The 57,041-nt window shown below is 59.7% G+C and carries 50 protein-coding genes and 1 tRNA gene (1 of these 51 only partly in view); 26 read left to right on the top strand and 25 right to left on the bottom strand.

The genetic code is table 11. The features are described 5' to 3' along the window. The first annotated feature begins 331 nt into the window (after positions 1-331). Complete coding sequence (locus B9Z37_RS09505; RefSeq protein WP_108312785.1) at positions 332-3,367, top strand: Rne/Rng family ribonuclease; 3,036 nt, start codon at positions 332-334, stop codon at positions 3,365-3,367. A gap of 229 nt (positions 3,368-3,596) precedes the next feature. Here the strand turns inward: B9Z37_RS09505 and B9Z37_RS09500 are convergent, their stop codons facing one another. Genes B9Z37_RS09500 through hemC form a run of 4 tightly spaced genes read right to left on the bottom strand, consistent with a single transcriptional unit; the run spans position 3,597 to position 7,660 of the window. Further along, complete coding sequence (locus tag B9Z37_RS09500; protein WP_108312784.1) at positions 3,597-4,892, bottom strand: heme biosynthesis protein HemY; 1,296 nt, start codon at positions 4,890-4,892, stop codon at positions 3,597-3,599. Between the two features lie 6 nt (positions 4,893-4,898). Beyond that, a complete protein-coding gene (locus B9Z37_RS09495) occupies positions 4,899-5,936 on the bottom strand; it encodes a uroporphyrinogen-III C-methyltransferase (RefSeq protein WP_108312783.1) in 1,038 nt (345 codons plus the stop codon). After that, positions 5,933-6,727: a uroporphyrinogen-III synthase gene (locus B9Z37_RS09490; RefSeq protein WP_108312782.1), complete on the bottom strand. Its 795-nt coding sequence runs from the start codon at positions 6,725-6,727 to the stop codon at positions 5,933-5,935. The genes B9Z37_RS09495 and B9Z37_RS09490 overlap by 4 nt, the downstream gene beginning before the upstream one ends. Positions 6,728-6,742: 15 nt before the next feature. Then, positions 6,743-7,660, bottom strand: a complete 918-nt coding sequence (gene hemC / locus B9Z37_RS09485; protein WP_108312781.1) for a hydroxymethylbilane synthase — start codon at positions 7,658-7,660, stop codon at positions 6,743-6,745. A 141-nt stretch (positions 7,661-7,801) separates the two neighbouring features. Between hemC and ppc the strand changes: the two genes are divergently transcribed. Further along, complete coding sequence (gene ppc / locus B9Z37_RS09480) at positions 7,802-10,654, top strand: phosphoenolpyruvate carboxylase (protein ID WP_240606678.1); 2,853 nt, start codon at positions 7,802-7,804, stop codon at positions 10,652-10,654. A 48-nt stretch (positions 10,655-10,702) separates the two neighbouring features. Further along, complete coding sequence (gene argH, locus B9Z37_RS09475; RefSeq protein WP_108312780.1) at positions 10,703-12,151, top strand: argininosuccinate lyase; 1,449 nt, start codon at positions 10,703-10,705, stop codon at positions 12,149-12,151. A 30-nt stretch (positions 12,152-12,181) separates the two neighbouring features. On the opposite strand, the gene B9Z37_RS09470 is transcribed toward argH, so the two are convergent. Then, the gene (locus tag B9Z37_RS09470) at positions 12,182-12,835 is read right to left on the bottom strand and encodes a hypothetical protein (RefSeq protein ID WP_108312779.1); all 654 of its coding nucleotides are present in this window, start codon (positions 12,833-12,835) and stop codon (positions 12,182-12,184) included. A gap of 230 nt (positions 12,836-13,065) precedes the next feature. On the opposite strand from B9Z37_RS09470, the gene B9Z37_RS09465 reads away from it, so the two are divergent. From B9Z37_RS09465 to B9Z37_RS09435, 7 genes are all read left to right on the top strand, one after another. After that, positions 13,066-13,908, top strand: a complete 843-nt coding sequence (locus B9Z37_RS09465) for a class I SAM-dependent methyltransferase (RefSeq protein WP_108312778.1) — start codon at positions 13,066-13,068, stop codon at positions 13,906-13,908. 186 nt (positions 13,909-14,094) lie between these two features. Beyond that, positions 14,095-14,583: a bacteriohemerythrin gene (locus B9Z37_RS09460; RefSeq protein ID WP_108312777.1), complete on the top strand. Its 489-nt coding sequence runs from the start codon at positions 14,095-14,097 to the stop codon at positions 14,581-14,583. A 164-nt stretch (positions 14,584-14,747) separates the two neighbouring features. Further along, complete coding sequence (locus tag B9Z37_RS09455; protein ID WP_108312776.1) at positions 14,748-15,902, top strand: alpha-hydroxy acid oxidase; 1,155 nt, start codon at positions 14,748-14,750, stop codon at positions 15,900-15,902. Between the two features lie 303 nt (positions 15,903-16,205). Then, a complete protein-coding gene (gene dinB, locus B9Z37_RS09450; protein ID WP_108312775.1) occupies positions 16,206-17,489 on the top strand; it encodes a DNA polymerase IV in 1,284 nt (427 codons plus the stop codon). Next, positions 17,455-18,297 (top strand): enoyl-CoA hydratase-related protein, encoded by an 843-nt coding sequence (locus B9Z37_RS09445; protein WP_108312991.1) that lies wholly within the window; start codon positions 17,455-17,457, stop codon positions 18,295-18,297. Before dinB ends, B9Z37_RS09445 begins: the two co-directional genes overlap by 35 nt. A gap of 67 nt (positions 18,298-18,364) precedes the next feature. Next, positions 18,365-19,231, top strand: a complete 867-nt coding sequence (locus B9Z37_RS09440) for a BRO-N domain-containing protein (RefSeq protein WP_108312990.1) — start codon at positions 18,365-18,367, stop codon at positions 19,229-19,231. A gap of 6 nt (positions 19,232-19,237) precedes the next feature. Next, complete coding sequence (locus B9Z37_RS09435) at positions 19,238-20,290, top strand: histone deacetylase family protein (protein WP_108312774.1); 1,053 nt, start codon at positions 19,238-19,240, stop codon at positions 20,288-20,290. Here B9Z37_RS09435 and B9Z37_RS09430 read toward each other — a convergent pair whose 3' ends face one another. Next, entirely contained in the window at positions 20,291-21,697 is a 1,407-nt protein-coding gene (locus tag B9Z37_RS09430; RefSeq protein WP_108312989.1) for a Fic family protein, read from the bottom strand. Positions 21,698-21,865: 168 nt separating this feature from the next. Here B9Z37_RS09430 and B9Z37_RS09425 point away from each other — a divergent pair, with 168 nt between their 5' ends. From B9Z37_RS09425 to B9Z37_RS09410, 4 genes are all read left to right on the top strand, one after another. Beyond that, a complete protein-coding gene (locus tag B9Z37_RS09425; RefSeq protein WP_108312773.1) occupies positions 21,866-24,667 on the top strand; it encodes a DNA methyltransferase in 2,802 nt (933 codons plus the stop codon). A 171-nt stretch (positions 24,668-24,838) separates the two neighbouring features. Then, a complete protein-coding gene (gene kwaA, locus B9Z37_RS09420; RefSeq protein ID WP_108312772.1) occupies positions 24,839-25,441 on the top strand; it encodes an anti-phage protein KwaA in 603 nt (200 codons plus the stop codon). After that, positions 25,413-26,351: an anti-phage protein KwaB gene (gene kwaB, locus B9Z37_RS09415; protein WP_108312771.1), complete on the top strand. Its 939-nt coding sequence runs from the start codon at positions 25,413-25,415 to the stop codon at positions 26,349-26,351. The genes kwaA and kwaB overlap by 29 nt, the downstream gene beginning before the upstream one ends. Positions 26,352-26,450: 99 nt before the next feature. Beyond that, positions 26,451-28,415, top strand: coding sequence for an ATP-binding protein (locus B9Z37_RS09410; protein WP_108312770.1), 1,965 nt, complete (start codon positions 26,451-26,453; stop codon positions 28,413-28,415). Positions 28,416-28,507: 92 nt separating this feature from the next. On the opposite strand, the gene B9Z37_RS09405 is transcribed toward B9Z37_RS09410, so the two are convergent. Continuing rightward, a complete protein-coding gene (locus B9Z37_RS09405) occupies positions 28,508-30,547 on the bottom strand; it encodes an AAA domain-containing protein (protein ID WP_108312769.1) in 2,040 nt (679 codons plus the stop codon). Positions 30,548-30,653: 106 nt separating this feature from the next. On the opposite strand from B9Z37_RS09405, the gene B9Z37_RS09400 reads away from it, so the two are divergent. Together B9Z37_RS09400 and B9Z37_RS09395 are read left to right on the top strand one after the other, a co-directional pair. Further along, positions 30,654-30,908, top strand: coding sequence for an AbrB/MazE/SpoVT family DNA-binding domain-containing protein (locus B9Z37_RS09400; protein WP_108312768.1), 255 nt, complete (start codon positions 30,654-30,656; stop codon positions 30,906-30,908). Beyond that, entirely contained in the window at positions 30,902-31,222 is a 321-nt protein-coding gene (locus B9Z37_RS09395) for a type II toxin-antitoxin system PemK/MazF family toxin (protein WP_108312767.1), read from the top strand. The genes B9Z37_RS09400 and B9Z37_RS09395 overlap by 7 nt, the downstream gene beginning before the upstream one ends. A gap of 43 nt (positions 31,223-31,265) precedes the next feature. Here B9Z37_RS09395 and B9Z37_RS09390 read toward each other — a convergent pair whose 3' ends face one another. Continuing rightward, positions 31,266-31,706: a PACE efflux transporter gene (locus tag B9Z37_RS09390; RefSeq protein ID WP_108312766.1), complete on the bottom strand. Its 441-nt coding sequence runs from the start codon at positions 31,704-31,706 to the stop codon at positions 31,266-31,268. 275 nt (positions 31,707-31,981) lie between these two features. On the opposite strand from B9Z37_RS09390, the gene B9Z37_RS09385 reads away from it, so the two are divergent. Both B9Z37_RS09385 and B9Z37_RS09380 read left to right on the top strand, forming a co-directional pair. Then, entirely contained in the window at positions 31,982-32,311 is a 330-nt protein-coding gene (locus tag B9Z37_RS09385) for a type II toxin-antitoxin system RelE/ParE family toxin (RefSeq protein WP_108312765.1), read from the top strand. Continuing rightward, positions 32,308-32,619: an addiction module antidote protein gene (locus tag B9Z37_RS09380; protein ID WP_108312764.1), complete on the top strand. Its 312-nt coding sequence runs from the start codon at positions 32,308-32,310 to the stop codon at positions 32,617-32,619. Before B9Z37_RS09385 ends, B9Z37_RS09380 begins: the two co-directional genes overlap by 4 nt. Before the next feature lie 6 nt (positions 32,620-32,625). Here the strand turns inward: B9Z37_RS09380 and queF are convergent, their stop codons facing one another. Both queF and yaaA read right to left on the bottom strand, forming a co-directional pair. Next, complete coding sequence (queF, locus tag B9Z37_RS09375; RefSeq protein ID WP_108312763.1) at positions 32,626-33,471, bottom strand: NADPH-dependent 7-cyano-7-deazaguanine reductase QueF; 846 nt, start codon at positions 33,469-33,471, stop codon at positions 32,626-32,628. Positions 33,472-33,473: 2 nt separating this feature from the next. Next, positions 33,474-34,250 carry a peroxide stress protein YaaA gene (yaaA, locus tag B9Z37_RS09370; protein WP_108312762.1) on the bottom strand — a complete coding sequence of 259 codons (777 nt, stop codon included), beginning with the start codon at positions 34,248-34,250 and terminating at the stop codon, positions 33,474-33,476. On the opposite strand from yaaA, the gene B9Z37_RS09365 reads away from it, so the two are divergent. The 3 genes from B9Z37_RS09365 to B9Z37_RS09355 all read left to right on the top strand — a co-directional run bounded on the left by B9Z37_RS09365 (position 34,249) and on the right by B9Z37_RS09355 (position 37,442). After that, entirely contained in the window at positions 34,249-34,983 is a 735-nt protein-coding gene (locus tag B9Z37_RS09365) for a pseudouridine synthase (RefSeq protein WP_108312761.1), read from the top strand. The two genes, yaaA and B9Z37_RS09365, sit on opposite strands and share 2 nt — an antisense overlap. Before the next feature lie 336 nt (positions 34,984-35,319). After that, entirely contained in the window at positions 35,320-36,441 is a 1,122-nt protein-coding gene (locus B9Z37_RS09360) for an NADH:flavin oxidoreductase/NADH oxidase (RefSeq protein WP_108312760.1), read from the top strand. Positions 36,442-36,470: 29 nt separating this feature from the next. After that, entirely contained in the window at positions 36,471-37,442 is a 972-nt protein-coding gene (locus B9Z37_RS09355; RefSeq protein WP_108312759.1) for a Bug family tripartite tricarboxylate transporter substrate binding protein, read from the top strand. Between the two features lie 72 nt (positions 37,443-37,514). Here B9Z37_RS09355 and B9Z37_RS09350 read toward each other — a convergent pair whose 3' ends face one another. The 3 genes from B9Z37_RS09350 to B9Z37_RS09340 all read right to left on the bottom strand — a co-directional run bounded on the left by B9Z37_RS09350 (position 37,515) and on the right by B9Z37_RS09340 (position 40,001). Then, the gene (locus B9Z37_RS09350; protein WP_108312758.1) at positions 37,515-38,105 is read right to left on the bottom strand and encodes a DUF3501 family protein; all 591 of its coding nucleotides are present in this window, start codon (positions 38,103-38,105) and stop codon (positions 37,515-37,517) included. 11 nt (positions 38,106-38,116) lie between these two features. Beyond that, positions 38,117-39,466 carry a (Fe-S)-binding protein gene (locus tag B9Z37_RS09345; RefSeq protein ID WP_108312757.1) on the bottom strand — a complete coding sequence of 450 codons (1,350 nt, stop codon included), beginning with the start codon at positions 39,464-39,466 and terminating at the stop codon, positions 38,117-38,119. Positions 39,467-39,578: 112 nt separating this feature from the next. Further along, entirely contained in the window at positions 39,579-40,001 is a 423-nt protein-coding gene (locus B9Z37_RS09340) for a rubrerythrin family protein (protein ID WP_019431318.1), read from the bottom strand. A 243-nt stretch (positions 40,002-40,244) separates the two neighbouring features. On the opposite strand from B9Z37_RS09340, the gene B9Z37_RS09335 reads away from it, so the two are divergent. Beyond that, positions 40,245-43,244, top strand: a complete 3,000-nt coding sequence (locus B9Z37_RS09335) for a valine--tRNA ligase (RefSeq protein ID WP_108312756.1) — start codon at positions 40,245-40,247, stop codon at positions 43,242-43,244. Between the two features lie 25 nt (positions 43,245-43,269). Next, positions 43,270-44,148: a UTP--glucose-1-phosphate uridylyltransferase GalU gene (gene galU, locus B9Z37_RS09330; protein ID WP_108312755.1), complete on the top strand. Its 879-nt coding sequence runs from the start codon at positions 43,270-43,272 to the stop codon at positions 44,146-44,148. Here galU and B9Z37_RS09325 read toward each other — a convergent pair whose 3' ends face one another. The 3 genes from B9Z37_RS09325 to cysM are packed head-to-tail and all read right to left on the bottom strand — an operon-like array spanning position 44,149 to position 45,850. Further along, entirely contained in the window at positions 44,149-44,376 is a 228-nt protein-coding gene (locus tag B9Z37_RS09325; protein ID WP_205872583.1) for a sulfurtransferase TusA family protein, read from the bottom strand. Then, positions 44,376-44,933 (bottom strand): NUDIX hydrolase, encoded by a 558-nt coding sequence (locus B9Z37_RS09320; protein WP_108312753.1) that lies wholly within the window; start codon positions 44,931-44,933, stop codon positions 44,376-44,378. The genes B9Z37_RS09325 and B9Z37_RS09320 overlap by 1 nt, the downstream gene beginning before the upstream one ends. Positions 44,934-44,947: 14 nt before the next feature. Beyond that, the gene (cysM, locus tag B9Z37_RS09315; RefSeq protein ID WP_108312752.1) at positions 44,948-45,850 is read right to left on the bottom strand and encodes a cysteine synthase CysM; all 903 of its coding nucleotides are present in this window, start codon (positions 45,848-45,850) and stop codon (positions 44,948-44,950) included. Positions 45,851-45,889: 39 nt separating this feature from the next. Between cysM and B9Z37_RS09310 the strand changes: the two genes are divergently transcribed. Then, a tRNA-Leu gene (locus tag B9Z37_RS09310) sits at positions 45,890-45,974 on the top strand. 54 nt (positions 45,975-46,028) lie between these two features. Here B9Z37_RS09310 and B9Z37_RS09305 read toward each other — a convergent pair. Then, complete coding sequence (locus tag B9Z37_RS09305) at positions 46,029-46,430, bottom strand: RNA-binding S4 domain-containing protein (RefSeq protein ID WP_108312751.1); 402 nt, start codon at positions 46,428-46,430, stop codon at positions 46,029-46,031. Beyond that, on the bottom strand, positions 46,427-47,389 hold the full coding sequence (locus B9Z37_RS09300) for an SDR family oxidoreductase (RefSeq protein WP_108312750.1): 963 nt from the start codon (positions 47,387-47,389) through the stop codon (positions 46,427-46,429). Before B9Z37_RS09300 ends, B9Z37_RS09305 begins: the two co-directional genes overlap by 4 nt. A 47-nt stretch (positions 47,390-47,436) precedes the next feature. Here B9Z37_RS09300 and B9Z37_RS09295 point away from each other — a divergent pair, with 47 nt between their 5' ends. Beyond that, positions 47,437-48,477 carry a CDP-6-deoxy-delta-3,4-glucoseen reductase gene (locus B9Z37_RS09295; RefSeq protein ID WP_108312749.1) on the top strand — a complete coding sequence of 347 codons (1,041 nt, stop codon included), beginning with the start codon at positions 47,437-47,439 and terminating at the stop codon, positions 48,475-48,477. A 23-nt stretch (positions 48,478-48,500) separates the two neighbouring features. Then, the gene (locus B9Z37_RS09290) at positions 48,501-49,466 is read left to right on the top strand and encodes a Bug family tripartite tricarboxylate transporter substrate binding protein (protein WP_108312748.1); all 966 of its coding nucleotides are present in this window, start codon (positions 48,501-48,503) and stop codon (positions 49,464-49,466) included. A 128-nt stretch (positions 49,467-49,594) separates the two neighbouring features. Here the strand turns inward: B9Z37_RS09290 and B9Z37_RS09285 are convergent, their stop codons facing one another. From B9Z37_RS09285 to B9Z37_RS09255, 7 genes are all read right to left on the bottom strand, one after another. Next, positions 49,595-50,311 (bottom strand): ABC transporter ATP-binding protein, encoded by a 717-nt coding sequence (locus B9Z37_RS09285; protein ID WP_108312747.1) that lies wholly within the window; start codon positions 50,309-50,311, stop codon positions 49,595-49,597. A 1-nt stretch (position 50,312) separates the two neighbouring features. Then, positions 50,313-51,098, bottom strand: a complete 786-nt coding sequence (locus B9Z37_RS09280; protein WP_240606677.1) for an ABC transporter ATP-binding protein — start codon at positions 51,096-51,098, stop codon at positions 50,313-50,315. 11 nt (positions 51,099-51,109) lie between these two features. After that, entirely contained in the window at positions 51,110-52,186 is a 1,077-nt protein-coding gene (locus B9Z37_RS09275; RefSeq protein WP_108312745.1) for an ABC transporter permease subunit, read from the bottom strand. A gap of 11 nt (positions 52,187-52,197) precedes the next feature. Continuing rightward, positions 52,198-53,127 carry a branched-chain amino acid ABC transporter permease gene (locus tag B9Z37_RS09270; RefSeq protein WP_108312744.1) on the bottom strand — a complete coding sequence of 310 codons (930 nt, stop codon included), beginning with the start codon at positions 53,125-53,127 and terminating at the stop codon, positions 52,198-52,200. A gap of 188 nt (positions 53,128-53,315) precedes the next feature. Continuing rightward, a complete protein-coding gene (locus B9Z37_RS09265; RefSeq protein ID WP_108312743.1) occupies positions 53,316-54,611 on the bottom strand; it encodes a replication-associated recombination protein A in 1,296 nt (431 codons plus the stop codon). Beyond that, positions 54,608-55,279: an outer membrane lipoprotein chaperone LolA gene (lolA, locus tag B9Z37_RS09260; protein ID WP_108312988.1), complete on the bottom strand. Its 672-nt coding sequence runs from the start codon at positions 55,277-55,279 to the stop codon at positions 54,608-54,610. Before lolA ends, B9Z37_RS09265 begins: the two co-directional genes overlap by 4 nt. A gap of 5 nt (positions 55,280-55,284) precedes the next feature. Continuing rightward, positions 55,285-57,041, bottom strand: the 3' portion of a protein-coding gene (locus B9Z37_RS09255) for a DNA translocase FtsK (protein WP_108312742.1). 643 nt of this gene lie beyond the right edge of the window; 1,757 of the gene's 2,400 nt are visible here — the last part of the coding sequence; the start codon falls outside the window, past its right edge; its stop codon occupies positions 55,285-55,287.

Genomic DNA, 57,041 nt, shown 5'->3' with positions numbered 1-57,041 from the left:
GCTGATGTGGTTGGAGTGGCTCACGAAGCCTCGCTCCACAGTCACGCCTTGTGCCCGGCAGTTTGTCTTGGACACCGGGGGAAGCCCCCGGCAGTGGACGAATCTTTGCATGCCTTTTGCCTCGCCCCATCCACGCGCCACGATCCCCATTCCTGTGCTCACGCGCAGCTGAATGGTGATCACCCTCGGCAATTCCCTTCGTTTCAGGCGTCAGCTCCGGCAACGGAGGCTTTGAGATTCCCAGGAATCCAGAGCCAGTTGTGTAAACAGGTTCCAGACAGCAGGCATTTTTCTGCACTGGGGTCAACGCTGACAAGAGAAGGAACGCATCATGAAACGGATGCTGATCAATGCCACGCAAGCTGAAGAGCGCCGCCTGGCCATCGTCGATGGACAAAAACTCCTCGACTACGAAATCGAAATCGAAGGCCGCGAACAACGCAAGGGCAACATCTACCAAGCGGTGGTGACCCGTGTCGAGCCCTCGCTCGAAGCCTGCTTTGTGGACTACGGCGAAGACCGCCACGGCTTTTTGCCTTTCAAGGAAATCTCGCGCCAATACTTTGCTGAAGGCGTGTCCGTCAGCCAAGCGCGCATCCAGGATGTCATCAAAGAAGGCCAGTCCCTCTTGGTGCAAGTTGAGAAGGAAGAGCGCGGCAACAAAGGCGCCGCCCTGACCACCTTCGTCAGCTTGGCTGGCCGCTATGTGGTGCTCATGCCCAACAACCCCCGTGGTGGTGGCGTCAGCCGCCGCATCGAGGGCGATGACCGGGCCGAGCTCAAAGAAGCCATGGACCAGTTGGAATACCCCAAGGGCATGTCCATCATTGCGCGTACCGCGGGCATTGGCCGCTCCGCGCCCGAGTTGCAATGGGACCTGAACTACTTGCTCAAACTCTGGACCGCGATTGACGGCGCCGCCCAGGGCAAAGGCGCTTTCCTGATTTATCAGGAATCGAGCTTGGTGATTCGCGCTATCCGCGATTACTTCAACAACGACATCGGCGACATCCTGATCGACACCGACGACATCTACGAACAAGCTCAGCAATTCATGAGCCACGTGATGCCCGAGTTCGCGCCACGTGTGAAGCGTTACCGCGACGACGCACCGCTGTTCAGCCGCTTCCAGATCGAGCACCAGATCGAATCGGCCTACGCCCGTACCGTGCAACTGCCATCGGGCGGTGCCATCGTGATCGACCACACCGAAGCCTTGGTGTCGGTGGACGTCAACTCGGCCCGCGCCATCAAAGGCGGCGACATCGAAGAAACCGCCACCCGCACCAACCTCGAAGCCGCCGACGAAGTGGCCCGCCAGATGCGATTGCGCGATCTGGGCGGCCTGATCGTGATCGACTTCATCGACATGGAAGAGAGCAAGAACCGCCGCGAAGTGGAAAACCGCCTGCGCGACGCGCTGCGCCAAGACCGCGCCCGTGTGCAGTTCGGCTCGATCAGCAAGTTCGGCTTGCTGGAGATGAGTCGCCAGCGCCTCAAACCCGCCTTGTCGGAAGGCGCTTCGATTCCTTGCCCTCGCTGCGGCGGCGCAGGCCACATCCGCGACACCGAAAGCTCGGCGCTGCAGATCCTGCGGATCATTCAGGAAGAGTCCATGAAGGACAACAGCGCCGCTGTGCACGCCCAAGTGCCCGTCGAAGTCGCGTCTTTCCTGCTCAACGAAAAGCGTTCCGAGATCGCCAAGATCGAGCTGCAGCAACGCATCAACGTGCTGCTCGTGCCCAACAAGTCGCTGGAAACACCGCACTACAAGCTCGAGCGCTTGAAGCACGACGACCCGCGCCTGGACCGCATCGAAGCCAGCTACAAGATGGCCGAAGAGATCGAAGACGCCACCACCGTGACGCGCCGCTCGCAAGAGCCCACCAACAAGCAAACGCCGGTCATCAAGGGCGTGCTGCCTGACGCACCCGCGCCGATTGCACCGGTCAAGCCAGAAGCCCCGGTGGCAGCAGCCAAGCCTGCACGCAAGGCCGCAGCAGCGCCCGTGGCAACTCCGGCAGCTACGGGTGGTTTCTTCGGTTGGCTGAAGAACCTGTTCGGCGGCAGTGCCCCCGAAGCAGCGCCAGCGGCTGTTGGCAAGAAGGATGAAAAAGCACGCGAAGGCCGCAATGGCGAGCGCCGCACCGAGGGTCGCGAAGGCGGCCGCGATGGCGAACGCCGTGAAGGGGGCCGTGATGGCCGCCGTGGTGGTCGCGATGGCCGCCGTGGTGAACGCAGCGAAGGTGCTGCACAAGGCGAAATCCGCGCACCCCGCGAAGGTGGCCGCCGTGGTGAAGGTCGCAACGAATTGCGTGAAGGCGAAGCCCGCCCGGCACGCGGCGAACGCACTGAGCGTGGTGAGCGTGGTGAGCGAACAGAACGTCCTGCCGGCGACCGTCCTCCCCGTGAAGGCCGCCGCGATGGTCGTGGCGAGAACCGCAGCGAAGGCCGAAACGAAGGTCGCAGCGATGCAGCGCCCGAGTTGAACGCCGATGGCACCGAAGTGCGCAACGAACGCGCACAGCGCGGCGAAGGTCGTGGCGAGGGTCGCCGTGAACGTGGCGAACGCGGTGGTGAAGGCCGTCGTGAGCGTGGTGAACGCGGTGGCGAGCGCCGCCAGGGCGACAACGCCTTCAACGAAAACAGCGCCCCTGAAGCCGAGGTGATCGTCGCCGAAGGACAAGAAGCCCAAGCAGCCCAAGAAGGGGGGGCACCGTCCGAAAACAACGGCGAACGCCGTGAGCGCCGCTCGCGTGACCGCTATGGCCGCGACCGACGTGAACGCGCAGGCGAACCCCGCCAGGACAGCACAGGCGAGGACACCCAAGCCGATGTGAACACTGCACCCGCTTCTGCCGCTGCCGCCGAAGCCACAGGTGAAGACCGCCCTGCACCACGCTCTTATTTTGAGCGTGCGCAGCAAGCCTCAGCCGCCCCTGCTGCCGAGGCACCTGCCGCTGTGGCAACGGAAGCTGTGTCGACACTTGCACCTGCCGCTGCGACAGAAGCCCCTGTGGTCGCAAGCCCTGTGGCACCAGTGGCTAAACCTGCGGCTCCAGCACCTGTGGCGCCAGCCCCCGTGGCAGCGCCAACAGCAGCACCTGCGGCTGCACGCGCAGGCTTGCCTTCCGTGACCCACTACACCTTGCAGATCGACAGCTTGCACCAAGTGGCGCAAGGCTCTGGCCTGGTCTGGGTGAATTCGGATGCCGACAAGGTTGCTGCTGTCCAGGCCGCCATCGCTGCCGAACCCAAGCCGGTCCGCGTGCCGCGCGAGCGTCCGCCAGCTGTGGTGCTGGATGAAGGCCCATTGGTTCTGGTGGAAACACGCAAAGACTTGAAGCAACTCAACGTGCCGTTCTGACCCTCAAGGTCAAGCGCCCTTGGTGCTTCGAAAAACCGGGCGATTCGCCCGCTTTTTTTTCGCCTCAAAACCATCAAACCCTGCAGCAAAAACTGACCCACGGCTTGTTGTTTCAGTCGACGAAACGTCAAGCTTTCGTCGGGTCGGAGGATGTTCACCCAGCGTGATTCCGTGCAACGGCACCGGGTGGTTCATGTCAGGCACACACCGAGCAACAAACGGGAATGGGTCAGCTCTGGGAAACCAGTGCGGCTTGCTTCCAGGCGGCCGCGGCGGCGGCAGGATCCTGGCGCTGCTCAGCCAACTCGGCCAAGGCGCACCAGGCCTTGCGCTTCAAAGCCGGGCTCTGCAAACCCTTGACCGCTTGAGCCAACAGGCTTTGCGCCTTGCCCCACAGCTGGTGACGCAAACACACCATGCCCGCCAAATACTGCCAACGCGCATCTTGCGGGTGGGCTTGTTGCGCCGCTTCGACCCGGGCCAGCCACTGCCGTGCATCGGCAGCCTGCGCGTCTGCCAGGCAGACTTCCATGGCTTGCACCATGCGCGCCAGCTGGTCAGGTGTCCACTTCGGTTGTGGCGATTGCAAAGGTGCCCACAAAGGCTGAAGCCAGGGTTTGGCCATGCCCCCCGAGCCGCCCAACGCCACAAAGCGCAAAGCGACCTCTGCGGCCAAGTCAGGCATGGCACGTTGCGCCAAAGTCAATTGGAGCCACAAACGCTGGACAGACTCTGGATCGTGCAAATGCGATAACCATTCCAAAATCAGGCCGCGCACCAGACTGTCAGCGGTTGCTGGCGTGAAGGCGCGGTGTTTGGCCAGCAACACGGCCGTGTCCAAAGCCTGGGCAGGTTGGCCAGCCAATCGGGCCGCCTTGAGCTGCATGCGCATGGCCACCATGCGACGCCCCAAGGCCGAAGGCAAACTCTTCAAGAGGCTCAGGCTGCCTGCGGCATCCCGGTCATCCAGCAACCAGCGGGCTGCGCGCAGTTGAGCGCCTTCGGTCAAAGCCTGGCGCTCGGAAGACTGCCCCGCCTTGGCCGCCTCCAAGGCTTCTTGCCAGTGCGTTTGCCGCACATGGCGGTCTTGCAAAGCGTGCGCCGATTCGGCCACCATGATGTGCGCGACCGTGCGCAAAGCCACCGCATGGTCAAGCTGCAGGCCGGCATCTTTCAGGCGCGCTTCTTTGTCAAGGGCCGATTGCGCTGCTTTGCGGGCGCGCAAGAAACGTCCGGCCATGAAGTTGCTGATCGATTCGAGCAAGGCCGCATGGGCGGCCCTTTCTTTTTGCTGCAAGCGCCAGCGCTGGGCTTGCTTGGGCAAAGACAGCAAGGCCGACAAAGCCTGCTGGGCCAACACCACCACCAGCACCACCAAACCCAGCATCAACAGCACCAGATTGAGTGAGAAGTCGACCCGGTATGGCATCAGGAAAAACGTCACCGTGCCGTTGTTGTGCCAAGCCAGCCAGGCCGTAGCCACGGCCAAAGAAAACAAACTGATGAGCCAAAGAGCTGCGCGCATGAGGTCTTACCTTCCTGCTGCCGCTGTGGCCAAAGCGGTCAATGAACCGTCCAGACGAGGGGTCTCGCTGGCTTTCAACTGCCCGCCTGATTGCTCCAGCAATTGAAGCAATTGAACAGTCTTGCGCGAAGACGCATCGGCATAACGGCGCACGATCACGGATGCCGAAGCCAGGTCTGCACGGGCCGCATCTTTTTGACGGGCCAGCAAGCCCAAACGGGCATTGAGCAATTTGAGTTTGAGATTTTCACGCAAGAAAAACCCCTGCTCCGGGGACAGCAAAGCAGCCTCTGGCGACTCGATGCGGCTCACGCGCACCAAGCCCTTGAGTTGCTCGGCAAACTGCATCAAGCCCGCCATCCACCAAGATGGCGGGGTGGGCGTGCTGCCTGCTTCGGCCAAAGACCGGGTCATGGCGGCAGTGGGCAACTCCTGGTTGGCCAGCACCAAGCCATCGACCAAAGCAACCCCTTCGTCCAGCTTGATCAGCAAGCCCGGCAAATCGAACGCTGGCGTCGTATTGAGTCGATCCAGGTCTTTTTCAACGGCCCGAAGCACCGGGGCCAGCCGGGGCTGCGCCGCCCGTTTCACTCGCACCTGGGCCGACTTGAGTGCCGCCAGCAAGGGCTCCATGCTGCCCGTCAATTGCGCCTGCTGCTGCGCCATGCGCAAAGCGGCTTCGATGTCGACCACCAAATTTTCATCACGCGAGCGCGACAAGCTTTGGATCAACTCTTCCAGCTGCCCACGCTGCAACGCCACCTCACCCAAGCGGGCTTCCATCAGCGTCAGGCGTGCGGCGCTGTCTTTCACGGTTTCTTGCGCTTGTCTGGCCCAGGCTTTGGCCTCCAGCGATTGCTGCCCTGCATCGGCACTTTGGCGTGCCAACTGCTCCTGAATGCGTGACAGCTTTTGCCACAGCAACACCGACACCAGCAAAGCAAGACTAGCCACACCCAAGGGCACCCAAAGGCTCCAGACGCGTCGGCGCACAGGTTGACGGGTCGCAACAGAGGACGGTGGTGTTTCGGGCGTGGAGGTCATGTCAGCGATTTTATAGACACCGCTTGCACCTCTAGGCCAGCGGGCACCGTCTCCACCCGGCCCCAACCGGTCTGGCGCAGGCGCTGGGCAATGCGCGGGTGTGTGGCCAGCGCTCTGGCTTGCCCCACAGCCAGACCGGGACAGGCCTGCAACAGGTGCTGGGCCGCCTCGGAGCTGCTGAACAACCACCAGCTGCCATCGGTCATGGCTTGCACCGCCCTTTGTTGCTGACTGACCGACAACACGGGGGTTTGCCGCACATAAGCCACGGCTTGCACCACCTGAACGTCCGCTTCGGCCAACTTTTGTGCCAACCAGTCCCGCCCAGCTATCTGCCCTTGGGCGTCTGCGCCGCGAACAATCAGCACCGAGGCGTGATCCATCTTCGCCACTTGCGCCGCCACTCGCGCCGCCACCAGGTCCCACAAAGCTTCCGAGTCAAACTGGCTTGAATCGGCATCCGGCGAATCGATCTGATCGGCTGGCCAGCCGCAATCCAGCAAGGCCGCCTGAGTGCCTGGCCCGGTAGACCAGGCACGGCAAGCTCGCAAATCCAGCCCATCGGGTCTCGCGGCCATGAAAAACCGCACCGCATTGGCGCTGACAAACATCACTGCCAAATGTTGGGGCACCTGCTGCCACACCGCCTGCAAGGCGTAGGCATCGGGCAAAGAAGCGATCTGGATCAGGGGAATCATTTCGGTGCGCACACCATGGGCTTGCAAACCCGCAGCCCAAGATGCGGCCTCACGCTCAGGCCGGGTGACGATCACCACAAGGGCTTCAGCCATGCCAAGCCTGAAAATTCAATGCGCGCCAGCCTGGCGCAAGGCTTGGGCCACGCTCAGGCCCAAAGCCTCTGCCGCCTGCAAGTCCGTGGCGGTGGCGTGGCCATGGGCCGTGACCAACTGGGTCGAGCCCTGTGGGTCGCCCCAGGCGGCGCGCAGTTGCAGCACGCCGTCCTCGATCGTGGCGTGCGCCGCCAAAGGCATGGAGCAACTGCCCCCCATGGCACGGCTCACCGCACGCTCGGCTGCCACCCGACGCCACGACGGCGCATCGGCCAGCGGCGCCAGCAAGGCACGCAAGTCGGCCCGGTCGCTGCGGATCTCGATGCCCAAAGCACCTTGGCCTGCGGCGGGCAACATCTGGTCGGTCTCAAAAATGTGGCGAATGCGCTCGGACAGGCCCAGACGCTTGAGGCCCGCCGCTGCCAGCACGATGCCCGCGTATTGGCCTTCATCGAGTTTGCGCAAACGGGTGTCCAGATTGCCGCGCAAAGGCTCGATTTTCAAATCAGGGCGCAAAGCGCGCAGCAACACCGTGCGACGCAAACTTGATGTGCCCACCACCGCGCCTTGCGGCAGGTCTTCCAGGCGGGCATAAGCTGCCGACACCCAAGCGTCACGCGGGTCTTCGCGCTCCATGACGCAAGCCAACTCGAAGCCTTCGGGCATGTCCATGGGCACATCCTTGAGCGAATGCACCGCAATGTCGGCACGGCCTTCGTGCAGCGCGACTTCGAGTTCCTTGACAAACAAACCTTTGCCGCCGACTTTGCTCAGACTGCGGTCCAGAATCTGGTCGCCCTGAGTGGTCATGCCCAACAGCGTGACTTGACAGCCGCGCGCTTGCAACAAGGCTTTGACGTGTTCGGCCTGCCACAGCGCCAAACGGCTTTCACGGGTGGCGATCACGATGGAGGGAGCAGAGGTCGAAGACACGTTGAATTTCTCGTCAAAAAGGCCTCACCACGATGAAACCAGTTGGTAATTAATAGGGTCTGGGCGATGCTAGCATGAGGCAACGAGGCCACAAGTCTCGACACGCCTCAGCCAAACCACCCCTTCACCGAACCCATCCCGATGAAACAGGCCTCCACAGACCACCACGTCGCAGCCAAACTGCCCCGCGCCACACCCCGCACAGAAAAGCGCGACAGCGAACGCCCATTGGTGGAGGACATTCGCCTCCTGGGTCGCATTCTGGGTGACGTGATCCGCGTGCAAGAAGGCCCAGAGGCTTACGAGTTGGTGGAGCAAATCCGCAAACTCTCTGTCGCTTTCCGCCGTGACGCCGACCATGAGGCCGACAAGGCACTGAAAAAGCTGCTGAAAAATCTGCCGGGCGACCGGGCCGTGAGCGTGATCCGCGCCTTCACCTACTTTTCGCACCTGGCCAACCTGGCCGAAGACCGCCACCACATCCGCCGCCGCGCCATCCACGAGCGCGCTGGCCACACACAAGAAGGCAGCATCGACGTGGCGCTGCAGCGCCTGCGCTGGGCGGGCATCACGCCCAAAAGCATCTCGGACATGCTGGCCACCAGCTATGTATCGCCCGTGCTCACCGCCCACCCGACCGAGGTGCAGCGCAAAAGCATCCTGGACGCCGAGCGCGACATCGCCCACCTGCTGACCGAGCGCGACGCCATCAAGGCCCGTGCCGCTGCGGTCAATGCCGCCAAAGACGCGCTGACGCCCAAAGAGCTGGCCGCCAACGAGCTGCAAATGCGTGCCCGCGTGATGCAGCTGTGGCAAACACGCCTGCTGCGCTTTACCAAACTCACCGTGGCCGACGAAATCGAAAACGCGCTGAGCTATTACGAGGCCACGTTCTTGCGCGAAATCCCCAAGCTCTATGCCGAGTTGGAAGAGGCGCTGCCCGGCCAGCCCATTGCCAGCTTCTTGCGCATGGGCCAGTGGATTGGCGGTGACCGCGACGGCAACCCCAACGTGACCGCACAAACGCTGGAACACGCACTGACCCGGCAAAGCGATGTGGCCCTGCGCCACTACCTGACCGAAGTCCATTACCTGGGCAGCGAGCTGTCGCTGTCGGCCATGCTGGTGCCCTTTGGCCCCGAAATGCAGGCACTTGCTGCGCGCTCGCCCGACACCAACGAACACCGCCAGGACGAGCCGTATCGGCGTGCCCTGACAGGCATGTACGCCCGCCTGGCCGCCACGCTGACCCACCTGACCGGAGGCGAAGCCGCCCGCCACGCCGTGGCACCGCAAAACCCTTATGCAAGAGCCGAAGAATTTCTGGCCGACCTGCGCGTCATCGAGACGTCGCTGTGCAGCCACCACGCCGAAGCCGTGGCCGCGCAGCGCTTGCACCCGCTGATCCGTGCAGTGGAGGTGTTTGGCTTTCACCTGGCCACGGTGGACCTGCGCCAAAGTTCGGACAAGCACGAAGAAGTGGTGGCTGAACTGCTGACCACGGCACGGGTCGAAAAGCACTACAGCCAGCTCGACGAACATGCCAAACAAGCCCTGCTGCTGGGCCTGCTGAACGATGCGCGCCCGCTGCGCGTGCCGGGTGCCGACTACAGCGCCCACGCCACATCCGAGTTGGCGATTTTTGAAATGGCCCGACGCATGCTGGCCAGCTTTGGCAAACAGGCCATTCGCCACTACATCATCAGCCACACCGAAACCGTGAGCGACTTGCTGGAAGTGCTGCTGCTGCAAAAAGAAGTGGGCCTGCTGCGCGGCACGCTGGACAGCGAAGCGCACAACGACCTGATCGTGGTGCCCCTGTTCGAGACGATTGAAGACCTGCGCAACGCCGCGCCCATCATGCGCGACTTTTATGCCCTGCCCGGCGTGGCCGCACTGCTGCAACGCTCCGGTGGCGAACAAGACATCATGCTGGGCTATTCCGACAGCAACAAGGACGGCGGCATCTTCACCAGCAACTGGGAGCTTTACCGCGCCGAAATCGCTTTGGTTGAACTGTTTGACAAACTCAAAGGCAGCCACGGCATCACCTTGCGCATGTTCCACGGCCGGGGCGGCACCGTGGGCCGAGGCGGTGGGCCTAGCTACCAAGCCATCCTGGCACAACCGCCGGGCACCGTGCGTGGCCAGATCCGCCTGACCGAGCAGGGTGAAGTCATTGGGTCCAAATACGCCAACCCCGAAATCGGCCGCCGCAACCTCGAAACGCTGGTGGCCGCCACGCTCGAAGCCACACTGCTGCAACCCACCAAGCCCGCCACGAGGGCCTTTCTGGACGTGGCAGCCGAACTGTCTGAAGCCAGCATGGACGCCTACCGCGCCCTCGTGTACGAGACCCCCGGCTTCACCGACTACTTCTTTGGCGCGACCCCGCTCAAGGAATTGACCCAGCTGAACATCGGCTCACGCCCCGCATCGCGCAAAGCGCTTGAAAAAATCGAAGACTTGCGGGCCATTCCCTGGGGTTTCAGCTGGGGCCAATGCCGCCTGACCCTGCCCGGTTGGTTGGGCTTTGGTTCGGCCGTGGCCGCCTATCTGGACAAGCCCGATGCGACCGAGCGCAAAGCGGCGCTGGCCTTGCTGCAAAAAATGTACCGCCAGTGGCCGTTTTTCCGCACCCTGCTGTCCAACATGGACATGGTGCTGGCCAAGAGCGACTTGGCCCTGGCCTCGCGCTATGCCGAACTGGTGAGTGACGCCCGCTTGCGCAAAAAGATCTTTGCCGCGATCGAGGCCGAATGGCACCGCACCGCCGACGCGCTCGCCCAGATCACCGGCGAAAAGAACCGCCTGGCCAGCAACCCGGCACTGGACCGCTCGATCCGCCACCGCTTCCCCTACATCGACCCACTGCACCACCTGCAGGTCGAACTGATCCGCCGTTACCGGGCCGGCTTGGCCGACGAGCGTGTGCAGCGCGGGATTCACATCTCGATCAACGGCATTGCGGCAGGGCTGCGGAATACGGGTTGATGACCGGTTTTCGGGTAGCCACTTGCCGCCCGATAAAATCCCCCACCTATGACAAACCAACTCGACAAAAAATCCCAAGCCTGGTCCGCGCTCTTTTCTGAACCCATGAGCGAGTTGGTCAAGCGCTACACCGCCAGCGTGTTCTTTGACAAGCGCCTGTGGCAAGCCGACATTCAAGGCTCGCTGGCCCACGCCGAGATGCTGGCCACGCAAAAAATCATTGGCGCCAGCGACCTGGCCGACATCCAGCGCGGCATGGCGCAAATCACGCAAGAGATCGAATCCGGCGCGTTTGAGTGGAAGCTTGACCTGGAAGACGTGCATCTGAACATCGAAGCGCGCCTGACCCAGCTGGTGGGCGACGCGGGCAAGCGCCTGCACACCGGCCGCAGCCGCAACGACCAAGTGGCCACCGACGTGCGCCTGTGGTTGCGCAGCGAGATGGACCTGATCATCGATTTGCTGGTCGACCTGCAAAAGTCGCTGGTCGATGTGGCCGAGCAAAACGTCGAAGTCATCCTGCCCGGATTTACCCACCTGCAAGTGGCCCAGCCCGTGAGCTTTGCGCACCACCTGCTGGCCTATGTGGAAATGTTCAGCCGCGACGCCGAGCGCATGGTCGACGTGCGCCGCCGCACCAACCGCCTGCCCCTGGGCAGCGCCGCCTTGGCCGGCACCACCTACCCGCTGGACCGCGAACGCGTGGCCCGTACCCTGGGCATGGTCGATGAAGCAGGCCACCCACAAGTCTGCCAAAACAGCCTGGACGGCGTGAGCGACCGCGACTTTGCCATCGAGTTCACTGCAGCCGCCAGCCTGTGCATGGTGCACATCAGCCGCTTCTCTGAAGAGTTGATCTTGTGGATGAGCCAGAACTTCGGCTTTGTGAAGATCGCTGACCGCTTCACCACCGGCTCGTCCATCATGCCGCAGAAGAAAAACCCCGACGTGCCCGAGCTGGCACGCGGCAAGACCGGCCGCGTGGTCGGCCACCTGATGGGCCTGATCACCCTGATGAAGGGCCAGCCCCTGGCCTACAACAAAGACAACCAGGAAGACAAAGAGCCGCTGTTCGACACGGTGGACACGCTCAAAGACACCCTGCGCATCTTCAGCGAAATGGTCGGCGGCCAAGTGAACCCCGCCACAGGCCAAAAGGAAGGCGGCATCACCGTCAACGCCGCCGCGATGGAAGCGGCTGTTAAGAAGGGCTATGCGACCGCGACGGACCTCGCCGACTATTTGGTTAAAAAAGGCTTGCCCTTCCGCGACGCCCACGAGGTGGTGGCCCACGCGGTCAAAACCGCGCAAGGCTTGGGCGTGGACTTGTCAGAGCTGCCGTTGGAAACTCTGCAAAAGTTCGACAGCCGCATCGAAGCCGATGTGTTCGGGCCGCTCAGCCTGCAAGGGTCTCTGAACGCCCGCAACACCTTGGGCGGCACAGCGCCTGCGCAAGTGCGGGTGCAGATCGCACGCCACCGCGCCCGCTTGGCCTGAAAACGATTCGGCGCAGTCTGCTGCGCTGAATCACCCCCACTCTCGCCCTAATCTGGGCGCTGACACGCCTTTGTGCAGGCGGATCACTGGCACCGCCATGGTGATGACACGGGGCTTTTCGTCTTTGAGCAGCACCACGCTCAAAAACAAGGTGCCCAAGCCTTTTTCGGTCTTGAAGATGCCCCAACGCCGCTTGGGCGCAATGGCGGCCAAAAGGGCTTGTTCATCCCACTCGTCGGTCAATGGCAGGTAGCTGTAAGCCTGCTCGCGGTGGCGCAGCATCACATGGGTGTAGCTGTAACCTTCAATCGGCTGGCCATCGGTGCCAATGGGGCGAAATTTGATTTCATAGTCCCCCGTGGCGGTATTGCCATGGGCATATCGCCCCGCCTTCACGCCGGGCGCGAACTTGAAATTGGGCCGCCCAATCACCAGTGGCGCGTCCATCAAGTTGCGCAGCTCGATGTTGAGCACATTGGGGTAGTTTTTGTGCCCCGTCCCCATCGAATACGTGAGGTGCACTGAAAACTCGGGGATCTTCTTTTTGTTTCCGCCCAATACAAAGGCTGAAATCAGCAAACCCGAGCCCGCGGTGATGAAGTCCCAAAGGCCTTGGTCTTTGGCCCATTTGATCCAGGTCAGCGGCATTTGGACCCAAATCCAGAAATCGTCAGTGAACATCATGGGCCATTTTAATCACCATTAAGTATTCAAAATTAGACGCGCATGGGTTGGCATTGATGCCCGTCAACCTGTCTTGATTTCGTCCACAACAACGTCCACGGCAGATCCCAGGGTGAGTGCGCGCACAGACGGCAGCAAACCAACGCGCAAGACTCGACACTTTGAGGCGCCAAGGCGCCAACCCGTTCTCTCGGTTTGAGAAGACAGATGAGACCCAAGGAGATCACGCCATGCAGTTCAGCGCCCACTCATCTCTGATCGAAAACCTGACGGGTGTGCCACGCACCTTGCTGATTCCTTTGGTAGCCCGCGCTCAAGCGAGCGCTTCGTTCCCCCTGCTGGACCCACACGATCGCTATGCCCAAGAACTGCTCACGGCCATGCGAGCAGAGGTGGAAACCTTTGGTCATGATGCCCCCACGTTTGTCAATGTACTTTGGCGTACAGGCCTGATCAAAACGCTGGGCAGAGATTTTTTCTCCCGCGCCCCTCAAAGTCCGGGTATCAATCTCGGCGCAGGTCTGGCGCATTATTTTCAATGGCTTGGTAACGGCAAAAATACATGGATGGATGTCGACCTGGAGCAGGTGATCGATTTGCGTCAGTCGTTCATTCCCAAGTCATCTTCGCTCTGCCACAACCAGGCCATGGACATCACGCTACCCGGTTGGTGGAACCGTTTAGCCTTGCGCGAGCGCGATCAAAAGCGTCCTGTGTTTGTGGTCTGTGAAGGGGTGTTGATGTATTTGCAGCCATGCAAAGTGCACAGCATCATCCGTGAAATAGGAGAAAACGCCCCCGAGGGCTCGGAGTTGGTCATGGACTTTGTGTCGCCTTTGACCGTAGGGCCGACTGCCATGCTGGCGCACAAAAGCGAAACAGGTGCCCCGTTCGTTTGGGGGGTGCACAACGGACTGGAAGTTGCCAAGCTACACCCCCGCCTGGAATTGTTGTCACAGCACAGCGTGTCCGAGGCCTACGGCTGGGGGGCACTCTGGGCCGAAATGCTCTGGGGAACTTTCATGGGCGGCCCCCTTTACGGGCTGGCGCACCTGCGGGTGACCGAGCCTTGACCGGCCATTTGCTGCTTTTGCGGGAGGCAGCCCCTGCGGTCGAATGTGCGTTTTGGTGCCAGAAGCCATTCGCGAGCAGGGGCACGCTCCCGTAAAAACACTGCGCATTGACAGGCGGCATCCAGCCCGGCACGGTGATCCGCCATAATTTGGGCCATCACTTTGCGCCCCACCTGCACCCCAACCATGACCACTGCCACCCCCACCCTGATGCCCTGGACCGATTCACTCAACACGGGTGACGAACGGATGGACGAAACCCATCAGGAATTTATGGACATGATCAACAAGATCCTGGCCACCCCTGAAGACGAGCAATTGCCGGTTTACAAAGCGTTTCTGGCCCACACGGTGGAGCACTTTGCGCAGGAAGAACGCTGGATGTTGGCCACCGGCTTTTCAGCCGACAACTGCCACGCCGAGCACCACGCCACCATTTTGGAGACCATGCGCGTGGTCGAAGCCCACTACCTGGACACCGACAAGCAAATCATCACCCGCCTGGCCGAAGCGCTGGCCGAGTGGTTCCCGGGCCATGCCGCCAGCATGGACGCCGGACTGGCCGCACACCTGAAATCGGTGGGTTTTGACAGCGTGACCGAAACCCTGGCCGATCCGTCGGCCATCAAAAACGTGACCATGTCAGGTTGCGGCAGCGTCAGCTGCAGCAGCTGAAGCCGTTTCTTCCCTGCTGGCGATGGGGTGGGTTCAGGCCAGCGCCTGCCAAACCACCTCAAGAAATTTCAAAACGACTGTCTCAAGTTTCACAAGCTGCGCGGCAGGGGTGGACTACGATCTGAAAGATTAAGACCCAAGTCCAAACCCCGGAGACCCTCAGCATGCCCGTGATCACCAACATCGAAGACCTGCGCGTTCTGGCCGAAAAGCGCGTGCCGCGCATGTTCTACGACTACGCCGACAGCGGCTCCTGGACCGAGGGCACTTACCGCGCCAACGAAAGCGACTTTCACAAGATCAAGCTGCGCCAGCGCGTGGCCGTGAACATGGAAAACCGCACCACCGCCACCCAAATGGTCGGCATCGACACCAAAATGCCCGTGTGCATCGCCCCCGTGGGCCTGACCGGCATGCAGCACGCCGACGGCGAAATGCACGCGGCCATGGCGGCCAAGAAGTTCGGCATCCCTTTCACACTGTCGACCATGAGCATTTGCTCCATCGAAGACATCGCAGCCCACACGCAAGCGCCGTTTTGGTTTCAGCTTTACATGATGCGCGACCGCGAGGCCATGGCCCGCATGATCGACCGCTGCAAGGCTTCCAACGTGAGCGCTTTGGTGCTCACGCTCGATTTGCAAGTGATTGGCCAGCGCCACAAAGACCTGAAAAACGGCCTGACCGCCCCACCCCGCCCCACCATTGCCAACATCATCAACCTGATGACCAAGCCGCGCTGGTGCTTGGGCATGGCGGCTACCCGCCGCCACACCTTTGGCAACCTGGTGGGCCACGTCAAAGCCGTGACCAATATGAAGTCGCTGGCCTCGTGGACCAATGAACAGTTTGACCCGACGCTCAACTGGGAAGACGTCGCCTGGGTCAAGAAGCAATGGGGCGGCAAGCTGATCTTGAAGGGCATCATGGACGTGGAAGACGCCCAACTGGCCGTGGCCAGCGGTGCCGATGCCATCGTGGTCAGCAACCACGGCGGACGTCAATTGGATGGCGCGCCCAGCAGCATCGAAGCCTTGCCAGCCATCGTGGCAGCCGTGGGCGACAAGATCGAAGTCTGGATGGACGGCGGCATACGCAGCGGCCAGGACGTGCTCAAGGCCTGGGCCTTGGGGGCCAAAGGCGTGATGATCGGCCGCGCCATGGTCTATGGCTTGGGTGCCATGGGAGAAGCGGGTGTGACCAAAGCCCTGCAAATCATCCACAAAGAACTGGACGTGACCATGGCCTTTTGCGGCCGCACCGACATCCAGACCGTGGACAAAAGCATTTTGCTGCCGGGCACTTTTCCGACGGCCTGACGCCTTCTCGGTCATTACCGACTCGATCGAAAAACCAAACGCCTCCCTCGTCATTCCCGACTTGATCGGGAATCCATGGTTTTAAAGGCATGGATACCCGCATTCGCGGGTATGACGGCAGCAGTGTCATGCCAGGACCTCAGCGTTGTCATTCCCGCACCACAGTGCTGTCATTCCCGGACCACAGTGCTGTCATTCCCGACTTGATCGGGAATCCATCTTTGGGAGGCTGAATCCTCGGATCAAGTCCGAGGTTGACGATACCCTTCGGCCTCATGTCATCATGGCTCTGAGCACCCTTCCATGACCCAGCCCATCCGCCGCATCGCCCACCTCGACATGGACGCGTTTTACGCATCCTGCGAGCTGCTGCGCTACCCGCAGCTCAAGGGCATGCCGGTCGTCATTGGCGGCGGCAGGCGCAAAGAAGACGACCTGCTGGGCAAGCTGCAAGCGGCCTACCCCGATGGCGAATGGACCGAAGAAACCTTTGCCGAGCGGCTGGACCGCATCCCGGTCGACTTCTTCCCGCGCTTGAATGGCTACACCGGGCGCGGCGTGATCACCACCGCCACCTACGCGGCGCGGCAATTTGGCATCGGCTCAGCCATGGGGCTGATGAAAGCCGCCAAGCTCTGCCCGCAAGCCATCCTGCTCCCCGTGGACTTTGACCGCTACCGCTACTTCTCGCGCACCTTCAAAAGCATCATCACCGACATCGCGCCCGTCATGCAGGACCGGGGCGTGGACGAGGTCTACATCGACTTCACCGAGGTGCCCGGCGGCCAGCGTGAAGGCGGGCGCGTGCTGGCGCGGCTGATCCAGAAAAGCATTTTTGACGCCACGGGCCTGACCTGCTCGGTGGGCGTGGCGCCCAACAAGCTGATCGCCAAGATGGCCAGCGAGTTCAATAAACCCAACGGCATCTCGATCGTGCACGAGGCCGACCTGCAAACCCACATCTGGCCGCTGGCTTGCCGCAAGATCAATGGCGTAGGCCCCAAGGCAGATGAAAAGCTCAAAGGCTTTGGCATCCACACCATCGGCGACCTGGCCGCACGCGAGCTGCCTTGGCTGATGGCGAACTTTGGCAAAAGCTACGGCGCTTGGCTGCACGAAGCCTCTTGGGGCCGCGACGACCGCCCGGTTGAAACCGAGAGCGAACCCGTCAGCATGAGCCGCGAAACCACCTTTGAGCGCGACCTGCACGCCGTGCGCGACCGCGCCGAGTTGGGGGCCGTCTTCACTCGGTTGTGCGAGCAAGTGGCGGCCGATTTACAGCGCAAAGGCTACGAAGGCAAAACCATCGGCATCAAGCTGCGCTATGACAACTTCCAGGCTGTTACCCGCGACCAAAGCATTGACGGCTACACGGCTGACGCCAAGCGCATCCGCCAATTGGCGGGCCAGTGCCTTAAACGCGTGGACTTGTCGCGTCGCATTCGGCTGCTGGGCGTGCGGGTGGGCTCGCTGGTCAAGGCGGGGACAGCGCCTGCCCCCGGGGCGTCTTACAGTGAAGCCATTGCCACCCCACCACCCCAAGCGAATGACCATGGACAAACTCAACTGCTTTTCTTTGACGACTGAAGGCCACGTTGCCCATTTGGTGATGAACCGCCCCGAGGCGATGAACACCATGCACCCCACCTTCTGGCGCGAGCTGCACGAGGTGCTGACCGACATCCACAAAGCGGGCACCGCCCGGGCGCTGGTGATCTCGAGCACGGGCAAACATTTCAGCGCGGGCATGGACCTGCAGACCTTTGGCAGCGCCATACAGATGGACGACACCAGCGCCGAAGGCCGCTCGGCCGTGTACGACCTGCTGACCGACATGCAGCACACCTTCACCCTGCTTGAAGAGCTGCGCATCCCGGTGATCGCGGCCATCCACGGCGGCTGCATTGGCGGCGCGGTAGACATGGTCACCGCCTGCTGCATGCGCTACGCCTCGGCCGATGCGTTCTTCTGCATCCAGGAAATCAACATCGGCATGGTGGCCGACGTGGGCACCTTGCAACGCCTGCCCAAACTGCTGCCCATGGCGCTGGTCAAAGAACTGGCTTACACAGGCCGTCGCCTGAGCGCAGACAAGGCGCTGGCCCACGGCCTGGTGAACGAGGTGCTGCCCACCCACGAAGCCACCGTGGCCGCCGCCTTGCAAGCGGCCAAAGAAATCGCCAGCAAACCACCCGTGGCCATTTGGGGTACCAAACAAGTGCTGCACTACGCCCGCGACCACAGCACCGAAGACAGCCTGCGCCACATGGGCTGGCTGCAAGGCGCGATCTGGAGCAACGCCAATGTGCGCGAAGCCATCAGCGCCATGCAACAAAAACGCGAAGCCAACTTCGCGCCGCTGCCTGCGCTCAAGGGGTTTAGGGAATTTGGGTGAAGCGTTGGTAAGCGCTTTGCCAACGCCTAATGCGAAAATATCCACTTAGATGTCGGTGGAGAAACCCATGCCCAATGATCGCCCCGTGAAAGTGCAATTTTTCGACTCCGTTCACATACGCACGGCATGGGATGAAGGCGAAGAAAAGTGGTGGTTTTCCATCGTGGATGTGGTGGCAACGCTGACAGAAAGTGTGGATGCCACAGCTTATTGGCGCAAGCTCAAACAGCGCCTGAAGGCTGAGGGCAACGAAACCGTGACAAATTGTCACGGTTTGAAAATGAAGGCAGCCGATGGCAAATTGCGTATTACCGATGTGGCCGATACCGAACAGCTTCTGCGTATTGTCCAATCCATCCCCTCAAAAAAGGCCGAACCTTTCAAGCTCTGGTTGGCCAAAGTGGGCAGCCGACGTCTAGACCAGCTGCAAGACCCCGAGCTCAGCATCGAGCAAGCCATGCTCGACTACAAGCGGCTGGGCTATTCGGACAACTGGATCAACCAGCGGCTCAAGAGCATTGAAATTCGCAAAGAGCTGACCGACGAGTGGAAAAAGCACGGCTTGCAAGAGGGGCCAGAGTTCGCTTTTTTGACCGATGTGATTTACAAAACCTGGGCCGACAAAACAGCCAAGGAATACAAGCAGCACAAGGGCCTGAAAAAAGAAAACCTGCGTGACAACATGACCAACAAAGAGCTGATCATGAGCATGCTGGCCGAGTTGTCCACCAAGGAAATTTCAGAAGCCGTGCAGCCCCAGACGCTCGATGATCACGAAGATGTGGCCAAACGCGGTGGCGGGGTTGCCAAGCAGGCGCGACTCAAGCTGGAGGCTGAGACGGGCAAAAAAGTGATTAGCTCACAAAACGCCAAACAGTTGCGGCTGTTGAGTCAAAGCCAGAGCAAAAAAACCACCGGCAGGACAGCAAAGTAACCCGCCATGAAAATCTTCCACAACACCCATCACGCTGAGCACGCTGGCCGCCAAGAAATGTTCCGAGGCCGCTTGGTCGATTGCCACGAAGTGCCGCAGCGCTTGCAGCATGTGCTCGATGAACTGAACAAGCGCCCTGTCGGCACCTTGGTGCAACCAGCAGCCGACCTGCCGCTGGACGCGGCTTTGCGGCGGGTACACAGCGCCGACTATCTGGACTTTTTGGCGCACGCCTGGAGCGACTGGGTGGCGCTGGACCCGGGCAATGCGTTGGTGGACGCCCTGCCCTCGGTCTGGCCGCTGGCCGCTCGGCACGGCTTTCGCACCGATATGCCGCCGCTCAACTTTGCGGCGCGGCTGGGGCAGTACGCGTTTGACTCGGGCACGCCCTTGATGGCGGGCAGCTGGGCCGCCGCACGCGAGGGCGCGGCCTGTGCGCTGGCCGCCGCGCAATCGGTGCTGGGTGGCGAACGCTTTGCCATGGCGCTGACCCGCCCACCAGGCCACCATGCAGGCCCCAACTACATGGGCGGGTATTGCTTCATCAACAACGCCGCCGTGGCCGCGCAGGCCTTGCGCGACGGCGGGCTGGCGCGTGTGGCTGTGCTGGATGTGGACTACCACCACGGCAACGGCACGCAGACCATCTTTTACGAGCGCAGCGATGTGCTGACGGTGTCCATTCACGGTGATCCACGCACCGAATACCCGTTCTTTTTAGGCCATGCGGATGAGCGCGGCGCGGGGGCTGGCGAGGGCTACAACCTGAACCTGCCGCTGCCGCGTGGCACCGGGTTTGAAGTCTGGTGGGCCGCGCTGCAAACCGCCATTCAGGCCGTGAGCGACTTTGCGCCGCAAGCGCTGGTGGTGCCGCTGGGGCTGGACACCTTTGAGGGCGACCCGATTTCGGGCTTCAAGTTGCGCAGTGCGGATTATTTGCAGGTCGGCCGAGCGATAGCGCAGCTGGGTTTGCCGACGGTGCTCACGCTCGAAGGTGGCTACGCTGCGGCAGATTTGGGCGTGAACACGGTGAACGTGCTCGAAGGGCTGCGCGGCTGATCACCCCTGAATGCTGCGCCAGCGCTCCAGCTCAGCCGGGCGCAGGCCATAGCGGGCCAACACGCCTTCGTGCAATCGCCGCAGCTCTTGCATGACCAAGGCCCGAACGTTTTCACGGTCCGGCCCAGGCACGGCCAGGGCCACTTGGGTGGCCACCAACGCCAGCGGGTCTTGCTCGGGGTTTTGCACCACGGCCTTGACGATGTGGCGAATGGCGTCGCGGTAAGTCAGGCGCAGCACATCTGGTTCGACCACGCTGGACTTGGCCGTCAGGTACTCCTTGGTCGAGCGCTCATAGGCCCACATGAACAAGTCGCGCAGCAGCTCCACGCGGTTCATCTCGTAAACGCCCAGCACCGATGCGGTGTACCAGTCCTGCGACACGCCCAAAAACGTCAGCGGGCACAGGTTGGCCCGCAGCAGCGGCCAGTTGGCCAGCAGGCGCGACGTGCGTTTGTTGCAGTCGGCAAAAGGCTGCAAATACGGCAAGTGCACCATCGCAAAAAACGACTGCTCAAACGGGTCTTCAATTGCGTTGAATTTGGCCAGCGCTTCATCCAGCAAGGTGCCAATCAGCGACTGGCCCGATGGCGGCTGGTAATTGCTTTGCCCAATTTGCACCGGGTGCAGACGCAAGCGGCCTTCGTCCTCGGGGCTTTCGAGCAGGTTTTCTGACAAAGCGCTGTGCAGGTTCATCAGCACATAGCGGCTCAGCTGCGGCGCGGCCACGTTGTCCATCAGCAACTCGATAGCGGCCTTGTGGTTCAGGATCATCTGCGTCTCGGTCACGCCGTGGCCTTGCGCCTGCTGGCCGTGGGCGATCAGGGCGCGGGTGTCCAGGCGCGAATAGGTGTTGCCCTCCAGGTGGCTGGACGCCCAAGACAAATCGATCAACAAACGGTCAAGCACGGCGCGGCCATAAGTGCCCGCCGGTTGCGGCCCCGGCCCGGTGCGGCCCATGCGGTGCAACTGCGCCCGCACAGGCTGGGGCAGATAAAACGTGACGTTGGGCTGATAGGCCTGCAAAAACTCAGACTGGTAACCCACCGGTTTGCGGGTGCTCCAGGGCTGGGCCAGATAGGCGCGGATGTCTTTGCTGTCGGGCGAGAGCAGCCACTGGCCCGTGGAGAGTTCTTCTTCGGCCAGCCAAGTGGCTGACTCTGACAACCCGTCTTGAGTGGGCAAAGCGTAAGCCACCACTTTTGGCGCGATTCCGGAATTAGCCACATAACGGGTAGCACGTGCCTTGCCAACTGGCGCGATTTTGCCTTCTGTCACCCACTTTGCCAAAGCTCTTTGCAAGCTGCGGCGCGGCACATCGGGCCATTCTGCAGAAACATCCCCAAGCGATAAGCCATCTGGCTGAGCCTGAATGGCAGTCAAGAGTTGGGCGTTGAAATCTGTCATGATTGGCGCGATTTTAAACAATCGCGCCAATTTGGCAAGTGCGTCCAGCAAGCCATCGTCAATTCCAGCCGCTCCCGCCACAGACCCTTTAGTTACTCCCCCAGCACTACCCAAGCCAAAAAACCGAGAACTTTCCATTAACATCCAAGCTCACTTTATGAGCACCAAATGGGTCTTAATTGGAACGAAATCAAATCTAGGGCATTGCTTTTTAGCAAAACCTGGGCCGACGCCTGCAACGAAGACAGCCAGGCCAAGCCCTTCTGGATCGACTTCTTTGAAATCTTTGGCATCACCAACAAACGCGTCGCCACCTTTGAGCTGAACGTCAAAAAGCTCGGCGGCGCCCAAGGCTTTGTGGACCTGTTTTGGCCCGGCGTGCTGTTGGTGGAGCACAAGTCGCGCGGCAAAAGCCTGGACGACGCGGTGGACCAAGCCATTGGCTACCTGCACAACCTGCCCGAGCGCGACCTGCCCCAGCTGGTGGTGGTGTGCGACTTTGCCCGCTTTCGGGTGCGGCGCCTGGCCACGGGCGAAACGGTGGAGTTTGAACTCAAGCACCTGCACAAACACGTCAAGCTCTTTGGCCTGCTGGCGGGCTACAAGGTGCAAGACATCCGTTCGGAAGACCCGGTCAACATCAAGGCCGCCGAACGCATGGGCCGCCTGCACGACGCCCTGAAAGCCAGTGGCTACAGCGGCCACGCGCTCGAGGTGCTGCTGGTGCGCCTGCTGTTTTGTTTGTTTGCCGACGACACGGGCATCTTTCAGCCCGCGCAATCGTTCAGAGACTTTGTCGAAGAACGCACCGCGCCCGACGGCTCGGACCTGGGGCCGCGCCTGGGGCAACTGTTTCAGGTGCTCAACACGCACGAAAGCCAACGCAGCAAAAACATCGACGAACAGCTGGGCCAGTTTGCGTACATCAACGGCCGTCTGTTTGAAGAAACCCTGCCCATGGCCGACTTCAGCACCGCCATGCGCGAAGCCCTGCTGGACGCCTGTGCGCTCGACTGGTCGGCCATCAGCCCGGCGATTTTTGGCAGCCTGTTCCAAGGCATCATGGACGAGAAGGCCCGCCGCAACCTGGGCGCGCACTACACGTCTGAGGCCAACATCCTCAAGCTGATCAAGCCCCTGTTTCTGGACGAACTGCACGCCGAGTTTGAGCGCGTCAAAGGCCACCGCAACAAGCTGTTTGAGTTTCACAAAAAGCTGCGCCAGCTGACGTTTTTTGACCCTGCCTGTGGGTGCGGCAATTTCTTGGTCATCAGCTACCGCGAACTGCGCGAGCTGGAGCTGAAGGTGCTGCGTGCCGACCACGAACTGAGCGCACACAAAGGCCAGCTGACGGTGGACGTGCATGGCCTGATCGGCGTGAACGTGGACCAATTCTTTGGCATCGAGATCGAAGAGTTTCCTGCGCAAATTGCCCAAGTGGCCCTGTGGCTGGTGGACCACCAAATGAACCTGCGCGTGAGCGTGGAGTTTGGCCTGTACTTTGCCCGCATCCCGCTCAAAAGCTCACCGCAGATTCGCCACGCCAACGCGCTGCGGCTGGACTGGCACGAGGTGCTGCCTGCGGAGCGGTGCAGTTATGTGCTGGGTAATCCGCCGTTCCTTGGAAAGCAATACCAAACGCCAGAACAGAAAGCCGATTTGGCGCGTGTGGTTCATGACATCAAAGGTGGAGGTGTATTGGACTTTGTGTCTGGCTGGTATATCTTGGCTGGGCAATACCTGCAGGGCTGCACCAGTACGCAAGTCTCGTTTGTATCCACCAACAGCATCACTCAAGGCGAACAAGTGGCCGTGCTATGGGGCGAAATGCAGCGCTTGGGAATGCACATCCACTTTGCCCATCGGACATTTCAATGGAGCAATGAAGCAAAAGGCAACGCTGCCGTGCATTGCGTCATCCTGGGCTTTGGCCCCGAAGATCAAGCCGTTAAAACCATTTACGAATACGAAGACATCAAAGGCCTACCGCATGCCGTGCCTGTTAAGCGAATCAATGCCCACTTGGTAGACGCGCCAGATGTGTTGCTGAACAAACGCCGCACACCGATTTGCGAAGTGCCTGAAATGACAAACGGCAACATGCCCAACGACGGCGGAAAACTGCTGTTTAGCCAAGCAGAAAAGGAAGAACTCCTACATCTTCAGCCAAACGCGAAAGAGTGGATCAAGCCGTTTTCGATGGGGGAAGAGTTCATCAATAACACCCCGCGCTGGTGCTTGTGGCTTGTTAATTGTTCACCCTCACAGCTTCGATCTATGCCACACGTGATGAAGCGCGTCGAAATGGTGCGCGAAACACGCCTAGCCAGTTCACGCGCAACTACCAAAGAGCTGGCAAGTACACCAACCCTGTTCGGTGAAATTCGCCATCCAAAGTCAAAACGCTATTTGGCGATCCCAAAGGTTTCTTCCGAACGCCGCCAATTCATCCCCATCGGCTATCTGGACATTGACGTCATCTGTGGCGACAAAATTTTCTTTGTCGACGATGCCTCACTGTTCACCTTTGGGGTGCTCACCAGCACGATGCACAACGCGTGGATGCGATACACCTGTGGACGCTTGAAAAGCGATTACAGCTACTCCAACACCATCGTCTACAACAACTACCCCTGGCCCGGCTTCGCTGGCGAGGCGCTCAGCGACAAACACCGCACCGCCATCGAACAAGCCGCCCAATGCGTGCTCGACGCCCGCGCCCAATTTGCAAGCTCCTCGTCACTGGCCGACCTCTACGACCCACTGACCATGCCCCCGGCCCTGCTCAAGGCCCACCAAAAACTAGACACCGCCGTAGACGCCGCCTACCAACCCAGCGGCGGCAAAAAGTCCTACGCCTCCGACGCCGAACGCGTGGCCTTCCTGTTCGAGCTGTACCAACGCATCACCAGCTTGCTACCCGCGCCAGCTGTCAAGAAAACGCGAACGCCCAAGGTCATAGAAAGTTGATTGCCATGACCAATCAGTTAATTCCATGTCCTAGTCAACCTAATCGAACTCCCAAAATTGGCTCTTCGCATGAAGGTATAGCGTCTGCCTTAGCGAAGTCTATGGAGCAAAAGCCGTCAGTCATCCATTGGCACCGGACACGGGGGAGTTATGAGGACTAGTAGTGCCCACATGCGCCAGCCCATCAAAGTCGGGATGTATTTGCTCTCGCTGTGGCTGCTGTTCGTGCTTATCTTCGTCAACAAGGTGTCTATTGAGATATGCCTCGACTGCAAGCTTGCAAACAGATTGGAGTTGATTGAAATCCTCAAGGCGAACGTTTTGCCTTTGATCTGCGCTGGGTTGCTTTTGATCTCGATAGCTTGCTACTTGCGCTTCAGGCACCTCATTGCAGGGGCGCAGGATGGTCCGATGGTCATTGAGTCTATTGAGGACAAAAACGCCGAGCACCTCGTTTTCCTGGCAACTTATGTCGTGCCCCTAGTAGGATTTGGCCTCGACAACGTCCGACAGATGATCAATCTCGGCATCACGCTAGGTCTTCTCGGCGCCTTATATGTCCGGACCAATCTCTTCTATGCGAACCCTACGCTGGCCCTGCTTGGTTTTCGCATCTTCAATGTCACGTTCAAGGACGGCCCTGCCGTACTCATTGCAAACACTGGTCTTGAAAAAGATGATGCGGTCAACGTGCTCAAGCTGGACAGGAATATCTACTTTGCAACGTTAGCGATAAAGGTTTCTCGTGAAGACAGTCAAAGAACTAGGAAATAGTCTCGAGGAAATTCTCGGTGAGGGCTTGAACATCAGGGTGTACTTGGGCGTCGGGAGACATCCCGAGCGCGTGTACCTGCGGGCCAATGTCTCGCCGGAGGATGCTGCCATCCTCTGCAAGCAGTTCGTGAGTGGCCTGCGTAACTACTTCAATACCAAGGATCTCGAGACCTTAGAGCTATCTCGACTTGATGAGCGCGCGAACGCCCTTTATGCCTACGATCTAGAAGAGCAACCCCAGGAGTTCGGAGCCATCCGGGATCTGCATGAGGGCAAAGAGCCAGCGCTTTTTACCTTTCAGAATCGTGCGATCTCCGACGTCAAGTCGCTGGTAGTGAAGGTCTCCTCTTCAACAGCTTCGGCTACCTTTTACAAGCAGGTCTTCCCATTCTCTGTGGTACGACGCGAGCAGATCCTCCTCAGCTGGCGCACGGATCGTTTCGAAGTCCTCAATGAAGATGTTCTGAAGATTTTGCCCGGCTTCGATGTGATGCTGATGGACGATGAGTTCTACATTTCCAGCCTCCCACACTTCGAGAAAGACTTTTCATTTGAGCGAATTGCCAAGAAGGCTATGGAAGGCGTGGTGCAGACAGTTGTCGAGATGGATTTGGTCAACGATGCCAAAGGCTATTTGAGCAATCTCGATTTGCCCAAAAAACATGTCCTGCGGGCTAAGCACAGCCCGGTATTCCAAATGCAGTCCCAAGCCATCATCGCCTTCGTCGAAAACCACCCAACTTACGGACTGCACGTCGTTGACGGAAAGATTCAACTGAGCTCGAGGAACAGTGTGCGGTACCTGTTCAAGCTCCTGAACGAGGACATCTTGAAATCTGAGTTGACAGAAACGGTTTACGACTCACGAGCGAAAGACCTCTTCGTGCCGACAGAGGAAGCAGCGGGATAGTTCAGTTCTGAGCACTCTTGGTAAGGCGGAAAAGGTTTTCGCAGCCTTCAACGCTTTTCTTTACTGATCAGGGAAGCAGAAACAACATAGGGGAATGGCATGGCAAAACCGAAACGAAAACAGGAAGGGTTCACAGGATCCCTTTTCGAAGAAAACTATCTGGTTCGCACGCTTGGACGTATCGCCCAAGATTCCGAGATCGCACTGACAGAGCTCGTTGCCAATGCGTGGGATGCAGGTGCGTCCCTTGTTGACTTGACGATCCCACCGGTCAACGCACTAGTCCTGACAATCGAAGACGATGGTCATGGCATGACTCCCGCGCAGTTCAAAGGCCGCTGGATGAAGCTCGGCTATGACCGCGTCAAGCATCAAAGCGCGATTGTTGAGTTTCCTCCCGCGCGCAAGGGCTGGCGTCGCAAAGCATATGGCCGCAATGGCGTGGGTCGGCATGGGCTGCTGTGCTTCGCCGATCAGTATTCGGTCGAGACTTGGCGCGATGACAAGGGCACGAGTTTCGACATCGGCACCAATAGCGAGGAGAACCCCTTCAAAATTGAGAGGGAGGGCTCGTTCATCCGGAATGGTCACGGGACTAGAGTCTCCGTCATAGTGGAGCGGCACTTGCCCGATCCAGATCGGATAAGGGAAATCCTCGCGGCGCGTTTCATCCACGACCCCCAATTTGTGGTTCGCGTCAATGGTATTTCTGTTGCCTTGGCGGATCAGTCCGGCCTCATTGAGCGGATGGACCTAGAAATCGAAGGGTGCCAGTCTGCTGAGGCCTATGTAGTCGATTCAACGCGGACCGCCAAATCCACTATCTATCAGGGCATCGCCTTCTGGGTGAATGGGCGTTTGGTCGGCTCTCCAAGTTGGGTAGTCGGCACTGAGGCCGTCATCGATGGCCGCGCGAGATTCGCCAAGCGCTACTCAATCGTGATAAAAGCTGACGACTGGCTTACTGAGATCGAACAGGACTGGGTCCGTTTCAAAAGCAGCCCCAAGGTTGATGCCTTATTCGAAGCATCTCGCGGATATGCCCGCAAAGTTTTCTCCCAGCTCTCGGTGACTTTGGTCGAGGAAAGCTCAGAAGAAGCCTTGATAAAGAATCGCGAGGATTTCAAGGGGCTATCTCCGTTGGGACGGGCTGAAGTGGCCAGTTTCGCCCGCGACCTCGTGAAAGCAACGCCAACCGTTTCGCAGGATTTCCTTACTGCAGCAGTCCAAGCCGTCATCAACTTGGAGAAGGCGCGCGGTGGCACGAGGCTGCTTGAGAAGCTCACCAAGCTCGGCGAGTCCGACATTGACGGGCTCGATAGGTTGCTGAGCCAATGGACCGTGCGCGATGCGCTAGCGGTGCTGGATGAGATCGACCAGCGGCTGGCAGTGATCGCGGCCATTGAGAAACTGTCCGGGGACGAAACTGCTGACGAGCTCCACACGCTTCATCCGCTTGTGACACAGGCGCGTTGGCTCTTCGGTCCTGAGTTCGACAGCAGCGAATACTCATCCAACGTGAGCTTGAAGACTGCGGCCGAGAAGATTTTCAACAAGCGTGTATCCAGCGAGTCGTTTATCAATGCCAAGCAGCGCCCAGACATCATGGTCCTCGGCGATGCAACATGCTCAATCGTAGGTACCGAAGGGTTCGATGCCGCAGATCCAACGTTGACGCGCATCCAAAGTGTTTTGATCATTGAACTAAAACGGGGCCGCTTCGCTATTGGCCGCGAGGAAATGAATCAAGCGGACGGTTACGTCCAAGACTTTCTAGGAAGTGGAGCGTTGGACGGCACGCCAATGTTTCGTGCTTTCGTCGTCGGCCACGAAATCGCGCCCAAGACCATACGCGAAAAGGAGCTGATGGAGGAGAAGGTGCTAAGGGGCCGCGTTCAAGCAGTCTCCTATGGGCAACTCACCCGCTCGGCGCACCAGCGGCTATTCAGATTGAAGGAACGCATTCCAGCCCGCTACGAGGATGTCTCCGGCGCAGACTTGTCCGCCAAGGTCATGCAGACAGCATCTCAGTCACTGCTCTCGCTCGCTTCTCCTTCAATTTAATTTTCTAATTCGCCGCCAGAGCTCAAGCTCTGCTTCCCGCAGGCCGTGGGGACCAAAAATCCGCGTGTCCTATTCGCCGCGATGGCCATGATTCAAATCTGTTTGCCCACCTCATGGGCTGTACGGTAGCCCCCCACCCCCTTCACATAAGCCAACAACTCCCCAAAAAACGGATGCCTGCAAAGCGTGGACGAATCGCCCACCAGCAGCAGCTTGCGCCGTGCGCGGGTCATGCCCACGTTCATGCGGCGGATGTCCGACAGGAAGCCGATCTCGCCTTGGGGGTTGCTGCGTGTCAAGGTGATGGCAATGATGTCGCGCTCTTGGCCCTGAAACGAATCGACGGTGCCCACGCTGAGCCTGCGTTGCAGCAGCAAATCGTTCAGCACGGCACTGTCTTCGATGGCGTCTTTCAAATAGTTGATTTGGGCGCGGTAAGGCGCGATCACGCCAATGGTCAGCGGGCGTTGGTCTGGGTCGGTGGGTTCGCCTGGTTCCGACAGTTTGGCCAGCAGCTGCGCCAGGCGCTCCAGCAGCAAGTGCGCTTCTTCGGGGTTGGCGGTTGACCGGCTTTCGGGGATGGCCAGTTCTTGATAGCCACAGCCCGCCGTGTCGATGAATTCCACAGGCAATTCGGGTGCAAAGCGCGGGTCATTAAAGCGTGGGTCATAGGCGGCCAAGTCGGCATGGCGCACGATGGGGTGCGGTACCAGTTGGCCGCCATAAAACTTCTGTGAGCTGAAGCCCATGATCTGCTCGTGCATGCGGTATTGCACCTTCAGCATGCGGGCCGTGCCCGGTTGGCGCTGGATGCACTTTTCAAACAAGGTTTCGCGCAGGCCTTCGCGGGCGGCTTTTTCGCTTTTCACAGTGGGTGGCAGCTGGTGGTGGTCGCCCGCCAACACCAGGCGCTGGCTCTTGGCAATCGGAATCCAACAACCCGGCTCCAAGGCCTGGGCGGCTTCGTCAATGAAGACGGTCTCAAAGCTCAGGTGGCGAATGTGGCGGTGGCTGGCGCCCACCAGCGTGCAGGTGATGACCTGCACCGATTCGAGCACGTCTTCGGTCATGAAGCGTTCCAAATCATCGGCGGCTTGGCGCAGCGTGCGTGCTTCATCCTTCAGCCATTGGCGGCGCTGTCGCTCTTCAAAACCAAAGTTACGCACACGTTCGCTGGCAGCTTCGCGGTGCTGTTCAGCGGTTTGGCGCATCGCGTGCATCTTGGCGTAGCTGGCGTGGGCCATCACCCCGGCATCCAGCGTGTGCTTGAGCAGCAAGTCCGACACGCGACTGGGGTTGCCCAAGCGGATCACATTCACACCGCGCTCGGCCAATTTTTCGGTCAGCAGGTCTACGGCGGTGTTCGAGGGGGCGCACACCAGCACGCGCCGCTCGCGCCGGATGGTTTCCAAAATGGCTTGCACCAGCGTGGTGGTTTTGCCCGTGCCGGGCGGGCCGTGGATGATGGCCACGTCTTGCGCCGTGACCACATGGCGCACAGCGGCCAGCTGCGAGTCGTTGAGCGCACTGGGGTAAAACAGGTCGTCGGCTTGGGGCTCGCGAAAAGTTGCCTGCCGGGCGCCCAGCAGCACGTCGCGCAGTTCGGCCAAGCGGTTGCCGTGTGCGGCAATGACCGCGCTCAGGGCCTGGTTCATCTCGCGGTAGCTGATCTCGTCAAAGGTCAGGTCAATGCCCAGCGTGCTGCCGTTGAGGGTGCTGCCGTCCCGCACCCAGTCGGGCAGCGCTTCTTTGGTGGTGGAGAGCACCAGCTTGTTACGCCGCACGCGGGTCACCACGCCACTCACCACAGGCCGGTCTGGCCCCGAGTAGCCGGGCGCACTGCTGAACAGCGCAGCAGCCGCCCCCACCTGAAACAAATGCAGGTCTTGCCGATGCGCCGGGCGCTCCAGCTCCAGCACCACCTTGCCGCCAAAGCCAATGTCTTCTTGGGTGATGGTGACGGGGTACCAAGTCAGGCCACGCCGACGGCGCTCTTTGATGCTGGCACTGGCGTTTTTGAGCTTGAACTGCGCCTGGTCTTCCTGTTGCTCAAGGTGCATGAGCGCACGCACATGGCGTAACTCGTGTTCAACAGACAGATGTGCAGTGGGGGTGGTGTCTTGGTCGGCCAAAGGTGCTGGGACTTTTTCGTCACAATGATGTGGTCACATTGTTACAACTTTGGGTCTTGCCCATCCACTCAGCATGGATTAACATTGTTGCAACTGGAGGATTATCATGGAAATTGCCATTCGAAACATCGGCAACAGCAAAGGCGTGGTGTTGCCTAAGCCGTTTCTGGCCCAGGTTGGGCTGGACGGACAGGCCACAGCCACCATCGAAGTGGAAAACGGTTCCATCGTCTTGCGAAAGCCTGCCAAGTCCGTGCGTGCTGGCTGGGCAGAGGCTGCTGCAGCCGTGTCCGCCAAAGGTGGTGATGCGCTTTTAATGGGTGAGTTCGGCAACTTGGACGACGAGGAGTTGGGCTGGTGAAGCGCGGCGACATTTGGCTGGTGAACCTGGACCCGACCGTGGGCAGCGAAATTAAGAAGTCGCGGCCCTGCGTTGTGATGTCACCGGCAGAGTTGAATGACAACCTGCGAACCGTGATGGTGGCGCCCATGACCTCAAAGGGTTTTGCCGCGCCGTTCCGGGTGCCTGTGACCCATGCTGGCACCAAGGGCTTGATCGTGCTGGATCAGCTTCGGACGGTTGACAAGGTGCGCTTGGTCAAGCGACTGGGCGCTGTGTCCGCCAAGACGTTGACGGCAGCGCTGATCACACTGCAGGAAGTGTTTGCGGAGTAAGAAGGCAAAAGCCCTTGGGCTTTTCTGGCCGCAGCGAACAGGATCAGCCCTGTTTGACATCGCCCGCCTGGGCAGAAGCGGGCAATCCGAAGACCCGGTCGAAGCACCAGGTGAAGGCGATGGCATAGAAGAAAAAGAACGCCAGCAAGCCCAAGTTGGCCAGCAAGGCAGTGGTGAGTGAAATGCCCAGCCACAGCGCCATGACGGGCAAAAGAATGATGACCAGCCCGCCCTCAAAACCCGCCCCGTGGGCCAGCCGCCTGACAAAGGAGCGGCCACGCACCGATTGGCGCGACTCCCAGCGCTCAAAGAGCCAGTTAAAGACGTAGTTCCACGTCAGCGCAATGCTCGACAACACAACCGCCAGGCCCAAGGTAGAGGTGGGCGACTTGTCAAAGGCCACGCTCAGCACGGGCCCGACCACGGCGATGGCAATGGCCTCGTACAAAAGGGCCTGGAGAACGCGGCGGCGGGTGGGGGTCATGTTGGGAATGGGGTGGGATGGCCAGCAAGTAAAGAGCACTAGCAGGCACGGTTGTCAGAAGTTAACACGTCATGCTCGTCAGGCCGAAAGAAGCCATATCGTCTATTGATTTTTTAATAAATACTTTATGACTCACAAATCACTCGCGCCGCTAAACTTGCAGAGATCAAAACGCTTATGGGGTTAATTGTGGAAGCACCTTCGTGCCATTTGATTTTTTGGGCTGCCGACCTGCCATGTGATGCGGTCGAATTGTCTTGTAACTTATAATTCACATGTTTGAAGTTCGAGATTACCTGACCGCACATGGCGAAGACCCTTATGCACTGTGGTTGATGTCACTGGCGGATCGACAAGCCAGGGCCCGAATTTTGATTCGGGTTGGCCGAATAGCCAGCGGCAATTTTGGCGATGTGAAACCGGTTGGTGAAGGCGTTTGGGAAGCCCGAATTGATTGGGGGCCGGGGTACAGGATTTACTACGCACAGGCCGGACAGCGCTTGATCTTGCTGTTGGTCGGTGGTGACAAGCGTAAACAGCAAGCGGACATTGAAAAAGCCCACCGTTACTGGCTGGACTGGCAACACAGGAGAAAGCTCAAATGACCATCATGACCAGCCGCCCGCATGACGAAGCCGTTGTGGAGATGCTCAAAGCCGATCCTGAGTTTGCCAACGAGTACCTCGCGGTTGCACTGGATCAAGCGGATCAACCCGGCGGGCAACAAGCACTGCTGGCAGCTTTGCGGCACATTGCTGAGGCGCAAGGCATGTCAGCGGTGGCCGAGAGAGCGGGCATGCCTCGCGAAAGCCTGTACCGAGCACTCAGTCCACGCGGCAATCCCACACTCAAAACCTGGTTGGCTGTGTTGAACGCCACCGGACTGCACTTGTCGGTGGTGCGGCCCCACTGACTTGATTCACTGCCGAGCCGTGCGCACATTGGGCGGCAACTTGCCCGGGGCGCTGGTGCGCCAGGGGTTGATGTCCAGTCCGCCGCGCCGGGTGTAGCGGGCGTAGACCGTCAGCTGGGTGGGTTTGCAGCGCGTCCAGATGTCCATGAAGATGCGCTCGACGCATTGCTCATGGAATTCATTGTGGTTGCGAAAACTCACGATGTATTGCAGCAGACCCGCTTGGTCGATTTGCGGGCCGCTGTAAGTAATTTGCACGCTGCCCCAGTCGGGCTGGCCTGTGACCAAGCAATTGCTTTTGAGCAGGTGGCTGACCAAAGTTTCGCTCACAGGCAGTTCTTCGGCATTGGCGCTGAGCAGCTCCGGTGCAGGCTGGTAGCGCGTGCACTCGATGTCCATGCGGTCCAGGTTCAAGCCGTCGAGCTCGTGCACGGGCTCGGCGTCAAAGTGTTCCTGCAGCAGCAGCTTCACGCCCACGCTGGCCTGCACCACGCCACCATGCCAGATGGCCGCGCTGATGTCGCGGCGGATCATGTCGCGCACCACTTCGGCACTCTCCAGCTGCGTGTTGTTGAAGCTGTTCAGATACAGCTTGAAGGACTTGCTCTCCACAATGTGCGTGCTTTCGGCAGGCACGGTGATGTGCGCCAGCGCCACCTGTGGCTTGCCTTTGGTATTGAGCCAGGACAGCTCAAACGCGGTCCACAAATCGGCCCCAAAAAACACGGGTTGCCCGGTGACACCGATCTCGGCGCGTTTGGTGGCGCGGGGAATCGGGAACAGCAAGCTGGCGTCGTACTGGTCGACATAGGCGCTGGATTTGCCCAGTTGGGATTGTTCTGGGGAGTTCATGCTCATGCTTGCACCTTTCTGCGGAACACCAAACGGTCAGGCTCGGACACTTGCGGGTCGTAGGCGTAGCCTTCCAGATCAAAACCCAGCAGCCCTTCTGGGTGGGTGATTTTGTTTTGGATGGCGAATCGCGCCATCAAGCCCCGCGCCCGCTTGGCGTTGAAGCTGATGATTTTGTATTTGCCGCCCTTGAAGTCTTCAAACACACACTCGATCACGCGGGCCTTGAGGGTTTTGCGGTCCACCGACTTGAAATACTCTTGCGAGGCCAGGTTCACGATGACCGGGGTTTTGTCTTTGGCCAGCTGGGCGTTCAGGTAGTCGGCAATTTGCGGCCCCCAAAACTTGTACAGGTTGCTGCCCTTGTCGGTTTGCAGTGTGGTGCCCATTTCCAGGCGGTAGGGCTGCATCCAGTCCAGCGGGCGCAACACGCCGTACAGGCCACTCAAAATGCCCACATGGGTTTGAGCCCAGTCCAGGTCTTTGGCGCTCAGGGTCTTGGCGTCCAGACCTTCGTACACGTCGCCATTGAAGGCCAGCACGGCCTGCTTGGCATTCTTGGCGGTGAACTTGGGCGTCCAGGCTTCGTAGCGGGCCACGTTCAGGGCCGACAGCGCGTCCGACAAGTCCATCAATTCGGCGATTTGCTGGGGCGACTTTTGGCGCAGCACCTCAATGAGGGCCTGCGATTGCGGCACGAACTGTGGCAGCGTGTGGGGCACGCCCGCTGCGGGGGTTTCGTAGTCCAAAGATTTGGCGGGTGACAATAAGAACAACATGCTCGACATCCTTTACCTGGACGATTATCTCGCCATCGTGCACAAGCCTGCGGGCTGGCTGGTGCATCGCACCCCGCTGGACAGGGGTGAAACCCGCTTTGTGCTGCAAACCCTGCGCGACCAGATCGGGCGGCACGTCTGGCCCGTGCACCGTCTGGACAAGGGCACAAGCGGCGTGCTGCTGTTTGCGCTGAGCGCCGAGGTGGCCCGCACGCTGGGGCAAGCCTTTGAAACGGGTGAGGGTCTGCACAAGACTTACCGCGCCATCGTGCGGGGATGGCCTTTGCCAGAAGGCCTGATCGACCACCCCTTGAAGCGCATGCCCGACGACATGCGCCTTGAACGTGAAGAAATCCAGTCCGCCCAGACGCGCTATGAAACGCTGCGGCGAGGCGAGCTGCCCATTGCGCAGGGGAACTTTGACAGCCTGCGCTGGGCCGAGGTGCAGCTGCAACCCCTAACGGGCCGCCGCCACCAACTGCGACGCCACATGAAGCACATCGCCCACCCGATCATCGGCGACGCCACCCACGGCAAAGGCCCGCTCAATCGGGCGGTGGCCGACTTGCTCGGGCTGCAGCGGCTGTGGTTGCATGCGGCAAGTTTAGAACTGCCCCACCCGGTCAGCGGTGAGTTGCTGCGACTGGAATCGCCTATGCCGAGCGAGTGGGGGCTTTGGGATGCTTTTGCGACTGACGGCATGTCATCCCGCGCTTGCCCACCTCAAACGTGATCCCGGGGGGACAGGTCATCCCGGGCTTGACCCGGGATCCATCCCCGCATGGCCATCCGTCCTGTGCAAAAGACCAATACATGGACCCCGGATCAAGTCCGGGGTGACAGAGGGTATGGATCAAGTCTGGGGTGACAGAGGGTATGGATCAAGTCTGGGGTGACAGAGGGTATGGATCAAATCCGAGGTGACAAGCGTGTGCATCAAATCCCGGATCGCACAGGCAAGTCATCACTGTCACACAACGGATAAGCATCCTCGCGATTTTCCATAAGATCCGGGGCTCAGCACGCCATCGCGTGCCAAGCCAAAAAACGACACCCACTACAAGCCCCCATGAGCCTGCTCTTCACACCCTTCACCTTCAACGCGCCCTCTGGCCCGCTCACCTTGCCAAACCGCATCGTGGTGGCACCCATGTGCCAGTACTCGGCCGACCACGGCAAGGCCACCGACTGGCACCTGACGCACTGGACCAACATGCTCAACAGCGGCGCGGGCTTGTTCACCATCGAGGCCACCGCCGTGTCGGCCGTGGGCCGCATCAGCCCCGGTTGTTTGGGCCTGTGGGACGACGCGACGCAGGCAGCGCTGGCCGACAAACTGCACCGCGCCCGACGCCAAGCCCCCGCCATGCCCGTGTGCATCCAGATCAGCCACGCAGGCCGCAAGGCTTCGAGCGCCGCCCCCTGGGACGGCGGCATGTTGATCGCACCCGAAAACGGCGGCTGGCAGACCGTGGCGCCCAGCGCCCTGCCGCACTTGCCCCAAGAAGCCGCGCCCACCGAACTGAGTCTGGCCGACATCGCGCAAATCAAGGCCGACTTTGTGAACACCGCCCGGCGTAGCCACGAGCTGGGCATCGAAGCGGTAGAGCTGCACGCCGCGCACGGCTATTTGCTGCACCAGTTTTTGTCGCCCATTTCCAACCAGCGCACCGACCAATACGGCGGTTCGTTTGAAAACCGCATTCGCTTTCCGATGGAAGTGTTTAAAGCCGTGCGCGAAGCCTTTGGCGGCACGCTGGGCATGCGCATCTCGGGCACCGACTGGGTGGATGGTGGCTGGAGGATCGAAGAAACTGCTCAGCTGTCCGTCCTGCTCAAACAAGCCGGGGCGCAGTTCGTGCACATCTCGTCGGGCGGCGTGTCGCCCTTGCAAAAAATCACCCTGGGCCCCGAGTACCAAGTGCACCTGGCCAAAGCAGTCAAGGAAGCATCGGCCCTGACCACCATCGCCGTGGGCCTGATCACCGAGCCCGCCCAAGCCGAAGCCGTGCTGCAGCGTGGCGACGCCGACTTGGTGGCGCTGGCCCGCAGCTTTTTGTACAAGCCGCGCTGGGGCTGGGAAGCGGCGGTGGCCTTGGGCGGCACCGTTGATGCGCAACACCAGTACTGGCGCAGCTTGCCCCGCGAAGCCAAAAACATTTTCAACGACGCCAAGATTGGCATGCGCTGATTTTCACCCCCCAAAAAAGAGAGAGACAAATGAACACCCGACGTCAATTTTCCAAACTGCTGGCTGTGGCCAGCCTGTGCGCTCCCTTGGCCCTGATGGCGCAAGCCTTCCCCAGCAAGCCCATCACCTTGGTCGTGCCCGTGCCACCCGGCGGCTTGGTCGACACCTCGGCCCGCCTGATCTCTGAGCCGCTGGGCCGCTTGATCGGCCAGTCCATCGTGGTGGAAAACAAGGGCGGCGCGAGTGGCAACCTGGCCTACCAGCAAGTGGCTCGCGCCCCCAAAGATGGCCACACGCTGCTGGTGTCGTACTCGGGTTACCACGTTGCCAACCCGATCCTGATGACCAAGCTGCCTTGGGAGCTGAAAGACCTGACGCCCGTGGGCCTGATCACCGTGGCCACCAACGTGGTGGCGGTGCACCCCTCGGTGCCCGCCAACAACATGAAGGAGTTTATTGCCTACGCCAAACAAAACCCCGGCAAGCTGAACTACGCCTCGCAAGGCAATGGCTCGGTCTCGCACATCGGCACCGAAATCTTCAAACAGCAAACCGGCGTGAACCTAGTGCATGTGCCCTACAAAGGCTCGGGCCAAGCCATTGCGGACGTGTTGGGCGGCCAGGTGCAGGTGTTCATGACCACACCGCCTTCGGTGATGCAACACATCCAGGGCGGCAAGCTCAAGGCCTTGGCTGTCACGGGCAAAAAACGCCACGCAGGCATGCCCCAAGTGCCCACCATGGCCGAAGCCGGTTACCCCAACTTTGACCTCGAGTCGTGGGTGGCTTTGTACGCCCCAGCGGGCACACCACCTGCCGTGGTGACCCAATTGGCCGATGCCGTGAAGCGCAGCCTGGACTTGCCCGAGAGCAAACAACGCGCCGATGCTGCTGGCATTGAAGTGCGCTTTGTCGCCCCCACCGAGATGACCAAAATTTTGGACCGCGACATCGCCGACTGGACGCAAGCCATCAAGGCCGCCAACATCAAGCTGGACTGAGCACCAAACGTTCAAAAGCCGGAGTGGGCCTTGCGGCCTGCTCCGGCTTTTTTGTGGGCTGAACGCAGTCGTTTACTTGAGATCGCCCGCCAAACTGGCCAGGGTGTCAGCAGCGATATCGAGGTGAGAGGGGTAGTGGGTATGGTCACAACCCATCTTGACGCCAGCGCCCGCCTTCACGGCCGCGCACATGACGGGGGTGAGTTCAAAGCGCAAAAAGTGCACAGCTGAGGTTTTTTCTTCGGTCTCGCGGTCCAGGTCTTCGTCGGCAATGGCGTACACGCGGGCATGGCCTTCGACCTCCACAAACATGCGGTCTTCCACGCCGATCAATTTGGCCAGCTCGCGCTTGCGCTCGTGGATGTCGGTGTACTCGATCATCATGGTGCCCTTCCAATTGCTGCCGTCCGGCACCAGCGGGGCATAGGCCTCGATCTCTTGCAGGATGCCCTCTTCTTCGAAGACTTTTTCGATGCGCAGCATCTCCTGAATTTGGTAGCGGATGGTGGTTTCGCTCTCAAACTGCACGTTGATGTGTTCACCCAACTGCACGCTGCGCAGCTTGCGGTGGGCGATCACCTCGGGCTTGCGGACCTTGCGCCACTTGGTGTACGCCTCCAAAGACATCAGGGTCTCGGGCGTGATTTTTCCGGTCAGTTGCATGGCGGTTTTCCTTATTTGAGACCGTAGGCTTTGCGCACCAGGGTCAAGGGGTGGTTCAGTTCGGGGGCACCCAAACCGTTGACCTCAAAGCCTTGGGCAATGTGGTGGCCGCCCAGCGGGCAGTCGGAGCTGATGAAGTCGGGCTTGGAGCCATCTTTCATGGTGGCCATGGCCTTGAACACGGGTTTTCCGATTTTCATGGCCATGTCGTGCGAGCCTTTTTTGACGCCGTAGGTGCCCGCGTGGCCCGAGCATCGCTCAATGGTATTGATCTCGGTGTCCGGGATCATCTTGAGCATTTCTTCGGTTTTTTTGCCGATGTTCTGCACCCGGCCGTGGCAAGGAATTTGGTAGCTCACATTGCCCAAGGCTTGAGGAAATTCGGTCTTGAGCAAGCCATCGCGCTTGCGGGCCATGAAGTACTCAAACGGGTCCCACATGGCTTCTTTGACCAACTGGGTGTCGGTGCAATCGGGGAACATCAACGGAATTTCTTGCTTGAACATCAAGGCGCAGCTGGGCACCGCCGCCATGATGGCAAAGCCGTCTTTGGCGTATTGGGCCAGCACCGGGATATTGGCTTCTTTGGATTGCTTGACCGAGTCCAGGTCGCCGAGCTCGAGCTTAGGCATACCGCAGCACTTTTCTTTCTCGACCAGCACATAAGGGATGTCGTTGTGGTCAAGGATCTTCAGCAGATCATGGCCGATGCCGGGCTCGTTGTAGTTGATGTAGCAAGTGGAAAAGATCGCCACTTTGCCGGGTGTTTTCTCGCCGTCCACCTCTTTGGACGCCTTTGCATCCGGGGCACTGGAGCGGAATTTTTGAGTCGCCAAAGCAGGCAACCAGGCGTTTTTGTCCACGCCCGCCACGCTTTCCAGGATGCTGCGCGCAGTTTCGGTTTTGTTGATGGCGTTGACCGCCTGCACCACGATCGGGATGCCGGCAAACGAACCATGAACGTCAGTGGAAGCCAAAAACTTTTCGGCCGTGCCGACTTCGCCTTTTTTGAATTTGATGGCTTTGGCCCGCAGCATGGTATGCGGAAAGTCGAGGTTCCACGCGTGGGGCGGGGTGTAGGGGCATTTGGTCATGTAGCACAGGTCGCACATGTAGCACTGGTCCACCACTTTCCAGTAGTCCTTTTTGTCGACGCCATCGACTTCCATGGTGCTGCTTTCATCGACCAGATCAAACAAGGTAGGAAAAGCACCGCACAAACTCACGCAGCGTCGGCAGCCATGGCAAATGTCAAAAATACGCTCTAACTCGTCCAGGCACTTGTCTTCGTTGTAGAAGTCAGGGTTTTGCCAGTCCAGGGCGTGCCGGGTGGGGGCTTCGAGGTTGCCTTCTTTGGCCATGGTGTGCTCCTGTTAACAGCCTGTTTTTTGGGGGGCTTATCTGAAAATTCAAGGCAACAAACTTTGAGATAAACCCGCTGCACAATGCAGCGGGTGCAGGACTGACCGAGGATCAATCCACCAATTCGTTCAAGGCTTTTTGATACCGATTGGCGTGTGAGCGCTCTGCCTTGGCCAGCGTCTCAAACCAATCAGCCACTTCATCGAAACCTTCTTCGCGGGCGGTTTTGGCCATGCCCGGGTACATGTCGGTGTACTCGTGGGTTTCGCCCGCCACGGCCGAAGCCAGGTTTTGACGGGTCGAGCCAATGGGCAGCCCCGTGGCCGGGTCGCCGGATTGCTCCAAAAACTCCAGGTGACCGTGGGCGTGACCTGTCTCGCCTTCTGCGGTAGAGCGGAACAGAGCTGCTACATCGTTCTGACCTTCAATGTCTGCCTTGTTCGCGAAGTACAAATAGCGCCGATTGGCCTGGGATTCGCCAGCGAAGGCGTCTTTCAGGCACTGCTCCGTCCGTGAGCCTTTGAGTGCAGCCATGGTGATCTCCTAAATGGATTTAGAAATTTGAATGCTCTGACAGGATCGCCAGAGGAACTCAGATTACTCTCAGACCCGAGCCAGTGCCCAATCAATTGAACCAATCACGAAAATTGAGCAAAGCAATCAGGCCGGACTTGACCCATCGCAAGCTGCCGCCTAGGTAAAATGCCTTTTTTGGACTGAGAACGTCCTGCGCGGCATCTGCTGAGGTGCCGTTTTTCTTTTTAAGAAGCCCCAGCCATGAGCAACGCGCCTGTCACTCCCGTGAACCAACCCGGCCTTGAGAGCCTGTCCAAATCGTTTGAGCCCGCAGCACTGGAAGCCCATTGGGGCCCCGAATGGGAAAAGCGCGGTTATGGCGTGGCCGGCTTCCGTGGCACCCAAGCGGCCAAAGACGGCGCACCAGCGTTCGCCATCCAGCTGCCCCCGCCCAACGTGACCGGCACCCTGCACATGGGCCACGCGTTCAACCAGACCATCATGGACTCGTTGACCCGCTACCACCGCATGTCGGGTTTCAACACCGCATGGATTCCCGGCACCGACCACGCGGGCATCGCCACCCAAATCGTGGTGGAGCGCCAGCTGCAAGCCAAAGGCATCAGCCGCCACGACATGGGCCCCACACCTGCCGAAGCCCGCAAGAACTTTGTAAGCAAGGTTTGGGAGTGGAAAGAAGAGTCCGGCAGCACCATCACCAGCCAGATGCGCCGCATGGGCGACAGCGTGGACTGGAGTCGCGAATACTTCACGATGGACCCCAAACTGTCCAAGACCGTGACCGAAACCTTTGTGCAGCTGTATGAGCAAGGCCTGATCTACCGTGGCAAACGCTTGGTGAACTGGGACCCGGTGCTGCAAAGCGCGGTGTCCGATCTGGAAGTGGAAAGCGCCGAAGAAGACGGCTCGATGTGGCACATCCGTTATGACTTGGCCGATGGCAGCGGTTCATTGACCGTCGCCACCACCCGCCCCGAAACCCTGCTGGGTGACGTGGCCGTGATGGTGCACCCCGAAGACGAGCGCTACAAACACCTGATTGGCCAACAGGTCAACCTTCCACTCTGCGGCCGCACCATCCCCGTGATTGCAGACGACTACGTGGACAAGGACTTTGGCACCGGCGTGGTGAAGGTCACGCCCGCGCACGACACCAACGACTACCAAGTCGGCCAGCGCCACAAGCTGGAGATGATCTGCGTGCTGAACTTGGACGCGACCATCAACAACAATGCACCCGAGAAATACCGCGGCCTCGACCGCTTTGTGGCCCGCAAGGCCGTGGTGGCCGACCTCGAAGCTGCAGGCGCTTTGGTGGAAGTGAAGAAACACAAACTCATGGTGCCGCGTTGCGCCCGCACTGGTCAGGTGATTGAGCCCATGCTGACCGACCAGTGGTTTGTGGCCATGAACCAAGTCGGCCAAGGCGACGCCACCGGCAAGAGCATTGCCCAAAAAGCCATTGACGCGGTGCAATCTGGCGAAGTGAGCTTTGTGCCCGAGAACTGGGTCAACACCTACAACCAGTGGATGAACAACATCACCGACTGGTGCATCTCGCGCCAGCTGTGGTGGGGTCATCAGATTCCGGCTTGGTACGACGAAGACGGCAAAGTGTACGTGGCCCGCAACGAAGCTGAGGCGCAAGCACAAGCTGACAAGTTATCCCCCGGCAAAACACTCAAGCGCGACGAAGACGTGCTGGACACTTGGTACTCCAGCGCCTTGGTCCCATTCTCAACAATGGGTTGGCCCAACACCGCAGCTGGCGAGCGTGCCGGGCTCGGACGCAGCGACATTGCGAGCGAAGCGAGTGGGAGCAAGGCCGAGACCGGTGCGATCGCCAGCGGAACCAACGATTACGACCTCTACCTCCCCAGCAGCGTCCTGGTGACCGGCTACGACATCATCTTCTTCTGGGTCGCCCGGATGATCATGATGACCACCCACTTCACCGGCAAAGTGCCTTTCAAACACGTCTACATCCACGGCCTGGTGCTCGATGCCCAAGGCAAGAAGATGAGCAAGTCTGAAGGCAACGTGCTTGACCCGGTGGATTTGATTGATGGCATCACGCTCGAGCCCCTGCTGGACAAACGCACCCAAGGCCTGCGCAAGCCCGAGACCGCACCCAAGGTGCGCAAGCAAACCGAAAAAGAATTCCCCGAAGGCATCCCGGCCTACGGCGCAGACGCCCTGCGTTTCACCTTTGCGGCACTCGCATCATTGGGCCGCAGCATCAACTTTGACTCCAAGCGCTGCGAAGGCTATCGCAACTTCTGCAACAAACTGTGGAATGCCACCCGCTTTGTGCTGATGAACTGCGAAGGCCAAGACTGCGGACTGAAAGAGCACACCAAGGCTGAATGCGAAGTGGGCGGACCTGCTCATGGCTACATGTCTTTCAGCCAGGCCGACCGCTGGATCAGCTCACACCTGCAACGCGTCGAGGCCGATGTGGCCAAAGGCTTTGCCGAGTACCGCTTGGACAACGTGGCCAACACGATCTATGACTTTGTCTGGAACGAGTTCTGCGACTGGTACCTCGAAATCGCCAAGGTGCAGATCAACATCGGCAACGATGCGCAAAAACGCGCCACCCGCCGCACCCTGATCCGTACGCTGGAAACCATCATGCGTTTGGCGCACCCCATCATCCCCTTCATCACCGAAGAGCTTTGGCAAAAAGTGTCGGTGGTGGCGGGCCGTCCGGGCGAGTCGGTCAGCATCGCGGCCTACCCGGTGAGCCAGCCCGAACGCATCGACTTGGCTGCCGAAGCCCATGTGGCCAAACTCAAAACCCTGGTGGACGCTTGCCGCAACCTGCGCGGCGAGATGAACGTCTCACCCGCCACGCGCATGCCCCTGTATGTGCTGGGTGACACGGCCTTCATGCAAAGCGTGGCACCGGTGTTGCAGTCGCTGGCCAAGCTGAGCGAAGTCAAGGTGTTTGACACCGAAGCCGAATGGATCGCAGCCGCACAAGCGGCCCCCGTGGCCGTGGTGGGCGAAGCGCGTTTGTGCCTGTTCATCGAAGTGGATGCAGCCGCAGAAAAAATTCGCTTGACCAAAGAAGCTGCACGCTTGGAAGGTGAAATCACCAAGGCCAACGCCAAACTCGGCAATGAGGCGTTTGTCTCCAAAGCCCCACAAGCCGTGCTCGACGAAACCAAAAAGCGTGTGGCCGACTTCGGCGCCACACTCGACAAAATTCGCCAACAACTGCAACGCTTGGGCTGATGCAGCCCTCACCCTCGGAGACACCATGAGCCACAACGTCATTCGCAAAGCCGTGTTCCCTGTGGCCGGTTTGGGCACACGCTTTTTGCCAGCGACCAAAGCTGCGCCCAAAGAGATGCTGCCGGTGGTCGACAAGCCGCTGATCCAGTACGCGGTGGAGGAAGCCTACGCGGCGGGCGTGCGGCACATGATCTTTGTGACGGGCCGCAGCAAACGTGCTATCGAAGACCACTTTGACACCGCCTACGAACTCGAAAGCGAACTCGAAGCGGCCCACAAAGACGAATTGCTGGCCTTGGTGCGCTCAGTGCAGCCCGACGACATGGTGTGCGCTTATGTGCGGCAAAACCGCATGCTGGGCTTGGGTCACGCCGTGCTCTGCGCCGAGCCCCTGGTGGGCAATGAACCGTTTGCTGTGCTGTTGGCCGATGACCTGATGGTCAACTCGGGCCCTTCCATCCTGTCCCAGATGGTCGAGGCCTACACCAAGCAAGGCCGCTCAGTGCTGGCGGTGCAAGAAGTGCCACTTGACCAAGTCAAGCGCTACGGCATCGTGGCTGGTGAGCCCGCTGGCCGCCAATTGATACGCGTCGAACAAATCGTCGAGAAACCCAGCCCAGACAAAGCCCCTTCGCGCATGGGCGTGGCCGGTCGCTACATCTTGACGCCAGGTATTTTTGACGAGATCCGCAACCAGCCCACAGGCGTGGGCGGCGAAATCCAACTCACCGATGCGATTGCCCGCCTGTTGCAACGTGAGGCGGTTTATGCCTTTCAGTACCAAGGCAAGCGCTACGATTGCGGCAGCAAGGAAGGCTTCTTGGAAGCCACGGTAGAGCTGGCCCTGCAACACCCCCAAGTGGGTGCTTCGTTCCGCGACTACCTCAAGGGACTGAGCCTCTGATCAGCGTCGCTTGAGGCCAAAGACAAAACTGGTTTCGGTCTTTTCCTGCAAAACCAAATCATTGCCGGTCTGGCGTGCAAACGCTTCAAAATCCCGCCAAGCGCCGGGATCGGTGGCGATGACCTTGAGCACCTGTCCGCTGCTCATCTCGTTCAAAGCCTTCTTGGCTTTCAAAATGGGCAGAGGGCAGTTCAGGCCGCTGGTGTCTATTTCCTTGTCGATGTGCATCATGTGTCCTGATTTGATTCTTGGCTTTGCGCGGCACGCTCTTCCCACGACATGAACTTCGGCTCAATGCCGATGGTGCGTAACCAGTCGCCCAAGGCGTAGCCAGTGCCCGCAGGCCAGCAAATCAAGTCTTTGAAATCGAACATCTTGTACTCGGCCAACTCAGGCGACAAACGCACCTCGCCTTCGGCTACCGCATGGTAGGCAATGATCACTTGGTTCATGCGCTGGAAGTCGTAGACGCCAATCAACTTGAGGGCTGACACCTTCAGATTGGTTTCTTCGGCAATCTCGCGCGTGATGCCTTCTTCAGGTGTTTCGCCCGCCTCCATGAAGCCGGTGATCAGCGCAAAACGCCGGCCAGGCCATGCGGCATTGCGGGCCAACAAGATCTGATCGCCCACTTGCACAATCCCCGCCAGCACGGGCGTGGGGTTGTTCCAGTGGGTGAAGTCGCAGGCGGTGCAACGCAGGCGCATGACTTCGCCTCCGTCTTCCATCTGGGTTTGCCAAGCCAAAGGGGTGGCGCATTGCGGGCAAAAACGAAATTCAGCCATGGGGCATCCTGGGTTCAGGCGGGGAACACGCCTGTGGACAAGTAACGATCACCGCGATCGCACACGATGAACACAATGGTGGCGTTTTGCACGGTTTTCGCAATCTCCTGCGCGACCCAACAAGCGCCCGCGGCAGATATGCCCGCAAAAATACCTTCGCTGCGGGCCATTTGACGGCAAGTTTCCTCGGCATCGTTCTGGCTCACATAAACCAATTCGTCCACGCCCGCAGGGTCGTAAATCTTGGGCAAATACTCTTGCGGCCACTTTCGGATGCCCGGAATGCGCGAACCTTCGCTGGGCTGCGCCCCAATGATGCGGATCGCCGGGTTCTTTTCTTTCAAAAACCGTGACACACCCGTGATGGTGCCTGTGGTTCCCATGGCGCTCACAAAATGGGTGATGCGCCCGCCGGTCTGCTCCCAAATTTCGGGGCCGGTGGTCTCGTAATGGATGCGCGGGTTATCGGCATTGGAAAACTGGTCCAGAATGCGCCCCTTGCCTTGCGCTGCCATGTTGTCAGCCAAGTCACGGGCATATTCCATACCGCCGCTCTTGGGCGTGAGGATCAGCTCAGCGCCAAAGGCCTTCATGGTCTGCGCACGCTCGATCGACAGGTCCTCGGGCATGATCAAAATCATGCGGTAACCCTTGATGGCAGCCGCCATGGCCAGAGCAATGCCGGTGTTGCCCGAGGTGGCCTCGATCAGGGTGTCGCCGGGTTTGATCTCGCCGCGCTCTTCGGCCCGGCGAATCATCGACAAAGCTGGGCGATCCTTGACAGAGCCCGCCGGGTTGTTGCCCTCCAGCTTGCCCAAAATCACGTTCTGCCGAGCGGCCCGATCCGTGGCGGCCAACCTCTGCAAAGCCACCAAAGGTGTTTTACCGATTGCATCTTCAATAGTTGGATAAATCATCCCAATAATGTGCCATAATTCATGTCTTCACGAATACCTGCCCGGGTGGTGAAATTGGTAGACTCAGGGGACTCAAAATCCCCCGCCGCAAGGCGTGCCGGTTCGAGTCCGGCCCCGGGCACCAAACAAAAAGCCGCAAGTTCCAGTAACTTGCGGCTTTTTCTTTTGGTTTTTCAGATCAATCGATCCCCGCACTCCACCGGTTATCCCAAGTCTTTTCGATTTGTCGGCGGTCGCGCTTGGTGGGGCGGCCTTGCTCAATGCTGAGCGCAGGCTCACGGGCCAGACGGTGCTGCTCCGCCGCTTTTTGGCGGGCAGCGATGCTTTCCGGGGTTTCTGTGTACAGCAGCTGTGCGACCGGAGCCGGGCCGCGCACGCCACTCAAGCCCTGCACCACCACTGTGCGCTCCACAGCGCCTTGGCGCAGGCACACGGTGTCGCCGGGTTTGACTTCTTTGGACGGCTTGGCGTCTTGCCCGTTGACCTGCACACGGTTTTTGCCGATTTCATCGCTGGCCAGGCTGCGGGTTTTGTAGAAACGGGCCGCCCACAGCCATTTGTCAATGCGCAAGGATGTCATCGCGAAACCGAAAACAAGGCGCCTTGAGGGCTCAGGCCGTCGCGCACGTGGGGGTAGTGCAAACGGATTTTCAACTCCCGCTTCATTCGGGTGTTGTCCAGACGCCGAGACTCGTTCATGAAGCTCAACAACATCAAGGGCAGCGCGGTGTTGGCGTCATGGCGCGAGATGCGGGGCGGCTTGGGCAATCCGTACAAGCTGGCCGCCAGATCAAAGTAGTCGCCCATTTTCAGATCGGTGTCGTCGGCCACATTGACCACGCGCTGGGGTTTGCCCCGCCACAAAGCGGCGGCACACGCGCGGGCCAAATCGTTGGCATGGATGTGGTTGGTATAGACGTCTTCTTTGGCCACCAGCACGGGCGTGCCCTTGAGCAAGCGCTCACGGGGGGTGCCACCCTCCCGGTCGGGCGCATAGATGCCGGGGATGCGCAACACGCTCACCCGAACACCGCTACGGCCCAAAAAGCGCATCAGGCTCTCGGCATCGACCCGGCGCTGTGCGCGTGGGGTGTGCGGTTTGACGGGCCGCGTTTCACCTACGCGCAGGCCTGCGCAGTCACCATAAACACCGGTGGTTGAGCCGTAGACCAGCGCTTGTGGCGGCGTGCGCAAACGCAAGGCACGCACCAAGGCCAGGCTGCGCGGATCGCGTTCGGAATCACCGCGACGATCGCTCGGCGGAGGGGCCAAATGGATGACCCGGTGAGCAATGCCTGCCAGGCGCTTCAAACTGGCTGAATCGTCCAAATTGCCCAACAAGGGTGTGATGCCACAGGCCCGCAGCAAGCGCACACGTTCAGGTGAAGAGGTCAGCGCCATCAGCTTCACACGCTGGCTTTGAGGGGCCCCCAACTGGCCCGCTGTGCGCAGGCCGACATCGCCACAGCCCACGATCAGGACACGCTGGCGACGGAAGCGGGCAGGCCGTGCGCCCAAGGGGGTTTGGTTTGAAGGCAAAATCAGGGGTTCCGGGTCAACAACGAGCCCTCAAGGATACCCAAAAGATGAGCTTTCAAATTTCCGTGCAGCCCAGCGGCCGCAGCTTCACTGCAGACGACAACGAAACCTTGCTGACCGCAGGCATCCGCCAGGGCATCGGCCTGCCCTATGGCTGCAAGGACGGCGCTTGCGGTTCGTGCAAGTGCAAAAAAATCTCAGGCACCGTGGTGCACGGCCCCCACCAAGCCAAAGCCCTGAGCGACGAAGAAGAAGCCCAAGGCTTGGTGCTGACCTGCTGCGCCACCGCCCAAAGCGATGTGGTGCTCGAATCCAAACAAGTGACGGCCGAAGGCGGCTTGCCCGTCAAGAAGATGCCCGTGCGCGTGGTCAGCCTTGAGAAAAAGTCACACGATGTGATCGAACTCAAGCTGCAACTGCCTGCAAACGACGTGATGAAGTTCCACGCTGGCCAGTACATCGAGTTTTTGCTGCGCGACGGCTCACGCCGCAGCTACAGCATGGCCAACGCCCCCCACACGCTGGAAGTCGCGCCGCCCACGGTGGAGCTGCACATCCGCCACATGCCCGGCGGTAAATTCACTGACCCGGTGTTCACCACCATGAAGGAAAAAGACATCCTGCGCGCCGAAGGCCCATATGGCAGCTTTTACCTGCGTGAAGACTCCGACAAGCCCATCGTGCTGTTGGCCTCGGGCACAGGCTTTGCGCCCATCAAGGCGCTGATCGAACACATGCAGCACCGGGGTATCGCCCGCCCGACCACGCTGTACTGGGGCGGCCGCCGACCGGACGATCTGTACATGGCCGATTGGGTGGAAGCCCGCTTAGCCGAGATGCCCAACCTGCGCTATGTGCCGGTGATCTCGAACGCCGAAGCCGAAGACCACTGGACAGGACGCGCCGGCTTTGTGCACCAAGCGGTGTTGCAGGACTTCCCGGATCTGTCAGGCCACCAGGTTTATGCCTGTGGTGCCCCCATCGTGGTGGACTCGGCCAAGCGTGACTATGTGGCGCAAGGCGGTTTGCCCGAAGAAGAGTTCTACGCAGACTCCTTCACGTCTGAGGCAGACAAGGCCAAGGCCTGAAACGCCTATTTCCGGAGCACACCATGACTTTGATCACCCGCCGTCAATTCACCGCCGCATCCCTTGCCCTTTCAGCGCCCACTTGGGCGCAAGGCAAGCCCATCCGCATCATCGTGCCCTATGCACCCGGTGGCCCGATCGACGTCACGGCGCGGGCCTTGGCCGAGCGCGTGAAAGACAGCTTGGGCACCGTCATCATCGAGAACCGTCCCGGGGCAGGTGGAAACTTGGGTGCTGACCTGGTCGCCAAGGCCGCGCCCGATGGCCTGACGATCGGCATCGCGGCCACGGCCACGCATGCCATCAACCCCTGGCTGTTTGCCAAGATGCCCTATGACGCCAGCCGCGACTTTGCGCCCATCACCCAAATGCTGCGTGTGCCCAATGTGCTGGTGATGAACGCCGAGACCGCGCAGCGCCTGAAGATCAACACCCTGGCCGATTTGGTGGCCTACGCCAAAGCCAACCCGGCCAAGCTGAACTTTGGCTCCGGTGGCAACGGCAGTGCGGGTCACCTGGCCGGTGAAATGTTCAAGCGGGCCGCCGGCATTTTTGCGGTGCACATTCCCTACAACGGAGGCAACCCCGCGCAGTTAGCTTTGCTGTCGGGCCAAGTCGACTTCAACTTCGACAACCTGGCCACGGCGGCCGCCAACATCAAGGCGGGCCGGCTCAAGGCCTTGGCTGTCACCACTGCCCAGCGCAGCAACGCCCTGCCCGACATCCCGAGCATGAGCGAAACCCTGAAAGACTTCTCGATCGACACCTGGTGGGGCTTGGTCGCCCCAGCCGCCACGCCGCGCGATGTGGTGGAGCGGCTGAACAAAGCGTTTGTCGCTGCACTGCAAACACCCGAAACGAAAACCCGTTTCGCGCAACTCCTGGCCGAGCCTGTGGGCAACTCGCCCGAGCAATTTGGCGCGTTCATGAAGAAAGAATTGGCACGCTATGAGAGCGTGGTCAAGGCCAGTGGCGCACGGGTAGATTGAGCCAACATGGCTGTCATACCGGACATGATCCGGTATCCATTTTCCGACGGTGGTGTCGGGATGGACCCCGGATCAAGTCCGGGGTGACAGGCAGAACGCGTTGAGTGCCGAACGCAAACTGACTCCGATCACTCGCCCAAATAGGCTGCTCGCACCTTGGGGTCTTCGAGCATGTCCTTGCCCACGCCGGTCATGGTGATGAGGCCGGAGTCCATCACATAACCGCGATCGGCAATGGCCAAAGCACGGCTGGCGTTTTGCTCGACCAGCAGCACCGTGACGCCCTGGGCGTACACGTCGCGCACCACCTCGAAGATCTTGTCGACCATGATGGGCGACAGCCCCATGGAGGGCTCGTCGAGCAGCAAAACCTTGGGGCGGCTCATCAGGGCGCGGCCCATGGCCAGCATCTGCTGCTCACCGCCGGACATGGTGCCTGCCAGCTGGTCCTTGCGTTCGCGCAGACGCGGGAAAATGGTGAACATTTTCTCGATGTCGTCAGCGATGCCCGCCGCGTCCGAGCGGATGTAGGCACCCATTTGCAGGTTCTCGGTGATGGTCATGCGGGTGAACACGCCGCGGCCTTCGGGCACCATGGCCAGGCCTTGCTTGACCAGATCCCAAGGGCCTTGGCCCTTGATGCTCTTGCCCAGGTATTCAATGTCGCCAGCCTGCAAAGGCAAGGTGCCGGTGATGGCTTTCATGGTGGTGGTTTTGCCCGCACCGTTGGAGCCGATCAATGAGACCAACTCGCCTTCGCGCACTTCGAGGCTCACGCCTTTGACTGCCTGAATGCCGCCGTAGCCAACTTGCAGGTCTTTGACTTTCAAAAGGATGTCGGCCATCTCAGTGTCCTCCCGTGCCCAAATAGGCTTCAATCACTTTTTCATTCTTCTGCACATCAGCGGGCGTGCCTTCGGCAATTTGTTTGCCGTAGTCGAGCACCGTGACGCGGTCGCACAAGCCCATGACCAGCTTCACATCGTGTTCGATCAACAAGATGGTGCGGTTGTCCTTGCGGATCTGGTCGATCAACTCGCGCAGTTGCACTTTTTCAGTGGCGTTCATGCCAGCGGCAGGCTCATCCAGCGCAATGAGCTGCGGGTCGGTTGCCAAAGCGCGGGCAATTTCCAGGCGACGTTGATCGCCATAGGACAAGGTGCGGGCTTTGTAGTCTGCAAACTTGCCAATGCCCACGTAGTCGAGCAGTTCTTGTGCGCGTTGGGCAATGGCGGCCTCTTCGGCTTTGAAACTGGGTGTGCGGAAAATCGCCCCCAGCAAACCCGAGTGGGTGCGCACATGGCGGCCCACCATCACGTTTTCCAGGGCCGTCATTTCGGCAAACAAGCGGATGTTCTGGAATGTGCGGGCAATGCCGGCCTTGGCCACTTCGTGCACGGCAGTGGGCTGGTAAGGCTTGCCTGCCAGCTCAAAAGTGCCGCTATCAGGGGTGTAAAGGCCCGTGATCACGTTGAAAAACGTGGTCTTGCCTGCGCCGTTGGGACCGATCAGGCCATAGACCTGACCACGCTGAATGGTGATGCCCACATCCGAGAGGGCCTGCAGACCGCCAAATCGCTTGGAAATGCCGGAAACGTTGAGAACGGTGTCTTTGTTGGCTGTTGGATTCATGTTCTGCTCCTTCATTTCGTCTTGAGCGATTTGCCATGCTCAGGCGAGGGCCACAGCCCGCGAGGACGCATCAACATGATCACGATCATGGCCAAAGCCACGAGCAGCTGGCGCATGATGGAGGCGTCCAAACGGCCGCCAGTCATCTCTTGCAGTGGGCCGGCGACATAGCGCAGCACCTCGGGCAATGCGGACAACAAAATGGCGCCCAAAATCACACCGGGCAAATAGCCCAAACCACCGAGCACCACCATCGCCACGATCATCACCGACTCCATCAGGCTGAAGGACTCGGGCGAAATGAAGCCTTGGAAGCCTGCGAACATGGCCCCCGACACGCCACCGAAGGTCGCGCCCATGCCGAAAGCCAAGAGCTTGAGGTTGCGGGTGTTCAGGCCCATGGCTTTGGCCGCGATTTCGTCTTCGCGGATCGCCATCCAGGCGCGACCGATGCGGGAGACTTCCAATCGGTGCGAAATCAAAATCGTGACCAGCACCAAGCTGAGGAACAGGTAGTAATAAAGCGAGACCGAGGCAATCTCGAAGTCGCCAATCATCAGCTTTTTGCCGAGGTTCAGACCAAAAATCGAAATGGGATCGATTTGATCCAGCCCCTTGGGGCCGTTGGTGATGTTGACAGGGTGGTCCAGGTTGTTCATGAACACACGGATGATTTCACCGAAGCCCAAAGTCACGATGGCCAGGTAGTCACCGCGCAGCTTGAGCGTAGGCGCGCCCAGCAACATGCCAAACAGACCCGCCAGCGCAGCCCCCACAGGCACGATCAGCCAGATGGGCATGTGCATGCCTTCTGGAAAGGCCGTGGCGATCCAAGCAAAGGTGTTGGTCAAGTGGGGGGACGACAGCAAGCCATACATATAGGCCCCTACCGCGAAGAACGCCACGTAGCCCAAGTCGAGCAAACCGGCATAGCCGACCACGATGTTCAGGCCAATGGCCAGCAAGATGTACAGCAAGGCCATGTCGGCGATACGCACCCAAGCGTTGCCGAAAACTTGCAGGATCAAGGGCAATGCAATCAGCCCTGCAGCGATCAGGATGTATTGAAGTGTTTTGTTGTTTTTCATATTTGCCTCCATCAAGCGCGATCGGCCACACGCTCACCCATGAGGCCCGAGGGACGCAGAGTCAGCACGATGATCAGAACAATGAACGCAAAGATGTCGGTGTAATGGCTACCCAAGACACCGCCCGTGAGGTGACCGATGTAGCCCGAGCCAATGGCTTCGATCAGGCCCAGCAAAATGCCACCGATCACAGCACCGGACAAGTTACCGATGCCGCCAAACACAGCGGCCGTGAAGGCTTTGAGGCCCGGCAAAAAACCCATGGCGTGTTGTGCTGTGCCGTAATTGGATGCGTACATCACACCCGCAATGGCGGCCAAGATGGCACCAATCACAAAGGTGGCCGAAATCACCATGTCTGGCTTGACGCCCATCAAACCTGCCACACGCGGGTTTTCTGCGGTGGCCCGCATGGCACGCCCCAGACGGGTGTAATTGACCAACCACATCAAGACAGCCAATGAAACGGCGGTGACGCCCAAAATCATGATTTGGGTGGGCGTGATGACCACCCCCCCCATGTTGACCGGTGTGCTCGACAGCAAGGTCGGGTAAGCCTTGTAGTTCGGCTTCCAGATGATCATGGCCAAGGTCTGCAACAAAATACTCATGCCGATCGCAGTGATCAGCGGAGCCAATTTGGGACTGTTGCGCAGTGGCCGGTATGCGATTTTTTCGATCGAAAAATTCAGGACCACCGCCACCACGCAGGCGATCAAGGTGGCGAGAATCAAAATGACCCACCCGGGTGCGCCGGGCATGGCGTCTCGCATCATGCCAATGGCGGTCCAGCTCGTCAGAGCGCCCACCATCAGCACTTCACCGTGCGCAAAGTTGATCAGGTTGATGATGCCGTACACCATGGTGTAGCCCAAGGCCACCAAGGCGTACATGCTGCCCATGACCAGGCCGTTGATGACCTGCTGGAAGAAGACGTCCATAAAATTTCTCCGTGTTTTGACCTGTTCATAACGGGTCGCGCTTCGGTTGTTGTTATCAAATCAAGAGTCACTTTTTGGGTAACCCCTGACAACTAGCAAAAACCCCGCCAGATCAGCTCTTGTCTGGGCGGGGGTGGCGGGATTGTAGTGAAAGAAAGGATCGTGTCAGCATTCAATTTGCTCGGGAATTACCCTGTGGCTGAATTTCTCTTTCGCAATTCTTCCAATTTATCGGCAATTTTGATTTCCAAACCTCGGCGAACCGGCCTGTAAAAACCAGGCTCGGGCATACCTTCGGGCAAATAGCGCTCACCTGCCGCAAAACCATCGGCTTCGTCATGGGCATAGCGATAGCCTTTGCCGTAATCGAGATTTTTCATCAACTGGGTCGGGGCATTGCGCAAATGCATGGGCACCGGGCGCGTACCATCCTTTTTAACAAAGGCTTTGGCTTCGTTGAAGGCCTTGTAAGCGGCATTTGATTTGGGCGCCATGGCCAAGTAAATCACGCATTGCGCCAAGGTCAGCTCGCCTTCGGGGCTACCCAAACGCTCATACACATCGGCCGCATCCAGCGCCATGCGCAAGGCGCGTGGGTCGGCCAAACCGATGTCTTCGCTGGCCATGCGGATCAAACGGCGTGCCATGTAACGTGGGTCTGCACCGCCATCGAGCATGCGAACGAACCAATACAGTGCGGCATCGGGGTCTGAGCCCCGCACCGATTTGTGCAAAGCGCTGATGGTGTCGTAGAACTGCTCTCCGCCTTTGTCGTAGCGGCGCATGCGCTCGCCCAACACCCGCATCAGCCAAGCGTCTGTCACGGGGTCAATGGCCTCTTGTTTGGCCGCCATAGACAGGGTCTCGAGCGTGTTCAACAAGCGCCGTGCGTCGCCATCGGCATAGGCCAGCAAGCGGGCCAGTGCATCGGGCTCAATGCCCGGAACGGCCTGAATGCCCTGCGCACGCACGACGATGTTTTGCAAGTCGCCCTCCGACAAAGGCTGCAACACATAGACGGCCGCCCGAGAAAGCAAGGCCGAGTTCACTTCGAAAGACGGGTTTTCGGTGGTGGCACCGATGAAGGTGAACAAGCCGCTTTCGACATGCGGCAAAAACGCGTCTTGCTGACTTTTGTTGAAGCGGTGCACCTCGTCCACAAACATGATGGTGCGCTGCGGGTGGAGGCCGGTGCGTGCAGCCTCGGCCTTTTCAACGGCTTCACGAATGTCTTTGACTCCGCCCAGCACCGCACTGATGCTGAGAAACTGTGCGTCAAAGGCATCGGCCATCAAACGGGCGATGGTGGTTTTGCCCACCCCCGGAGGGCCCCACAAAATGCAGCTGTGCGGCTGGCCCGACTCGAACGCCAGACGCAAAGCCATGCCCTCGCCCAGCAAATGCTGCTGGCCAATCACCTCACCCAGATGGCGCGGGCGCAAACGCTCGGCCAAGGGGGCATGGGGCGACAGGGGCGGGGTCATGGGCGGATCACGTCCACCCCAGGCGGCGCGCGAAAAACAAAAGCCTGAGCGGCCAAAACGGGATTCAGCTCAAAAGCGGTGAAGGTCAGCACAGAGCGTTGGCCGAGACTGTCTTGCACATCCATCACCGCCAGTTCGGGACCTTTGTCGGTCGCGCGCAAACCGACCATCACAGTCCGAATCTGGCCTTCGGCGGCTTTGGGGGTCGCGCTGACCCATTGCAAGCCATCACGGTCAGGCTCGGTTTTGAACACAAAATCGGTTTTCAACGACTCGAGGTCAGAGGCAGCGGTGAGCAAGGCGGCCGGGGTGGAACCCAACACCTGTGCCTGCTTGCGTGCCGTGACCTGGTTCAAGTCCACATCGTGCAACCACAGCGTCTGGCCATCGGCCACCAAGGTCTGTACAAAAGGTTTGCGGTAGTCAAAGCGGAATTTGCCCGGACGCTGGAACTCAAAACTGCCACTTGATGTTTTGACGCGTGGCGGCTGGCCGGCTTTCGAAGGCGATGTGACCGACTGGCTGAATTGCGCCCGTCCGCTGCGTGCTTGCTTCATGAATTGGGTCAAGGCATCCAGGCCATCGGCCAGCGCGGGCATCGCCATGCACAGCCCTGCACACAAAAGCCCCATCACCACTTGCCTGCGGGCACGGTCTAAACGGTTCATGTTCATCACTCTGCCCGAGCAGGCACCAAAATTTCGCGCTGGCCGCTGCCGCTCATGCTGCTGACCAGACCGGCTTTTTCCATGTCTTCGACCAAGCGGGCGGCGCGGTTATAACCAATTTTGAGATGGCGCTGCACCAAAGAAATACTGGCCTTGCGGTTTTTCAACACCACTTCGACGGCTTGGTCGTACATGGGGTCTTTTTCAGAGTTATCCCCCTCGCCCAGCATCCCGCCATCATCATCAGTCGTGCCGCCTTCGAGCACGCCTTCGATGTAATCGGGCTCGCCCTGGCTCTTGAGGTAGCTCACCACGCGGTGCACCTCTTCGTCGCTCACAAAAGCGCCATGCACCCGGATGGGGAAGCCAGTGCCCGAAGGCATGTAGAGCATATCGCCCATGCCCAACAGTGCCTCGGCACCCATCTGATCCAAAATGGTGCGGCTGTCGATCTTGCTCGACACCTGAAAGGCGATGCGGGTCGGGATGTTGGCCTTGATCAAACCGGTGATCACATCCACGCTGGGGCGCTGCGTCGCCAAAATCAAATGGATACCGGCGGCACGGGCCTTCTGCGCCAGTCGGGCGATCAGCTCTTCGATCTTCTTGCCCACCACCATCATCAAATCGGCCAACTCGTCGATCACCACCACAATGTGCGGCAGACGCTTGAGCGGCTCGGGATCGTCCGGGGTGAGGCTAAACGGGTTGTAGATGAACTCTTCGCGAGCAGTGGCTTCGTCGATCTTCTGGTTGTATCCGGCCAAGTTGCGCACGCCCATCTTGCTCATCAGCTTGTAGCGTTTTTCCATTTCGGCCACGCACCAGTTCAGTCCATGCGCAGCCTGACGCATGTCAGTGACCACCGGGGCCAGCAGGTGCGGAATGCCTTCGTAGACCGACATCTCCAGCATCTTGGGGTCAATCATCAAGAGGCGCACATCACGCGCTTCTGCCTTGTAAAGCAAGGAGAGGATCATGGCGTTGATACCGACCGACTTGCCAGAACCGGTGGTACCGGCCACCAGCACGTGCGGCATCTTGGCCAGATCGGCCACCACCGGGTTGCCAATGATGTCTTTGCCCAAACCCATGGTCAACATGGACTTCGCTTCGTTGTAGACCTGTGAACCCAAAATTTCACTCAACTTGATCGACTGCCTCTTGGCATTGGGCAACTCCAACGCCATGAAGTTTTTACCCGGAATGGTTTCGATCACCCGGATAGACACCAGGCTGAGCGAGCGTGCCAGGTCTTTGGCCAAGTTCACCACCTGCGAACCCTTGACACCGGTGGCGGGTTCGATCTCGTAGCGGGTGATCACAGGGCCAGGAGCCGCTGCCACCACGCGCACCTCGACGCCAAAATCCTTGAGCTTTTTCTCGATCAAACGGCTGGTCATCTCCAGCGTTTCGTGCGACACCGTCTCTTGGCGCAAAGTGATGGCATCTAGCAAATCCACCTGCGGCAGCTTGCTGTCGGGCAATTCGTTGAACAGTGGTTTTTGCTTTTCCTTGACCACCCGATCGCTGCGGGGCACATCCACAACGGCCGGCTCGATGACCATGGGCGTGGGTGACGGAGCAGGTACTGGCACGGGTTCCAAGTCCAACTGCCCTTCGGGGGCCGTCAAATGGTCCATGTCCCACTGTGGTTCGATAGCCTGCATGGGCACCGATTGCTCACGTTCACGCAAAGCCTGCTGGCCCAAAGCCAAGTCTTCCTGAATTTCACGCTTAACATGCCGCGACTGAATCAAGG

Source organism: Limnohabitans parvus II-B4 (assembly GCF_003063455.1).
Lineage (GTDB): Bacteria > Pseudomonadota > Gammaproteobacteria > Burkholderiales > Burkholderiaceae_C > Limnohabitans_A > Limnohabitans_A parvus.
This window is presented reverse-complemented; position numbering and strand designations above follow the sequence as displayed.

Bases quoted from the DNA above. Each gene is read 5' to 3' on its own strand.
- B9Z37_RS09505 (WP_108312785.1), top strand. From the start codon at position 332: ATGAAACGGATGCTGATCAATGCCACGCAAGCTGAAGAGCGCCGCCTG.
- B9Z37_RS09500 (WP_108312784.1), bottom strand. From the start codon at position 4,892: ATGCGCGCAGCTCTTTGGCTCATCAGTTTGTTTTCTTTGGCCGTGGCT.
- B9Z37_RS09495 (WP_108312783.1), bottom strand. From the start codon at position 5,936: ATGACCTCCACGCCCGAAACACCACCGTCCTCTGTTGCGACCCGTCAA.
- B9Z37_RS09490 (WP_108312782.1), bottom strand. From the start codon at position 6,727: ATGGCTGAAGCCCTTGTGGTGATCGTCACCCGGCCTGAGCGTGAGGCC.
- ppc (WP_240606678.1), top strand. From the start codon at position 7,802: ATGAAACAGGCCTCCACAGACCACCACGTCGCAGCCAAACTGCCCCGC.
- argH (WP_108312780.1), top strand. From the start codon at position 10,703: ATGACAAACCAACTCGACAAAAAATCCCAAGCCTGGTCCGCGCTCTTT.
- B9Z37_RS09470 (WP_108312779.1), bottom strand. From the start codon at position 12,835: ATGATGTTCACTGACGATTTCTGGATTTGGGTCCAAATGCCGCTGACC.
- B9Z37_RS09465 (WP_108312778.1), top strand. From the start codon at position 13,066: ATGCAGTTCAGCGCCCACTCATCTCTGATCGAAAACCTGACGGGTGTG.
- B9Z37_RS09460 (WP_108312777.1), top strand. From the start codon at position 14,095: ATGACCACTGCCACCCCCACCCTGATGCCCTGGACCGATTCACTCAAC.
- B9Z37_RS09455 (WP_108312776.1), top strand. From the start codon at position 14,748: ATGCCCGTGATCACCAACATCGAAGACCTGCGCGTTCTGGCCGAAAAG.
- dinB (WP_108312775.1), top strand. From the start codon at position 16,206: ATGACCCAGCCCATCCGCCGCATCGCCCACCTCGACATGGACGCGTTT.
- B9Z37_RS09445 (WP_108312991.1), top strand. From the start codon at position 17,455: ATGGACAAACTCAACTGCTTTTCTTTGACGACTGAAGGCCACGTTGCC.
- B9Z37_RS09440 (WP_108312990.1), top strand. From the start codon at position 18,365: ATGCCCAATGATCGCCCCGTGAAAGTGCAATTTTTCGACTCCGTTCAC.
- B9Z37_RS09435 (WP_108312774.1), top strand. From the start codon at position 19,238: ATGAAAATCTTCCACAACACCCATCACGCTGAGCACGCTGGCCGCCAA.
- B9Z37_RS09430 (WP_108312989.1), bottom strand. From the start codon at position 21,697: ATGACAGATTTCAACGCCCAACTCTTGACTGCCATTCAGGCTCAGCCA.
- B9Z37_RS09425 (WP_108312773.1), top strand. From the start codon at position 21,866: ATGGGTCTTAATTGGAACGAAATCAAATCTAGGGCATTGCTTTTTAGC.
- kwaA (WP_108312772.1), top strand. From the start codon at position 24,839: ATGCGCCAGCCCATCAAAGTCGGGATGTATTTGCTCTCGCTGTGGCTG.
- B9Z37_RS09410 (WP_108312770.1), top strand. From the start codon at position 26,451: ATGGCAAAACCGAAACGAAAACAGGAAGGGTTCACAGGATCCCTTTTC.
- B9Z37_RS09400 (WP_108312768.1), top strand. From the start codon at position 30,654: ATGGAAATTGCCATTCGAAACATCGGCAACAGCAAAGGCGTGGTGTTG.
- B9Z37_RS09390 (WP_108312766.1), bottom strand. From the start codon at position 31,706: ATGACCCCCACCCGCCGCCGCGTTCTCCAGGCCCTTTTGTACGAGGCC.
- B9Z37_RS09385 (WP_108312765.1), top strand. From the start codon at position 31,982: ATGTTTGAAGTTCGAGATTACCTGACCGCACATGGCGAAGACCCTTAT.
- B9Z37_RS09380 (WP_108312764.1), top strand. From the start codon at position 32,308: ATGACCATCATGACCAGCCGCCCGCATGACGAAGCCGTTGTGGAGATG.
- queF (WP_108312763.1), bottom strand. From the start codon at position 33,471: ATGAACTCCCCAGAACAATCCCAACTGGGCAAATCCAGCGCCTATGTC.
- B9Z37_RS09365 (WP_108312761.1), top strand. From the start codon at position 34,249: ATGCTCGACATCCTTTACCTGGACGATTATCTCGCCATCGTGCACAAG.
- yaaA (WP_108312762.1), bottom strand. From the start codon at position 34,250: ATGTTGTTCTTATTGTCACCCGCCAAATCTTTGGACTACGAAACCCCC.
- B9Z37_RS09360 (WP_108312760.1), top strand. From the start codon at position 35,320: ATGAGCCTGCTCTTCACACCCTTCACCTTCAACGCGCCCTCTGGCCCG.
- B9Z37_RS09355 (WP_108312759.1), top strand. From the start codon at position 36,471: ATGAACACCCGACGTCAATTTTCCAAACTGCTGGCTGTGGCCAGCCTG.
- B9Z37_RS09350 (WP_108312758.1), bottom strand. From the start codon at position 38,105: ATGCAACTGACCGGAAAAATCACGCCCGAGACCCTGATGTCTTTGGAG.
- B9Z37_RS09345 (WP_108312757.1), bottom strand. From the start codon at position 39,466: ATGGCCAAAGAAGGCAACCTCGAAGCCCCCACCCGGCACGCCCTGGAC.
- B9Z37_RS09340 (WP_019431318.1), bottom strand. From the start codon at position 40,001: ATGGCTGCACTCAAAGGCTCACGGACGGAGCAGTGCCTGAAAGACGCC.
- B9Z37_RS09335 (WP_108312756.1), top strand. From the start codon at position 40,245: ATGAGCAACGCGCCTGTCACTCCCGTGAACCAACCCGGCCTTGAGAGC.
- galU (WP_108312755.1), top strand. From the start codon at position 43,270: ATGAGCCACAACGTCATTCGCAAAGCCGTGTTCCCTGTGGCCGGTTTG.
- B9Z37_RS09325 (WP_205872583.1), bottom strand. From the start codon at position 44,376: ATGCACATCGACAAGGAAATAGACACCAGCGGCCTGAACTGCCCTCTG.
- B9Z37_RS09320 (WP_108312753.1), bottom strand. From the start codon at position 44,933: ATGGCTGAATTTCGTTTTTGCCCGCAATGCGCCACCCCTTTGGCTTGG.
- cysM (WP_108312752.1), bottom strand. From the start codon at position 45,850: ATGATTTATCCAACTATTGAAGATGCAATCGGTAAAACACCTTTGGTG.
- B9Z37_RS09305 (WP_108312751.1), bottom strand. From the start codon at position 46,430: ATGACATCCTTGCGCATTGACAAATGGCTGTGGGCGGCCCGTTTCTAC.
- B9Z37_RS09295 (WP_108312749.1), top strand. From the start codon at position 47,437: ATGAGCTTTCAAATTTCCGTGCAGCCCAGCGGCCGCAGCTTCACTGCA.
- B9Z37_RS09290 (WP_108312748.1), top strand. From the start codon at position 48,501: ATGACTTTGATCACCCGCCGTCAATTCACCGCCGCATCCCTTGCCCTT.
- B9Z37_RS09285 (WP_108312747.1), bottom strand. From the start codon at position 50,311: ATGGCCGACATCCTTTTGAAAGTCAAAGACCTGCAAGTTGGCTACGGC.
- B9Z37_RS09280 (WP_240606677.1), bottom strand. From the start codon at position 51,098: ATGAATCCAACAGCCAACAAAGACACCGTTCTCAACGTTTCCGGCATT.
- B9Z37_RS09275 (WP_108312745.1), bottom strand. From the start codon at position 52,186: ATGAAAAACAACAAAACACTTCAATACATCCTGATCGCTGCAGGGCTG.
- B9Z37_RS09270 (WP_108312744.1), bottom strand. From the start codon at position 53,127: ATGGACGTCTTCTTCCAGCAGGTCATCAACGGCCTGGTCATGGGCAGC.
- B9Z37_RS09265 (WP_108312743.1), bottom strand. From the start codon at position 54,611: ATGACCCCGCCCCTGTCGCCCCATGCCCCCTTGGCCGAGCGTTTGCGC.
- lolA (WP_108312988.1), bottom strand. From the start codon at position 55,279: ATGAACCGTTTAGACCGTGCCCGCAGGCAAGTGGTGATGGGGCTTTTG.